43 protein-coding genes, 1 tRNA gene and 4 pseudogenes (2 of these 48 cut by a window edge) are annotated in these 57671 nt (G+C 72.0%); 27 read left to right on the top strand and 21 right to left on the bottom strand.

Translation table 11 applies throughout. The features are described from left to right. Positions 1–844, bottom strand: the 5' portion of a protein-coding gene (locus IEY56_RS16310; RefSeq protein WP_189037926.1) for a PAC2 family protein. It extends 110 nt beyond the left edge of the window; 844 of the gene's 954 nt are visible here — the first part of the coding sequence; it begins with the start codon at positions 842–844; its stop codon lies off the left edge, out of view. A gap of 297 nt (positions 845–1141) precedes the next feature. After that, positions 1142–2674, bottom strand: a complete 1533-nt coding sequence (gene rpsA / locus IEY56_RS16305) for a 30S ribosomal protein S1 (RefSeq protein ID WP_189037925.1) — start codon at positions 2672–2674, stop codon at positions 1142–1144. Positions 2675–3055: 381 nt separating this feature from the next. Here rpsA and IEY56_RS16300 point away from each other — a divergent pair, with 381 nt between their 5' ends. Both IEY56_RS16300 and hrpB read left to right on the top strand, forming a co-directional pair. Further along, positions 3056–3898 (top strand): class I SAM-dependent methyltransferase, encoded by an 843-nt coding sequence (locus IEY56_RS16300; protein WP_189037924.1) that lies wholly within the window; start codon positions 3056–3058, stop codon positions 3896–3898. Positions 3899–3902: 4 nt separating this feature from the next. Further along, positions 3903–6479, top strand: a complete 2577-nt coding sequence (gene hrpB / locus IEY56_RS16295) for an ATP-dependent helicase HrpB (protein ID WP_189037923.1) — start codon at positions 3903–3905, stop codon at positions 6477–6479. A gap of 72 nt (positions 6480–6551) precedes the next feature. On the opposite strand, the gene IEY56_RS16290 is transcribed toward hrpB, so the two are convergent. Beyond that, positions 6552–8135, bottom strand: a complete 1584-nt coding sequence (locus IEY56_RS16290) for a lytic transglycosylase domain-containing protein (RefSeq protein WP_229711942.1) — start codon at positions 8133–8135, stop codon at positions 6552–6554. A gap of 544 nt (positions 8136–8679) precedes the next feature. Beyond that, on the bottom strand, positions 8680–11334 hold the full coding sequence (gene polA, locus IEY56_RS16285) for a DNA polymerase I (RefSeq protein WP_189038056.1): 2655 nt from the start codon (positions 11332–11334) through the stop codon (positions 8680–8682). Positions 11335–11465: 131 nt separating this feature from the next. Here polA and IEY56_RS16280 point away from each other — a divergent pair, with 131 nt between their 5' ends. The 8 genes from IEY56_RS16280 (at position 11466) to IEY56_RS16245 (ending at position 21042) form a co-directional block, all read left to right on the top strand. Next, entirely contained in the window at positions 11466–13736 is a 2271-nt protein-coding gene (locus tag IEY56_RS16280) for an FdhF/YdeP family oxidoreductase (RefSeq protein WP_189037921.1), read from the top strand. 75 nt (positions 13737–13811) lie between these two features. Next, entirely contained in the window at positions 13812–14264 is a 453-nt protein-coding gene (locus IEY56_RS16275) for a PaaI family thioesterase (RefSeq protein WP_189037920.1), read from the top strand. A gap of 100 nt (positions 14265–14364) precedes the next feature. Next, positions 14365–15027 carry a hypothetical protein gene (locus IEY56_RS16270; protein WP_189037919.1) on the top strand — a complete coding sequence of 221 codons (663 nt, stop codon included), beginning with the start codon at positions 14365–14367 and terminating at the stop codon, positions 15025–15027. A 288-nt stretch (positions 15028–15315) separates the two neighbouring features. Further along, positions 15316–16557, top strand: a complete 1242-nt coding sequence (locus IEY56_RS16265) for a branched-chain amino acid ABC transporter substrate-binding protein (RefSeq protein ID WP_189037918.1) — start codon at positions 15316–15318, stop codon at positions 16555–16557. Between the two features lie 102 nt (positions 16558–16659). Then, complete coding sequence (locus tag IEY56_RS16260) at positions 16660–17589, top strand: branched-chain amino acid ABC transporter permease (protein ID WP_189037917.1); 930 nt, start codon at positions 16660–16662, stop codon at positions 17587–17589. Between the two features lie 5 nt (positions 17590–17594). After that, complete coding sequence (locus IEY56_RS16255; protein ID WP_229711941.1) at positions 17595–19427, top strand: branched-chain amino acid ABC transporter permease; 1833 nt, start codon at positions 17595–17597, stop codon at positions 19425–19427. A 5-nt stretch (positions 19428–19432) separates the two neighbouring features. Next, positions 19433–20329, top strand: a complete 897-nt coding sequence (locus IEY56_RS16250; RefSeq protein ID WP_189037915.1) for an ABC transporter ATP-binding protein — start codon at positions 19433–19435, stop codon at positions 20327–20329. Beyond that, entirely contained in the window at positions 20326–21042 is a 717-nt protein-coding gene (locus IEY56_RS16245; protein WP_189038055.1) for an ABC transporter ATP-binding protein, read from the top strand. The genes IEY56_RS16250 and IEY56_RS16245 overlap by 4 nt, the downstream gene beginning before the upstream one ends. Before the next feature lie 96 nt (positions 21043–21138). On the opposite strand, the gene IEY56_RS16240 is transcribed toward IEY56_RS16245, so the two are convergent. Beyond that, the gene (locus IEY56_RS16240; protein WP_189038054.1) at positions 21139–21738 is read right to left on the bottom strand and encodes an ANTAR domain-containing response regulator; all 600 of its coding nucleotides are present in this window, start codon (positions 21736–21738) and stop codon (positions 21139–21141) included. A gap of 177 nt (positions 21739–21915) precedes the next feature. On the opposite strand from IEY56_RS16240, the gene IEY56_RS16235 reads away from it, so the two are divergent. From IEY56_RS16235 to pyk, 8 genes and pseudogenes are all read left to right on the top strand, one after another. Further along, positions 21916–21988 (top strand) — tRNA-Leu (locus tag IEY56_RS16235). Between the two features lie 109 nt (positions 21989–22097). Further along, positions 22098–22867 (top strand): annotated as a pseudogene (locus IEY56_RS16230) (transcriptional regulator). Between the two features lie 57 nt (positions 22868–22924). Next, positions 22925–25486, top strand: a pseudogene (gene pepN / locus IEY56_RS16225) (aminopeptidase N). Between the two features lie 279 nt (positions 25487–25765). Further along, the gene (locus IEY56_RS16220) at positions 25766–27469 is read left to right on the top strand and encodes a pyridoxal phosphate-dependent decarboxylase family protein (RefSeq protein ID WP_189037914.1); all 1704 of its coding nucleotides are present in this window, start codon (positions 25766–25768) and stop codon (positions 27467–27469) included. Next, positions 27466–29205: a lysine N(6)-hydroxylase/L-ornithine N(5)-oxygenase family protein gene (locus IEY56_RS16215; protein ID WP_229711940.1), complete on the top strand. Its 1740-nt coding sequence runs from the start codon at positions 27466–27468 to the stop codon at positions 29203–29205. The genes IEY56_RS16220 and IEY56_RS16215 overlap by 4 nt, the downstream gene beginning before the upstream one ends. A gap of 234 nt (positions 29206–29439) precedes the next feature. Continuing rightward, positions 29440–29808 carry a VOC family protein gene (locus tag IEY56_RS16210; RefSeq protein ID WP_189037913.1) on the top strand — a complete coding sequence of 123 codons (369 nt, stop codon included), beginning with the start codon at positions 29440–29442 and terminating at the stop codon, positions 29806–29808. A 47-nt stretch (positions 29809–29855) separates the two neighbouring features. Continuing rightward, positions 29856–30566, top strand: a complete 711-nt coding sequence (locus IEY56_RS16205) for an SIMPL domain-containing protein (RefSeq protein WP_189037912.1) — start codon at positions 29856–29858, stop codon at positions 30564–30566. A 179-nt stretch (positions 30567–30745) separates the two neighbouring features. Then, positions 30746–32185, top strand: a complete 1440-nt coding sequence (gene pyk, locus IEY56_RS16200; protein ID WP_189037911.1) for a pyruvate kinase — start codon at positions 30746–30748, stop codon at positions 32183–32185. Positions 32186–32221: 36 nt separating this feature from the next. On the opposite strand, the gene IEY56_RS16195 is transcribed toward pyk, so the two are convergent. Then, positions 32222–32560 carry a chorismate mutase gene (locus IEY56_RS16195; protein WP_045864419.1) on the bottom strand — a complete coding sequence of 113 codons (339 nt, stop codon included), beginning with the start codon at positions 32558–32560 and terminating at the stop codon, positions 32222–32224. 614 nt (positions 32561–33174) lie between these two features. Here IEY56_RS16195 and IEY56_RS16190 point away from each other — a divergent pair. After that, positions 33175–33321 (top strand): annotated as a pseudogene (locus IEY56_RS16190) (IS110 family transposase); the annotation flags it as partial. A 103-nt stretch (positions 33322–33424) separates the two neighbouring features. On the opposite strand, the gene IEY56_RS16185 reads toward IEY56_RS16190, so the two are convergent. Continuing rightward, a complete protein-coding gene (locus IEY56_RS16185) occupies positions 33425–33730 on the bottom strand; it encodes a hypothetical protein (RefSeq protein WP_189037910.1) in 306 nt (101 codons plus the stop codon). 159 nt (positions 33731–33889) lie between these two features. After that, positions 33890–34090, bottom strand: a pseudogene (locus IEY56_RS28505) (hypothetical protein); the annotation flags it as partial. A gap of 63 nt (positions 34091–34153) precedes the next feature. Here IEY56_RS28505 and IEY56_RS16175 point away from each other — a divergent pair. The 3 genes from IEY56_RS16175 (at position 34154) to IEY56_RS16165 (ending at position 36030) form a co-directional block, all read left to right on the top strand. Further along, positions 34154–35077, top strand: a complete 924-nt coding sequence (locus IEY56_RS16175; RefSeq protein WP_189037908.1) for a hypothetical protein — start codon at positions 34154–34156, stop codon at positions 35075–35077. A gap of 94 nt (positions 35078–35171) precedes the next feature. Continuing rightward, a complete protein-coding gene (locus tag IEY56_RS16170; protein WP_189037907.1) occupies positions 35172–35636 on the top strand; it encodes a PPOX class F420-dependent oxidoreductase in 465 nt (154 codons plus the stop codon). Positions 35637–35874: 238 nt separating this feature from the next. Continuing rightward, the gene (locus tag IEY56_RS16165; RefSeq protein WP_189037906.1) at positions 35875–36030 is read left to right on the top strand and encodes a hypothetical protein; all 156 of its coding nucleotides are present in this window, start codon (positions 35875–35877) and stop codon (positions 36028–36030) included. 134 nt (positions 36031–36164) lie between these two features. Here IEY56_RS16165 and IEY56_RS16160 read toward each other — a convergent pair whose 3' ends face one another. Then, positions 36165–37046 (bottom strand): Sco1979 family transcriptional regulator, encoded by an 882-nt coding sequence (locus IEY56_RS16160; RefSeq protein ID WP_229711939.1) that lies wholly within the window; start codon positions 37044–37046, stop codon positions 36165–36167. Between the two features lie 300 nt (positions 37047–37346). Continuing rightward, the gene (locus IEY56_RS16155; RefSeq protein WP_189037904.1) at positions 37347–37838 is read right to left on the bottom strand and encodes a hypothetical protein; all 492 of its coding nucleotides are present in this window, start codon (positions 37836–37838) and stop codon (positions 37347–37349) included. A gap of 651 nt (positions 37839–38489) precedes the next feature. Between IEY56_RS16155 and IEY56_RS16150 the strand changes: the two genes are divergently transcribed. Together IEY56_RS16150 and IEY56_RS16145 are read left to right on the top strand one after the other, a co-directional pair. Continuing rightward, the gene (locus tag IEY56_RS16150) at positions 38490–39581 is read left to right on the top strand and encodes a sensor histidine kinase (protein WP_189037903.1); all 1092 of its coding nucleotides are present in this window, start codon (positions 38490–38492) and stop codon (positions 39579–39581) included. Between the two features lie 65 nt (positions 39582–39646). Continuing rightward, positions 39647–40255, top strand: a complete 609-nt coding sequence (locus IEY56_RS16145; RefSeq protein WP_189037902.1) for a response regulator transcription factor — start codon at positions 39647–39649, stop codon at positions 40253–40255. Positions 40256–40280: 25 nt separating this feature from the next. Here IEY56_RS16145 and IEY56_RS16140 read toward each other — a convergent pair whose 3' ends face one another. Beyond that, positions 40281–40919, bottom strand: a complete 639-nt coding sequence (locus IEY56_RS16140; protein WP_189037901.1) for an NADH oxidase — start codon at positions 40917–40919, stop codon at positions 40281–40283. A gap of 405 nt (positions 40920–41324) precedes the next feature. On the opposite strand from IEY56_RS16140, the gene IEY56_RS16135 reads away from it, so the two are divergent. Next, on the top strand, positions 41325–42362 hold the full coding sequence (locus IEY56_RS16135; RefSeq protein WP_189037900.1) for an AfsA-related hotdog domain-containing protein: 1038 nt from the start codon (positions 41325–41327) through the stop codon (positions 42360–42362). Between the two features lie 166 nt (positions 42363–42528). After that, complete coding sequence (locus IEY56_RS16130) at positions 42529–45438, top strand: AfsR/SARP family transcriptional regulator (protein ID WP_189037899.1); 2910 nt, start codon at positions 42529–42531, stop codon at positions 45436–45438. A gap of 147 nt (positions 45439–45585) precedes the next feature. Here IEY56_RS16130 and IEY56_RS16125 read toward each other — a convergent pair whose 3' ends face one another. Together IEY56_RS16125 and IEY56_RS16120 are read right to left on the bottom strand one after the other, a co-directional pair. Further along, a complete protein-coding gene (locus IEY56_RS16125; RefSeq protein WP_189037898.1) occupies positions 45586–45765 on the bottom strand; it encodes a hypothetical protein in 180 nt (59 codons plus the stop codon). Beyond that, positions 45758–46888 (bottom strand): alpha/beta hydrolase, encoded by a 1131-nt coding sequence (locus IEY56_RS16120; RefSeq protein ID WP_189037897.1) that lies wholly within the window; start codon positions 46886–46888, stop codon positions 45758–45760. The genes IEY56_RS16125 and IEY56_RS16120 overlap by 8 nt, the downstream gene beginning before the upstream one ends. A 278-nt stretch (positions 46889–47166) precedes the next feature. Between IEY56_RS16120 and IEY56_RS16115 the strand changes: the two genes are divergently transcribed. Beyond that, positions 47167–47763 carry a hypothetical protein gene (locus IEY56_RS16115; RefSeq protein WP_229711938.1) on the top strand — a complete coding sequence of 199 codons (597 nt, stop codon included), beginning with the start codon at positions 47167–47169 and terminating at the stop codon, positions 47761–47763. Between the two features lie 90 nt (positions 47764–47853). Here the strand turns inward: IEY56_RS16115 and IEY56_RS16110 are convergent, their stop codons facing one another. The 8 genes from IEY56_RS16110 to IEY56_RS28495 form a co-directional block, all read right to left on the bottom strand. Continuing rightward, positions 47854–48735 carry a 4'-phosphopantetheinyl transferase family protein gene (locus IEY56_RS16110; protein WP_229711937.1) on the bottom strand — a complete coding sequence of 294 codons (882 nt, stop codon included), beginning with the start codon at positions 48733–48735 and terminating at the stop codon, positions 47854–47856. Beyond that, positions 48668–49531, bottom strand: a complete 864-nt coding sequence (locus IEY56_RS16105) for a 2-oxo acid dehydrogenase subunit E2 (protein WP_189037896.1) — start codon at positions 49529–49531, stop codon at positions 48668–48670. Before IEY56_RS16105 ends, IEY56_RS16110 begins: the two co-directional genes overlap by 68 nt. 23 nt (positions 49532–49554) lie before the next feature. After that, positions 49555–49803: an acyl carrier protein gene (locus IEY56_RS16100; protein WP_189037895.1), complete on the bottom strand. Its 249-nt coding sequence runs from the start codon at positions 49801–49803 to the stop codon at positions 49555–49557. Further along, the gene (locus IEY56_RS16095) at positions 49800–50867 is read right to left on the bottom strand and encodes a 3-oxoacyl-ACP synthase III family protein (RefSeq protein ID WP_189037894.1); all 1068 of its coding nucleotides are present in this window, start codon (positions 50865–50867) and stop codon (positions 49800–49802) included. Before IEY56_RS16095 ends, IEY56_RS16100 begins: the two co-directional genes overlap by 4 nt. Then, entirely contained in the window at positions 50864–53971 is a 3108-nt protein-coding gene (locus tag IEY56_RS16090) for a type I polyketide synthase (RefSeq protein WP_189037893.1), read from the bottom strand. The genes IEY56_RS16095 and IEY56_RS16090 overlap by 4 nt, the downstream gene beginning before the upstream one ends. Continuing rightward, positions 53971–54249, bottom strand: a complete 279-nt coding sequence (locus IEY56_RS16085) for an acyl carrier protein (RefSeq protein ID WP_189037892.1) — start codon at positions 54247–54249, stop codon at positions 53971–53973. Before IEY56_RS16085 ends, IEY56_RS16090 begins: the two co-directional genes overlap by 1 nt. An 88-nt stretch (positions 54250–54337) precedes the next feature. After that, the gene (locus IEY56_RS28500) at positions 54338–56140 is read right to left on the bottom strand and encodes an acyl-CoA dehydrogenase family protein (protein ID WP_229711936.1); all 1803 of its coding nucleotides are present in this window, start codon (positions 56138–56140) and stop codon (positions 54338–54340) included. Between the two features lie 9 nt (positions 56141–56149). Continuing rightward, positions 56150–57671, bottom strand: the 3' portion of a protein-coding gene (locus IEY56_RS28495; protein ID WP_229711935.1) for an acyl-CoA dehydrogenase family protein. It continues 287 nt past the right edge of the window; 1522 of the gene's 1809 nt are visible here — the last part of the coding sequence; its start codon lies off the right edge, out of view; its stop codon occupies positions 56150–56152.

Genomic DNA, 57671 nt, shown 5'->3' with positions numbered 1-57671 from the left:
CCGCGACCAGGCTGCCCCGGGTCTCCGCGCCCGCGAGAGCGTCGTACTGCTGCTCCAGGCCGCGCACGACGGACACCAGGTCGTCGTCGCCCTCGGCGAGCTGCCGTTCGATCTCGTCCTGGGTCTTCAGCGCTTCCGTGCGCAGCGCGTGCGCGACCTCCGGGAGCACCAGCCCGGTCGCGGACGTCACGGCGTCCACGATGACGACGGCGGCGTCCGGATAGCTGGAGCGCGCGACGTAGTGCGGCACGTGCGCGACCACTCCCAGCACGTCGAGGCCCGCCTCAGCGAGCCGCAGCTCGATCAACCCGGCGGCGCTGCCGGGGACTTCGGCCTCCTCGAAGAGCGGACGGTGCCCCGGCACCAGGTCCGTGCGCGTGCCGTGCGGGGTGAGCCCCACGGGACGGGTGTGGGGCACCCCCATGGGGATGCCGTGGAAGTTGACGGCCATGCGCACGTCCAGACGGCCGGTGATCTCCCGCACCGCCTCGGTGAACCCCTCCCACTGCACGTCCGGTTCTGGCCCGGACAGCAGCAGGAACGGCACGCCGGTGGCGTCGCGCATCAGGAGCAGCTCCAGACGAGGCGTGTCGTAGGAGACCCACCGGTCGCGGCGGAACGTCATGGCGGGACGGCGCGCGCGGTAGTCCACGAGCCGGTCGGTGTCGAACCGGGCGACGGTCACGTAGGGCTGGCTCGCCTTCAGCCGATCGACGATCTGCTCACCGGCCTCGCCCGCGTCCATGTACCCCTGGAAGTGATAGAGCATCACCAGCCCGGCACCGTCCGGGTCTTCGATGACGGCGTCGACCGCTTCGAGTCCGCTCTCGTCCCACGTGTACATCTTCTGCCCACTGTGCGATGCGTGCACTGCTGGCGCCCCTTCTCGTCGCGTTCCTCTCGCACAACGGCCGACGGGGCTCCGCGCATTCCCGCCGCGCTCCCCCGGCCGCCGCACCGGTCCCCGGCACGTCGGCGAGTACCAGCCGCAGGAGGGCGTACGCGTCCTCATCGATCCGTCCGGGACCCGTTCTGCCTCGGGCCCGGCGGGGCGCGAAGTCCGCGCACACGAAGGTGGGGCCCGCTCCCGAAGGAGCGGACCCCACCTCGTCTGCTTCAGCTACCGCTCAGCGGTGAGCGCTCAGCTCTGGCCGCCCGCGAGCTTCTCGCGGAGGGCTGCCAGCGCCTCGTCGGAGGCGAGAGCACCGGCGTCCTCGTTCGACTCCGAGGAGTACGAGCCGCCGCCGGAACCGCCGGCCTGGCCGCCACCGCCGCCGCCCTGCTGCTGCTGGGCGTTGCCGCCGCCGGCAGCGCCTTCGGCCGCCGCCTGCTCGTCGGCCTCGCGGGACTTGATGACCTGCGCCTGGTGCTGCTCGAAGCGGGTCTGCGCGTCGGCGTACTGACGCTCCCACTCCTCGCGCTGCTTCTCGTACCCCTCCAGCCAGTCGTTGGCCTCGGGGTCGAAGCCCTCGGGGTAGATGTAGTTGCCCTGGTCGTCGTACGAGGCGGCCATGCCGTACAGCGTCGGGTCGAAGTCGACCGCCGTCGGGTCGGCACCGAAGGCCTCGTTGGCCTGCTTCAGCGAGAGGCTGATGCGGCGGCGCTCGAGGTCGATGTCGATGACCTTGACGAAGATCTCGTCGTTGACCTGGACGACCTGCTCCGGGATCTCCACGTGGCGCTCGGCCAGCTCGGAGATGTGGACCAGACCCTCGATGCCCTCGTCCACGCGGACGAACGCACCGAACGGAACCAGCTTCGTGACCTTGCCGGGCACGACCTGGCCGATCTGGTGCGTGCGGGCGAACTGCTGCCACGGGTCTTCCTGCGTGGCCTTCAGGGACAGCGAGACGCGCTCGCGGTCCATGTCGACGTCCAGGACCTCGACCGTGACCTCCTGGCCGACCTCGACGACCTCGGAGGGGTGGTCGATGTGCTTCCAGGACAGCTCGGAGACGTGGACCAGACCGTCGACACCGCCGAGGTCGACGAAGGCGCCGAAGTTGACGATGGACGAGACGACGCCGGAGCGCACCTGGCCCTTCTGGAGGGTGGTGAGGAAGGTCTGGCGGACCTCGCTCTGCGTCTGCTCCAGCCAGGCACGGCGGGAGAGAACCACGTTGTTCCGGTTCTTGTCGAGCTCGATGATCTTGGCTTCGAGCTCCTTGCCGACGTACGGCTGCAGGTCGCGGACCCGGCGCATCTCCACGAGGGAGGCGGGGAGGAAGCCGCGGAGGCCGATGTCGAGGATGAGGCCGCCCTTGACGACCTCGATGACGGTGCCGGTGACGATGCCGTCTTCTTCCTTGATCTTCTCGATCGTGCCCCAGGCGCGCTCGTACTGCGCACGCTTCTTGGAGAGGATCAGGCGGCCTTCCTTGTCCTCCTTCTGGAGAACCAGGGCCTCGATCTCGTCTCCGACGGCGACGACCTCGTTGGGGTCGACGTCGTGCTTGATCGACAGCTCACGGGAAGGGATGACACCTTCGGTTTTGTAACCGATGTCGAGCAGGACCTCGTCCCGGTCGACCTTCACGATGACGCCGTCGACGATGTCGCCGTCGTTGAAGTACTTGATCGTCTCGTCGATCGCGGCGAGGAAGGCTTCCTCGGAACCGATGTCGTTTACCGCAACCTGCGGAGTGGTGGCGGTGGTCTCGGTGCTGCTCGTCATGTGTGAAAGGGTCTCCGGTACGGACATGAAGTCGTAGGTACTGCCACGCCGAGAGCCCGTTATCGCACCGCGCATGCAAGCCAGCCGGACACAGCCTTGAGAGCTACAAACCCGAGGGGATACACCACCGATGCGAGCGCGGCCTGCTCCGTCCGAGGCACGCAGGCCCGCAGCGCAACTTGTAGCATACGGGGGCCGCTGGGCATGGTCAATGCGCGAAAGAGCACAGCAGGGGTGGAACGTCCCATAACCGGCGCACCCCGTCGCGATCCGCGCCTCTGTCACGCTCCCTGAGCCTCCCGAAGAGCCTGACGAGGGGCCCCGGCCCCGGCAAATCTCCCTGACAGGAAATCCGAGATCGAGAGAACGACGGCTGGCGTGATGACCGAAGACGGCGGGCCGGAGCCCGCAGCGGTGCGGCGTGCCGCCGGAACCGCCGAGAGCAGCCGCGCCAACCGGCACTGGTGGGACGGGAACGCCGACGAGTACCAGGACGAGCACGGCGCGTTCCTCGGTGACGCCCGGTTCGTGTGGTGCCCCGAGGGGCTGGACGAGGAGCGGGCCCGCCTGCTCGGGCCGCCCGCGGCTCTGCGCGGCCGCCGGATCCTTGAGGTCGGTGCCGGGGCGGCGCAGTGCTCGCGCTGGCTGGCCGCGCAGGGCGCGCACCCCGTCGCCCTCGACATCTCGCACCGGCAGCTGCAGCACGCGCTGCGCATCGACGACTCCCAGGGCCGGCCGGCGATCCCTCTCGTGGAGGCCGACGCCTGCGCGCTGCCCTTCGCGGACGGCTCGTTCGACCTGGCGTGCTCCGCGTTCGGGGCGCTGCCGTTCGTGGCGGAGCCGGTCCGCGTGCTGCGGGAGGTGCGGCGCGTGCTGCGCCCCGGCGGGCGCTTCGTCTTCTCCGTCACCCACCCCTTCCGCTGGGCGCTGCCGGACGAGCCGGGTCCCGAGGGTCTGACCGTGCTCTCCTCCTACTTCGACAGGACGCCCTACGTGGAGGAGGACGAGGCGGGGCGCGCCGTGTACGTCGAGCACCACCGCACCATGGGCGACCGCGTCCGGGACGTGGTCGGCGCCGGGCTCAGGCTCCTCGACGTCGTCGAACCGGAGTGGCCCGACTGGAACGAGCAGGAATGGGGCGGCTGGTCGCCGCTGCGCGGGCGCCTCGTTCCGGGAACGGCCGTCTTCGTGTGCGAGCGCGAGGCGCCGCACGGGCAGGGCTAGCCGCATGGCAGGCGCGGACTCCAGGCGCGAGGCTCTGGCGCGGCTCCCCGTCGCTGAGGCACTGCCCGCGCTGCACACCGCTCTCACCGAGCGCGGCACCGCGGTGCTGCACGCGCCGCCGGGCACGGGGAAGACCACACTCGTGCCGCTGTCGCTGGCGGGTCTGCTGGACGGCTCTCCGGCGCGGAGCGTGCTCGTGGCCGAGCCGCGGCGCATGGCCGCGCGGTCGGCCGCGCGGCGCATGGCGTGGCTGCTGGGCGAGGAGCCGGGTGGACGGGTCGGGTTCACGGTCCGCGGGGAGCGCGAGGTGAGCGGACGCACCCGCGTCGAGGTGGTCACGACGGGGGTGCTCCTGCAGCGTCTCCAGCGGGACCCGGAGCTTCCGGGCGTGGACGTCGTACTGATCGACGAGTGCCACGAGCGCCATCTGGACGCCGACGCCGCCGTGGCCTTCCTCGTCGACGTGCGGTCCGTGCTCCGCCCCGAGCTGCGGCTGCTCGTGGCGTCGGCGACGCAGGACGGCAAGGCGTGGGCCGGGCTGCTGGCAGCGCAGGAGGACGGCCCCGAGACCCCGGTGGTGCACGGCGGCGGGGCCGGCCACCGTGTCGAGGTGCGCCACCGGCCGCCGCCGCGGGGCGTGCGGCCGCCGCACGGCATGCGGGTCGACCCCGCGCTGCTGCGGCACGTGGCGGCGACGGTGCGGGAGTCGCTGGAGAGCGTCCCGGAAGGGGACGTGCTGTGCTTCCTGCCGGGCGCCGCGGAGATCGGCCGGGTGGCGCGGCTTCTGGAAGAGGGGCAGGGCCTCCCCGCCGAGGTGCTACGGCTGCACGGCCGGGCGCCGGCCTCGACGCAGGACGCGGTGCTGCGGGGAAGGGCGCCCGGGGACGGCGGCCCGCGCCGGGTGATCCTCTCGACGTCGGTCGCGGAGTCGAGCCTGACGGTTCCGGGGGTACGGGCCGTCGTGGACGCCGGTCTCGCACGCGAGCCGCGTACGGACCACGCGCGTGGGCTCGGTTCGCTCACGACCGTCCGGGTCTCGCAGGCCGGCGCGGCCCAGCGGGCGGGCCGGGCCGGGCGCGAGGCCCCCGGCGTCGTCTTCCGCTGCTGGGCCGAGGGTGAGGACGCGGCGCGGCCGCGCTGGCCGTCGCCGGAGATCGCCGTAGCGGACCTGACGGGCTTCGCACTGCAGGCGGCGTGCTGGGGCGCCCCGGGAGCCGGCGGGCTGGCGCTGCTCGACGCGCCGCCGCCCGGTGCGATGGCCGCGGCGGGCGACGTGCTGGCCGCCGTCGGCGCAGTCGACGAGGCGGGGCAGCCCACGGAACGCGGCCGGCGGATGGCACGGATGGGCGTCCATCCCCGGCTGGCCAGGGCGCTGCTGGACGGTTCCGCCCGCGTCGGGGGCGAGCTCGCCTCGGAGGTGGTGGCGCTGCTGAGCGAGGAGCCGCCGCGGGAGTACGGGGACGACGTGGCGGAGGCGCTGAGGGCGGCCCGCCGGGGGCGGGACGCGTACGGCGCACGCTGGCGCGGGGAGGCACGCCGGCTGCGCGCCGCGTGCGCGTCCGTCGGCGAAGCTCCGGCCGCGGCCTCCTCTCCGCGGCGCGGCGGCGCCGAAGGCGTCGGTCTGGTCGTCGCTCTCGCCCACCCGGAACGCGTTGCCGCCCACCGGGGCGACGGGGCGTATCTGATGGCCTCCGGGACGAGGGCCCGCTGCGCTGACGCGTCCGGGCTGCACGGTGCGCCCTGGCTGGCTGTGGCGACCGCCGACAGGCCGGCCGGGTCGGCCTCGGCCCGGGTGCGGCTGGCGGCCGTACTGGACGAGGAGACCGCGCGGGAAGCGGCGGCGGCGCTGCGGACCGTTCGGCAGGAGGTGCGCTGGGACGAGGGCCGTGGCTGCGTGATCGCGAGGGAGGTCGTCTCGCTCGGGGCCGTGGAGGTCGAGGAGCGCCCGCTGAGCGCGCCGGGCAGCGAGAGGGTGCGGGCGGCGGTGCTGGAGGGGCTGCGCGAGCAGGGCCCGGGAGTGCTGAAGTGGACGCGGGAGGCCGAGTCGCTGCGGCAGCGGATGGCCTTCCTCCACCGCGTGCTGGGCGCGCCCTGGCCGTCGGTGTCCGACGACGCGTTGCTGGAGCGGGCCGACGAGTGGCTCGGAGACGCCACCACCCGGGCCGAGTTCGCGCGCATCGACGCCGGACGGGTGCTGGCGGGGCTGCTGCCCTGGGCGGCGGGCGACGCCGCCCGGCTGGAGGAGCTGGCGCCGGAGCGCGTGGAGGTGCCCTCGGGGTCGCGGGTGCGGATCGACTACTCGGGCGAACAGCCCGTACTGGCGGCCAAGTTGCAGGAGCTCTTCGGGTGGCGGGAGGCGCCGCGCCTGGCGGGCGGGCGGGTTCCGCTGCTGGTGCACCTCCTCTCCCCCGCCGGGCGGCCGGCCGCGGTGACCGCGGACCTGGCCTCGTTCTGGCAGGACGGCTACCGGTCCGTCCGGGCGGAGCTGCGCGGCCGCTACCCCAAGCACCCGTGGCCCGAGGACCCCGCGGACGCGGAAGCGACGCGGCACACCAACCGGCGGCTCCAGGGCCGGAGTTGATGTGCCGCGTGCTGCCGGCCGGCTGTCCCCGCCGGCAGGTGAACTTCAGCCGGTGGACGTCGGCGGGTGCCGTCAGTCAGTGACCGTCAGCTTGACGTCGAGGGACGGGCCGCCCGGGGTGGTGATGCGGAGGATGAACTTCCCGGTCGTGTCGTCGGTGTGGATGACCGGGAGACGCAACACGCCCTTCTCGGTCAGCCCGAGGAGACCGTCCGCCGTCGTGCCGGTGACAGCGCGGTCGGGTGCGCCGAGCAGGTTGAAGCGCGGGCCGCTCTCGAGGGGCTTCCCCTTCTCACTGAGGAGGGTGGCGCTCAGCGGTACGTTCGCCACCGCCTTGCCCTTGTAGGTGGCGCGGATCTCGCCCTGCTCGGCGAAGGGGGTGCCCTTGGCCGTGGTGAGGCTGCCTGCCGCGAAGGTGAGTGCGGTGGCCCGCGGTTCGACGGTGGCCGTGAAGGAAGTGGAGCCGATCTCCCCGCCGGCGACGGTGGCGGTCACCGTGAACCGGCCTGCCGTGTCGCCCGCGTTGAGCGCGGGCGCGGTGGCTGTGCCGTCGGCCCGCGTCGCGACGGTCCCGTCGCCCTCGAAGTCGGAACCGGTCGCGTCGCCGGTGATCTCGAACTCCACGTCGACGCCCTCGACGGGCTTGCCCGCCTCGTCGAGGACCTTCACGCGGGGCCGCTCCGTGAAGTCCTGGCCCGTACCCGCGGAGAGTTCGCCGTCGCCGACGCGCTCGAGGGCGGCCGGTGTGCTCGGAGTGGGGCTCGGCCCGTCGTCGTTGCCGCCCCCGCCGTCGTCCCCGTCGCCGTCGCCCTTGCCCGGCTTGTCCTTACCGGGCTTGTCCTTGCCGGGCTTGTCCTTGCCCCCGCCCTCGTCCTTCCCCTTGCCGGGGCCGTCCGACTCCGCGCCGGCGCCCGGAGTCGTGGGGAGCGGGCCGTTGCCGTCGGGGATCGCGTGGGTGCCCTCGCGGTAGAACTCGTACCAGGCGAGGACGGTGCGCAGGTAGGCGCGGGAGTGGTTGTAGCTGAGGACCGCGCGGTCCAGGCCGGACTTGGATCCGAGGTCCTTGCCGCCCGCGCACAGGTACTGACCGGCGGCCAGGGCCGCGTCGTAGATGTTGTCGGGGTCGCTGGTGCCGTCGCCGTTTCCGTCGGCGCCCCAGCGGGACCACGTCGAGGGTATGAACTGCATGGGGCCCACGGCGCGGTCGAACCGGGCGTCGCCGTCGAAGCGCCCTCCGTCGGTGTCCTCGATACGGGCGAAACCCGAACCGTTCAGCACGGGTCCGAGGATCGGCCGGAGGGTGGTGCCCTCCTTGTCGACGGCGCCGCCGCGCGCCTGGCCCGACTCGACCTTGCCGATGGCGGCGAGGAGTTCCCAGCGCAGACCGCAGCCCCGGTCCGTCGAGGCCAGTGCCCTCTCGGCCTTCTTGTACGCCGCGAGCACCGTCGCGGGTATGCCCGATTGCGAGCCGACGACGTCGGGGTTGTCGTGCGACTTGGGCGGGGCGGGGGATTCCAGCGGAGGCAGTTCCGTGTGGTACGAGTCGTCGCCCGGGGTGAGGTCGGGTCGGCTGCGCTCGCCGCGGTCCTTGCCCTCTTCCCCTCCGGGGTCGCCGAGTTGGGCGCCGGGGGCCTGCGAGGCGGTCAGCGCCGCCATGGCGGCCGCCGCGAGTGCCGTGCCGGCAACTCCCTTGCGCCACTTGCTCCTCGGGCCGCGCCGTGAGTCGTCCCCGGTCGTGTACGTGGCTGACGTGTTTGTGCCGCGGTAACGCGCCATGAGTCCAGAACCCGTCCTTCTCCCCTGCGGACGCCGACAAAGTGACCTTACGACAACTCGTGGCCTGCGTCTGCGGCTCCTGAGACTCCGCCACCCCGCCGCGCACGCCGCTCGGCGGGCGCTCCCCGCCCGGTGCGCCGAGGGCCTGGGGCGCTGCACGAAAGGGCGGCGGACCGGGCAGGCGGCCCGGCACGAACGGGATCGGCGGAGGCGGTACGGCACGGGCGGGCAGCCGGGGCGGATGGCATCCGGAGCGGACGGCAGGGGCGGGCACTCCGGGATGCGCCCCCGCCGCCCGGGGCGGCACCGGCGGTGAACGGCGCCGCCCCGGGCGGCAGTTGACCGCGCCGGGGCAGCGAACGGTTCGACGTACGACTGCTCCGTCCCGGGCCGCAGGGAGCGGCTGTGCGGGCGGGCCGGCTCGTCAGTGCGCTGCGGACTCCCAGTCGTCGCCCACGCCGACCGACACGTCCAGCGGGGCCCGCAGCCGCACGGCACCGGCCATCTCCCGGCGCACCAGCGCCTCCACGGCCTCCCGTTCGCCGGGGGCGACCTCCAGCACGATCTCGTCGTGCACCTGCAGGAGCATCCGGGAGGAGAGCTTCTCCTCCCGGATCGCCTTGTCCACGCCGAGCATGGCGACCTTCACGATGTCCGCGGCGGTGCCCTGGATGGGGGCGTTGAGCGCCATCCGCTCCGCCATCTCGCGGCGCTGCCGGTTGTCGCTGGTGAGGTCCGGGAGGTAGCGGCGGCGGCCCATGATCGTCTGGGTGTAGCCGCAGGCGCGGGCCTCGTCGACGACCCGGTGGAGGTAGTCGCGCACGCCGCCGAAGCGCTCGAAGTAGTTGTCCATCAGCTTGCGCGCCTCGTCCGGCGTGATGTCGAGCTGCTGCGACAGGCCGAAGGCGGACAGCCCGTACGCCAGGCCGTAGGACATCGCCTTGATCTTGCGCCGCATCTCCGCGTCGACCTTGTCCTCGGTGACGGCGAAGACCTGCGAGGCGACCGTGGTGTGCAGGTCCTCCCCGGAGGTGATGGCCTCGATGAGCTTCTCGTCGTCCGACAGGTGGGCCATCACCCGCAGTTCGATCTGGCTGTAGTCCGCCGTCATCAGCGTCTCGAAGCCCTCGCCGACGCGGAAGGCGCGGCGGATGGCCCGCCCCTCGTCCGTACGGACCGGCACGTTCTGCAGGTTGGGGTCCGTGGAGGACAGGCGGCCCGTCGCGGCGACGGTCTGGCTGAAGCTGGTGTGGATGCGGCCGTCCGCGGCGATGGTCTTGATCAGGCCCTCGACGGTGGTGCGCAGCTTCTGCTGCTCGCGGTAGCGGAGCATCAGCACGGGCAGTTCGTGCTCGGTCTGCGCCGCGAGCCAGGCGAGCGCGTCGGCGTCCGTCGTCCAGCCCGTCTTGGTCTTCTTCGTCTTGGGCAGGGCCAGCTCCCCGAAGAGCACCTCCTGCAGCTGCTTGGGCGAGCCCAGGTTGAACTCGTGCCCGACCGAGGCGTGCGCCTCCCGCACGGCCTGCTGCACGGCGTCCGCGAACTGCTGCTCAAGGCCCGTCAGCCACTCGCGGTCGGCGCAGATGCCGGAGCGTTCCATGCGGGCGAGCAGCGCCGACGTGGGGAGCTCCAGCTCCCGCAGCAACCCGGCCGCGCCCACCTGCTCGAGCCTGCCCTCGAGGACCTCGCCCAGGTCGAGGATCGTGCGGGCCTTGACCATCAGGGACTGCGCCTCGGCCTGCTCGTCGGCGCCGAAGGCGAGCTGCCCGCCGCCGGCGTCCGCGGGACCGAGCTCGCGCCCCAGGTACTCCACGGACAGGGCGTCCATGGCGAAGGAGCGGCGGCCCGGCTTGTCGAGGTACGCGGCGAGCGCCGTGTCCGTGCTGACGCCTTCGACGCTCCAGCCGTGCTCGGCGAAGACCCGCATGACCGCCTTCGCGTCGTGCACCGCCTTGGGGCGCGAGGCGTCGGCGCACCACTCGGCGAACGCGCGCTCGTCCGCCTCGTCCAGCTGGGCGGGGTCGAACCACGCGGCGGGGCCGCCGGCGGCGGCGAGGGCGATCTCGCTGACGCTGCCGGTGCCCAGCTTCCACACGTCGACCGTGGCCAGGCCGAGTGTGCCGCCCCCGTGCTCCGCGAGCCACGGAGCCAGCTCGCCGCGGCCCGGCAGGGTGCCGTCGACCTCGATGCCCGCGTCGGGGACGACCTCCTCCTCCTTGGCGCCGGGGTCGACCGCGAACAGCCGCTCACGGAAGTTCAGGTGCCGGAACTCCAGGGCGTCCAGCAGGACGTTCAGGGTGTCGCGGTCGTACGCGACGCGCTCCAGGTCGGCGGGGCTGCAGTCCAGCTCCACGTCGCGGATGAGCTCCGTGAGGTGGCGGTTGAGGGTGACCGACTCCAGGTGCTCGCGCAGCTTCTCGCCGACCTTCCCCTTCACCTCGTCCGCACGGCGGGCCAGCTCGGCGAACGAACCGAACTGGCTGATCCACTTCGTGGCCGTCTTCTCGCCGACGCCGGGGATGCCGGGGAGGTTGTCGGACGGATCGCCGCGCAGGGCCGCGAAGTCGGGGTACTGCGCGGGCGTCAGGCCGTACTTCTCCTGGACCTTCTCCGGCGTGAAGCGCGTCAGCTCCGAGACGCCCTTCGTGGGGTAGAGGACCGTGACGTCGTCGGTGACCAGCTGCAGGGCGTCCCGGTCGCCGGTGACGATGGAGACCTTGTAACCCTCCGCCGTCGCCTGTGTGGTCAGCGTCGCGATGACGTCGTCCGCCTCGAAGCCCTCCACGGCGAAGCGGGGCACCTTCATCGCGTCCAGCAGCTCGCCGATCAGCTCGACCTGGCCCTTGAACTCGTCCGGGGCCTTGGAGCGGTTCGCCTTGTACTCCGCGAACTCGGCCGAGCGCCACGTCTTGCGCGAGACGTCGAAGGCGACGGCGAAGTGCGTGGGCTCCTCGTCACGCAGAGTGTTCGACAGCATCGAGGTGAAGCCGTAGATCGCGTTCGTCGTCTGCCCCGTGGAGGTGGAGAAGTTCTCCACGGGCAGTGCGTAGAACGCGCGGTACGCGAGCGAATGCCCGTCCATCAGGAGCAGGCGCGGTGCAGTCTCTTTCGATGCCTTCTTAGCCACGTCCCCGATCCTCCCACGCCCCGCCGACAACCCCGTCCGCCCGCACGCCCACGGCTGGTCAGCGCACCACGTGGCACCATCGTGCTATGCGAAAGCCCCCTTCCGGCGACCCCGTCCAGGACGCCCCAGACGTCTCCGCCCCGCTGGACTCCGCGGCCGGAACGGCCGCCGTGGCGCGGTCGCTGCGCAGCGCACGGCAGCAGATGGGCGTGCGCAGGACCGCGCTGACGCTGCTGCGCGTCAACCAGAAGGACGGCTTCGACTGCCCGGGCTGCGCCTGGCCGGAGCCGGACAAGCGGCACACGGCGGAGTTCTGCGAGAACGGGGCGAAGGCCGTCGCCGAGGAGGCGACGCTGCGCCGCGTGACGCCCGACTTCTTCGCCGCGCACCCCGTCGCGGACCTCGCCAAGCGCTCCGGCTACTGGCTCGGGCAGCAGGGCCGGCTCACCCAGCCTATGTACCTGGCCGAGGGCTCCGACCACTACGAACCGGTGCCGTGGGAGCGGGCCTTCGGCATCGTCGCGGAGGAGCTGGCAGGGCTGCGCTCCCCCGACGAGGCCGTGTTCTACACCTCGGGACGCACCAGCAACGAGGCTGCCTTCCTCTACCAGCTCTTCGCCCGCGAGTTCGGCACGAACAACCTGCCGGACTGCTCCAACATGTGCCACGAGTCCTCCGGCGAGGCCCTGACGGAGACCCTGGGCGTCGGCAAGGGGAGCGTGCTCCTGGACGACCTCTACGAGGCCGACCTGATCATCGTCGCCGGGCAGAACCCCGGCACGAACCATCCGCGGATGCTCTCCGCGCTCGAGAAGGCCAAGGCGGGCGGGGCGAGGATCATCACCGTCAACCCGCTGCCCGAGGCCGGGATGACGCGGTTCAAGAACCCGCAGACGGCGCGCGGCCTCGCGGGCGCCGGCACCGCGCTCACGGACCTGTTCCTGCAGATCCGGCTCGGCGGCGACCAGGCGCTCTTCCGCATGCTCAACCGCCTTGTCATCGAGCGGGAGGGCGCCGTCGACGAAGAGTTCGTCCGTGAACACACCCACGGGTTCGAGGAGTTCGCCGCGAAGGCCCGCACAGCCGGCTGGGAGCCGACGCTGCGCGCCACCGGTCTGGAGCGCGAGGAGATCGAGGAGGCCCTGCGGATGGTGCTGGCCTCCCGGCGCACCGTCGTGTGCTGGGCGATGGGCCTCACCCAGCACAAGCACTCCGTGGCCACGATCCGCGAGGTCGTCAATTTCCTGCTGCTGCGCGGGAACGTGGGGCGGCGGGGTGCGGGAGTGTGCCCGGTCCGCGGGCACAGCAACGTGCAGGGCGACCGCACCATGGGCATCTCCGAGCGTCCGGCGCCGGCCTTCCTCGACGCCCTGGAGCGGGAGTTCGGCATCACCGCCCCCCGCGAGCACGGCCTGGACGTCGTACGTTCGATCCGCGCCATGCGCGACGGCGAGGTGAAGGTCTTCTTCGCCATGGGCGGCAACTTCGTCTCCGCGTCCCCCGACACGGACGTCACGGAGGACGCGATGCGCCGCGCGCGTCTGAGCGTGCACGTCTCCACGAAGCTGAACCGTTCGCACTGCGTCACGGGCGCCCGCGCGCTGATCCTGCCCACGCTGGGGCGGACCGAGCGCGATCTCCAGGGCGGCGGCGAGCAGTTCGTGACCGTCGAGGACTCCATGGGCATGGTGCACGCCTCCCGCGGGCGTCTGGAGCCCGCGAGCCCCCACCTGCTGTCGGAGCCCGCGATCGTGGCCCGGCTCGCCAGACGCGTCCTCGGCGTGGAGTCCCGCACGCCGTGGGAGGACTTCGAGAAGGACTACGCGCTCGTACGGGACCGCATCGCCCGGGTCGTGCCCGGATTCGAGGAGTTCAACGAGCGCGTCGCGCGGCCCGGCGGCTTCACCCTCCCCCACGCGCCCCGGGACGAGCGGCGCTTCCCCACCGCCACAGGCAAGGCCAACTTCACCGCCGCCGACGTCCACTGGCCGGAGGTTCCCGAAGGCCGGCTGCTGCTGCAGACGCTGCGCTCGCACGACCAGTACAACACCACGGTGTACGGCCTTGACGACCGCTACCGGGGCATCAGGAACGGCCGCCGCGTCGTGCTCCTCAACCCCGAGGACGCTCGCGGACTGGGCCTCGACGACGGCACGTACGCCGACCTGACCAGCGAGTGGAGCGACGGCACCGAACGCACCGCCCGCGGCTTCCGCGTCGTTCACTACCCCGTCGCCCGCGGCTGCGCGGCGGCGTACTACCCGGAGACCAACGTGCTCGTGCCCCTCGACGCGACCGCCGACGGCAGCAACACTCCGGCGTCCAAGTCGGTGGTGATCCGCGTCACTTCGGCCTGAGCGGACGCTCAGGCAGCTGATAGGACGGTCCGGAAGAGTACGACGACACAGCAAGCGTGATCGGAGCCGCGGCCCATGGGCGAGCAGACCACGACCAAGTTCCCGCAGAAGATCCTCGACGAGTGGTCCGGCCTCGGCCTGGACCTGCCGAGCCTCTTCTCCGCGGGGCACCTCGGCGAGCGTATGGGCCTGCAGATCATCGAAGCGGCCCCGGAGAGGGTGACCGGCGTCCTGCCCGTCGAGGGCAACACCCAGCCCTACGGGTTGCTGCACGGCGGCGCGTCGGCGGTGCTCGCCGAGACCCTGGGCTCCGTCGGCGCCATGCTGCACGGCGGACCCACCAAGCAGGCCGTCGGCGTGGACCTCAACTGCACCCACCACCGCGGCGTGCGCTCCGGCCTGGTCACCGGAACGGCCACCCCCGTGCACCAGGGGCGCTCCACCGCCACGTACGAGACCGTCGTGACCGACGAGGAGGGCAGGCGCGTCTGCTCGGCCCGGCTGACCTGCCTGCTGCGGGAGCTCTGAACGCCCGGCCCCGACCCGGCGGGGCCCGGACCACCACGGCGTATGGTCCCGGCGGAAGGCGCTCTGGCCGCACGGCCGGAGCGCCGCTAGTTTGCCGGGCATGGGGGCGGCACGACACCGGGACGAGGCCGAACCGGACGTACTGGCGTCCGGCAGGGAGGGGCCCGGCGTCCGCGAGCGGTGGGACGCCCTCCCCGCCCTCCTGCGCCGCGGCGTCCTCGGCTCCGCCGCCCTGGCCCTGCTGGCAGCGGGCGGCTACGCGGTGGCCGGGCAGCCGGGCCCGCCTGCCACGCCCCACGCCGCGCCCTCCGCGAGCAGCGAGCCGCAGGACACCGGCGCCTCCCTGCACCCGCCGCACCCGCAGCACCCCGCCCAGGCCGCCCGCATCACCTTCCGGGGAATCGAACTGGGCGACCGCCGACGGCGCACGTTCACCATCGGACTCCACGCCGCGGCGACCTCGCCGCTGCGGCTGACCCGCGTCAGACAGAACTACGAGGGACTCCGCGTAGGCCTCGCCTCGCCCGGTCCGGTCTCGGTCCGCCCCGGCGGTGCGAAGCACGTCGAGGTCACGGCGAAAATCACCAGCTGTGACCGGCTCCCCCTTCGCGCCCGGTCACCGTTCCTCGACGTGACACTGAGTAACGAGATGGGGCCCTTCGAGCTGAGCGTCATCCCCGGTGAGCGCTACACCCGGGCGCTCACGCACGCATTCCGGACACTGTGCGGACCGTCGGTGGCCGATTCCCCTGAGAACCCCTGACTCATCTGCTGCTTAGCACCGGCGAAACGTGTCCGCTGCACGACCGACACAGACGGGATCTTCCGGGAGAGGCCACCACGGACACAGCACGGTCGGGCATCAATAACAAGAACGTCACACCTTGCCCTGCCCCTCTGCCCCCCGCGATCCGTCGGCCATAGAGTCACCGCCAGTCACCGCGCCGCCGGGCGCGAACTTTGCGAGCCCTGAACCGCCGTTCCGTACAGGGTGCCCGGCGCGCGACACGGCCCTTCATCTCCGAAGGCCCGCCAGGGGAAAGGACTGATCGTGCGCCACCGTTCCTTGCTCATACTCACCACCGCGGTCGCGGCTGGATCCCTCACGCTGACGGCGTGCGGTTCCCGCGGGGACAACAGCGGAGGCGGCAGCAGTGGAGACACCAAGACCCTGACCATCGGTCTCGACGCCCCGCTCACCGGTGACCTGTCCGCGCTCGGCCAGGGCATCAAGAACTCCGCAGACCTCGCCGTCAAGACCGCCAACAAGAAGAAGACCGTCGAGGGCGTCACCTTCAAGCTGGAGGCGCTCGACGACGCCGGGCAGCCCGCCTCCGGCCAGACGAACGCCACCAAGTTCGTCGCCGACCAGAAGGTCGTCGGAGCCGTCGGCCCGCTGAACTCCAACGTCGGCCAGTCCATGCAGAAGGTCTTCGACAAGGCCGGCATGGTCGAGGTCTCGCCCGCCAACACGGCGCCCGAACTCACCCAGGGCACCGCCTGGCGCTCCGGCAAGAAGGAACGCCCCTTCAAGACGTACTTCCGCACCTCCACCACGGACGCCATCCAGGGCCCGTACGCGGCGCAGTACATGTACAACGAGAAGAAGCTCAAGAAGGTCTACGTCATCGACGACAAGAAGACCTACGGCAAGGGCCTCGCCGCGACCTTCCGCGACGAGTTCGAGAAGCTGGGCGGCAAGGTGGTCGGCACCGACCACGTCGACCCGAAGGAGAAGGACTTCAACGCGGTGGCCAACAAGGTCGCCAAGGCCAAGCCCGACTTCGTCTACTACGGCGGCGAGTACCCGGCCGGAGCACCCCTCGCCGACCAGGCCAAGAAGGCCGGCCTCAAGGGCCCCGTCGTCGGCGGCGACGCCCTCTTCAGCGCCGAGTACGTGAAGCTGGCGAAGAAGAACTCCGAAGGCGACATCGCCTCCTCCGTGGGTGCGCCGCTGGAGAGCCTCGACAGCGCCAAGACCTTCATGAAGGCCTACAAGGCCGCCGGCTACAAGCTGCCCTACGAGGCGTACGGCGGCTACGCCTATGACGCCACCTGGGCCATCATCCAGGCCGTCAAGGCCGTCGCCGAGAAGAACGACGGCAAGCTGCCCGGGGACATGAACGAGACCCGCGAGCAGGTGGCCGAAGCCATGCAGGACGTCAAGTTCGACGGCGTCAGCGGTGCCGTCGGCTTCGACGAGTACGGCGACACCACCAACAAGCAGCTCTCGCTGTACGAGGTCAAGGACGGCAAGCACACGCCCGTCAAGACCGGCACGTTCAAAGACTGAACCGGGTAAACCCGCCCTGTTCCTTCCGCCCATCACGCCGAGCGGGGGCGCACACAGCGCCCCCGCTCGGTCTGCATCCAGACACCACACGGAGGCCCCGCGGTGAACGACCTGCCGCAGCAACTGGCCAGTGGACTCATCCTCGGCGCGATGTACGGCCTCATCGCGATCGGCTACACGATGGTCTACGGCATAGTTCAGCTCATCAACTTCGCCCACGGCGAGATCGTCATGTTCGGGGCCTTCGGCGGCCTCACCGCATGGCTGATGCTCCCCAAGGGCACATCACTCATGCTCGCCCTGCCGCTGATGCTCGTGCTCGCCGTCGGCGTCTCCGTGCTCGTGGGCATCGGAGCGGAACGCTTCGCCTACCGGCCCCTGCGCAACGCACCGCGGCTCGCACCGCTCATCACGGCCATCGGCCTCTCCATCATGCTGCAGCAGCTGATCTGGAGCTTCTACCCGGACGCCAAGAAGGCCCGCACCTTCCCGCAGTTCAGCGGCGAGAGCGTCCACCTCCTGGGCGCCAACGTCCAGCGCGGGGAGCTCTTCCTCCTCATCGCCGCACCCGTCTGCATGATCGCCCTCGGCTTCTTCGTCGCCAAGACCCGCACCGGCCGCGCCATGCAGGCCACCTCGCAGGACCCCGACACCGCCAAGCTGATGGGCATCAACACCGACCGCATCATCGTCACCGCGTTCGCCATCGGCGCCGCGTTCGGCGGTGTCGCGGCAGTCGCCTACGGCCTCAAGTACGGCCAGATCGACTTCAAGATCGGCTTCATCCTCGGCCTCAAGGCATTCACCGCGGCCGTCCTCGGCGGCATCGGCAACATCTACGGCGCCATGGTCGGCGGACTCGTCCTCGGACTCGCCGAATCACTCGCCACTGCGTACATCGAACTCATCCCCGGCATGGAACTCTTCGGCGGCGGCGCCTGGAAGAACGTATGGGCATTCGTCCTGCTGATCCTGGTACTGCTCGTACGACCCCAGGGCCTGCTCGGCGAACGCATCGCGGACAGGGCGTGATAGCGATGGCAACGACCAACTCCCACGTGGACACCACCAAACCCGCCGCACCGGCAGGACCCCTCGACGCCACCGGCGCGCCCGGCACCCTCCCGCTGCCGCACAAGACCGCCCGGCTCCTCACGCTCGCAGGCGCCGTCACCACCTTCGCGAGCACCATGCTCGCCTGGACCTGGACCGCCGAGTTCCCGGGCGACCTCACCTACTACGGCTCACCCGTAGACCTCCAGACGCTCACCCTCGTCGGCTCGGTGCTGACCATCGCCCTGCTGCTCTCCGGCAGCGGCGTACGCGGGCTCCGCTGGCTCACCCCCGGCGGCAAGACCGCCCCCGTCGTCCTCGCCTCACTCGGCACGCTCGGCGTCGCATGGTTCAGCGCCGGAGCCATCGCCGTCGTCCTCGGCGGACTGGTCAACTTCGAAGCCGGCATGTGGGTCGCCGTCGCCGGCAGCCTCCTCACCGTCGTCGGCGCACTCGGCCTCAAGGCCGACGAACCCTTCGACCCCGCCGACCCCACACTGCGGGACCCCGGCGCCTGGCGGCGGTTCCGCCACTCCCTCAAGGCCCCCGCGCCCTCACCCGGCAAGGCACTCCCCGGCTGGGCCGAACTGCTCGTCATCGCCGTCACCTTCGGCCTCGGGCTGTACGTCTTCACGTACGGCATCGACACCCCCTACGGCGAGCTGTTCATCGGCTTCCTCATCCTCGTCGGATTCGGCGCCGGCGCCCTCGGCAGGGCCGGACTCAACCAGCGGCTGGGCCAGCTCACCGCCAAGCACCGCAACGTCACCTTCACCGCGGCGTTCGTGGCAGCGGCCTGCTTCCCCTTCACGCAGAGCAGCGACCAGTACACCTCCGTCGCCGCCAACATCCTCATCTTCGCCACCGTGGCCCTCGGCCTGAACGTCGTCGTCGGCCTCGCCGGGCTCCTCGACCTCGGCTACGTCGCCTTCCTCGGCGTCGGCGCCTACGCCGCGGCGCTCGTCTCCGGCTCCGAGACCTCCGTGCTCGGCGTCCACTTCCCCTTCTGGGCGGCCGTCCTCACCGGAGCAGGCGCGTCACTCGTCTTCGGCGTCGTCATCGGCGCCCCGACGCTGCGCCTCCACGGTGACTACCTCGCCATCGTCACCCTCGGCTTCGGCGAGATCTTCCGCATCGGCATGGAGAACCTCGACGGCTCCTCCGGGCCGTCCGTCACCAACGGCGCCAACGGCATCGCCAACATCCCCGACCTGGTGATCTTCGGATTCAACCTCGGCGAGGACCACACCGTCGCGGGATTCGAACTCGGCCCGTTCGCCAACTACTACCTGCTGATGCTCCTGTTCACGATCATCATCGTGACGATCTTCCGCCGGGCCGACCGCTCCCGCATCGGACGCGCCTGGGTCGCCGTCCGGGAGGACGAGACCGCGGCACGCGCCATGGGCATCAACGGCTTCCGCGTGAAGCTCATCGCCTTCGCCCTCGGCGCCACGCTCGCCGGCATGGCGGGCACCGTGCAGGCCCACGTCACCTCGTCCGTGACACCCGAGCAGTACCAGTTCGTCGAAGTCGTACCGCCCAACTCGGCCTTCCTGCTCGCCGCGGTCATCCTCGGCGGCATGGGCACCGTGTCCGGGCCGCTCATCGGCGCCTCGCTGCTCTACCTCATCCCGGCCAAGCTGCAGTTCATCGGCGAATACCAGCTGCTGCTGTTCGGCCTCGCGCTGGTCCTGCTCATGCGCTTCCGCCCCGAGGGCCTCCTCGCGGACCGCCGCAAGAAGCTCGAATTCAAGGAAACCGGCCAGCTCGACGTACCCACCGGCGGCCCCGGCCTCAGCAAGACGGAGGCATGACACAGATGATCACCAAGACAGCCACCAGCGCCGCGCCGTACGGCAAGTCAGGACCGGAGCCCGTACTGCGCGCCTCCGGGGTCACCAAACGCTTCGGCGGCCTCACCGCGGTGCGCGACGTCGACCTCACCGTCGACAGCGGCGAGATCGTCGGCCTCATCGGCCCCAACGGCGCGGGCAAGACCACCTTCTTCAACTGCCTCACCGGGCTCTACATACCCACCGAGGGCGAAGTCGCCTACAAGGGCAAGGTGCTCCCGCACCGCTCCCACCTGGTGACCCAGGCAGGAATCGCCCGCACCTTCCAGAACATCAGGCTCTTCGCCAACATGACGGTCCTCGAGAACGTCCTCGTCGGCCGCCACACCCGCACCAAGGAAGGCCTCTTCTCCGCGCTGCTGCGCGGACCCGGCTTCCGCAAAGCGGAGCGCGACTCCGAGCAGCGCGCCATGGAACTCCTCGAGTTCACCGGACTCGCGAACAAACGCGACCACCTGGCACGCAACCTCCCCTACGGCGAGCAGCGCAAGCTGGAGATCGCACGCGCGCTCGCCAGCGAACCCGGCCTGCTGCTGCTCGACGAACCCACCGCCGGCATGACCGCCGGAGAGACCAGCGCCACCCGCGAACTCGTCCTCGCCGTACGGGAGAAGGGCACCGCGGTCCTCGTCATCGAGCACGACATGCGCTTCATCTTCAACCTCTGCGACCGGGTCGCCGTACTCGTCCAGGGCCAGAAGCTCGTCGAAGGCTCACCCGAGCTGGTACAGGCAGACGAACGCGTCGTCGCCGCATATCTCGGCACCCCCTTCGAAGGGGAACCCGGCGAAGCCGAAGCCGCGGAAGTACGCGAAGCCGAGACACGCGGCGGCGACGAGATCCACAAGGGAGGGCGGGCCTGATGCCACTGCTCGAAGTCGAAGACCTCCGCGTCGCCTACGGCAAGATCGAAGCCGTCAAGGGCATCTCCTTCACCGTCGAAGCCGGTCAGGTCGTGACCCTCATCGGCACCAACGGCGCGGGCAAGACCACCACTCTGCGCACCCTCTCCGGGCTGCTCAAGCCGCTCGCCGGGAAGATCACCTTCGACGGCGAGGTGATCAACGACATCGGCGCGCACAAGATCGTCGCCAAGGGGATCGCGCACTCCCCCGAGGGCCGGCGCATCTTCCCCCGCCTCACCATCACCGAGAACCTCCAGCTCGGCGCGTTCCTCCGCAAGGACGCCGCGGGCATCCAGGAGGACATCGAGCGGGCGTACACCCTCTTCCCCATCCTCGGAGAACGCCGCAGCCAGGCCGCCGGCACCCTCTCCGGCGGTGAACAGCAGATGCTCGCCATGGGGCGGGCGCTGATGTCGCGACCCAAGCTCCTCATGCTGGACGAGCCCTCCATGGGCCTCTCCCCGATCATGATGCAGAAGATCATGGAGACCATCACGGAGCTCAAGTCGCAGGGCACGACGATCCTGCTCGTCGAGCAGAACGCGCAGGCCGCCCTCTCCCTCGCCGACCACGGTCACGTCATGGAGATCGGCACCATCGCCCTCTCGGGCACCGGCCAGGAACTCATGCACGACGAGTCCGTGCGCAAGGCCTACCTCGGCGAGGACTGACACCCCCGCCACCCCGCCCGGGCACCTCCGGGCACCGCACACGCGAGCGGGCCCGCCCTGGACACCAGGGCAGGCCCGCTCGCGCAGTTGCCGCCGCTACCCGTTCTGCTGCTTCCGCTCCTCCGCGTCCGCGATGACGGCCTCGGCGACCTGCCGCATCGACAGCCGCCTGTCCATCGACGTCTTCTGTATCCAGCGGAACGCGGCAGGCTCCGTCAGCCCGTACTGCGTCTGCAGCACGCTCTTCGCCCGGTCCACGAGCTTCCGCGTCTCCAGCCGCTGCGAGAGGTCCGCGACCTCCTCCTCCAGCGCCCGCAGCTGCGTGAACCGCGACACCGCCATCTCGATGGCCGGCACCACGTCGCTCTTGCTGAACGGCTTCACGAGATACGCCATCGCACCCGCGTCCCGGGCCCGCTCCACCAGCTCCCGCTGCGAGAACGCCGTCAGCATCAGCACCGGCGCGATGCTCTCCTCCGCCACCTTCTCCGCGGCGGAGATGCCGTCCAGGACGGGCATCTTCACGTCGAAGATGCACAGGTCCGGACGGTGCTCACGCGTGAGGTCGACCGCGGTCTGCCCGTCCCCGGCCTCACCGACGACGGTGTAGCCCTCCTCCTCCAGCATCTCCTTGAGATCCATGCGGATCAGGGCCTCGTCCTCGGCGATGACCACGCGCGTGGTGGACGGGGGCACGTGGGCGCTGTCGGCGCCGGTGCCCGGCTCTGGGCCGGAGTTGTCGGAATTGTTGGGCTCGGGGACGTCCGCGGTGCTCACTGGGCTCCTCGTTTCCACAGCTGGGGAGGTTCGAGAGTACCGGGGTCCTGTATGGTGGTCGCACAGCAGGTGGGCCTCAACCTTCGATTGCTGTTTGCCCCGGTAGCCCAACGGCAGAGGCGATGGATTCAAAACCCATACAGTGTCGGTTCGAATCCGACCCGGGGCACTCACCTTGGATTCTAAAAGCGCAACGAGAATCGACGATCTTCGCTCACACGAAGTAGCGAGCCCCCCTTTTCCTGCACGTCGAACAGGCATGTACAAGGCTCGCGCGCATGTACGACGTCTCTGTTCGCAGAAGTGCCCTTGCCATGCTGGGCCAGGGACGCAGCCTCAATTCGGTGAGCAAGCAGACGGGAATCTCCCGCTGGGCTCTCCGGTCGTGGCAGAACCGCCTCCTGCCCCTCCGCCCCGAGCGCGCGGAATGCACGCGGTGCGCCGTTCCCCCGGAAGCGCCCGCGGACGCCCCCGCCTACGCCTACCTCCTCGGCCTCTATCTCGGTGACGGCTGCGTCAGCCGCCTGGCCCGTACGTACACGCTGCGCATCGCCTGCGCGGACGCCTGGCCAGGGCTCATCGAGGAGTGCTCTCGGGCGGTCAAGGCAGTACGCCGCACCACGGCGTCTTCCACGTCCAGGCTCAGGGCTGCGTGATGGTCACCGCCTACAACTCCCACTGGCCCTGCCTCTTCCCCCAGCACGGACCGGGGAAGAAACACGAGAGGCGGATCGAACTGCAGCCGTGGCAGCGGCAGATCGTGGCCGAGCACCCCTGGCGGTTCGTTCGTGGTCTCGTCCACTCTGACGGTTCACGAATCACCAACTGGACGACGCGTGTGGTCCGCGGCAGAAGAAAGCGCTACGAGTATCCGCGGTATTTCTTCACCAACAAGTCCGGAGACATCGTGCGCTTTTACTGCGAGACGCTGGACGCGGTCGGCGTCGCGTGGCGGTCGACCAGAAGTGCCCGCAATGCCTACAGCGTTTCCGTCGCCCGCCGCGCCTCCGTCGCGCTCATGGACGAGCACGTCGGCCCCAAGTACTGAGCGGCAGCGGCGGATTACCCCGGTGCGGCCCCGGCAGGCGTGCGGCAGCATGGCCGCATGTCCGTACTGACGCGCGCCGAGGCGCGGAAGCGAGCCCTGACCGTCGACGTCGAGCGTTATCTCGTCGACCTCGATCTGACGTGTGGCGACGAGGTGTTCGGCTCGACGACGACCGTGAAGTTCTCCGTCCGCGAAGGCGCCGCGGAGGGCACCGGAGGAGCCGGGACGTTCGCCGAGCTGCGTCCGGAGACGCTGCTGCGGGCGGAGCTCGACGGTCAGGCGCTGGACCTCGCTGCGGACTTCGGCGACGGCCGGCTGCGGCTGCGGGGTCTCGCGGAGGGGCCGCACGAGCTGCGCGTCGTGGCGCGGATGCCGTATTCGCGGGTCGGCGAGGGCATGCACCGGTTCACGGACCCGGCGGACGGGCGGGTGTATCTGTACTCGATGTGCTTCCTCGCGAACGCCCCGCAGGTGTTCGCGTGCTTCGACCAGCCGGACCTGAAGGCGGTCTTCGAGGTGTCCGTCACGGCGCCGGACGAGTGGACGGTGCTGGGCAACGGGGTGGCGCGCAGGACGGGGGCCGGGCGGTGGGAGTGCGCCGCGACGCCGCCGCTGAGCACGTATCTGATGGCGGTGGCCGCCGGCCCCTACCACTCGGTGCGCACCGAGCACGCGGGGCTGCCGTTCGGGCTGCATGTCCGCCGGTCCCTCGGTGAGTTCCTGGACGCGGACGCGGAGGAGCTGCTGGAGGTCACCCGGCGGTGCTTCGACCGGTACCACGAGGTCTTCGACGAGCCGTATCCGTTCGACTCCTACGACCAGGCGTTCGTGCCGGAGTTCAACGCCGGTGCGATGGAGAATCCGGGTCTGGTGACGCTGCGGGACTAGTACGTCTTCCGCTCGGCGGTGACCGGGCCGGAGCGTAGCTCGCGCGGGGTGACGGTCGCTCACGAGATGGCGCACATGTGGTTCGGGGACCTGGTGACGCTGCGCTGGTGGGACGACATCTGGCTGAACGAGTCGTTCGCGGACTACTTGGGGTACCGGGTGCTCGACGAGGCGACGGGCTTCTCGGGCGTGTGGACGGATTTCGCGGTGGCGCGCAAGGGCTGGGGCTACGACGCGGATCAGCGTCCGTCGACACATCCTGTCGCTCCCGATCCGGGTTCGGTGCCGGACACCGCGTCGGCGCTGGTGAACTTCGACGGCATCTCGTACGCGAAGGGCGCTTCCGCGTTGCGGCAGCTGGCCGCGTGGCTGGGCGACCGGGATTTCCTCGCGGGGGTCAACAGGCATCTGTCGTCGCACCGTTTCGGCAACGCGACGCTGGCGGACTTCCTCGATTCGCTGGCCGGGGCGTCGGACCGCGATGTGCGGGGATGGGCGGACCGCTGGCTGCGTACGACGGGGGTGGACACGCTGTCGCCGCGGGTGGCGGAGGACGACGGCCGGTGGTCGCTGGCGCTGCGGCACGACGGGGGCCGTCCTCACCGGGTCGGGGTGGGGCTGTACGACGTGGCGCCGGGCGATGCGGGGCGGTTGGTGCCGCGGGAGCGGCTGGAGCGTGAAGTGGCGGCGGACGAGGCGGAGTCGGCGGTGGCGGAGGGGACTGGACCGCGTCCCGCTCTGGTGCTGACGAACGACGGGGATCTGACATACGCGAAGGTGCGGCTGGACGAGGGGTCGTGGCAGGCGGCTCTGGGGGGTCTGTCGGGTCTGCCCGGCGGGTTGTCGCGTGCGGTGGTGTGGAGCGCGGCGCGGGACATGGTGCGCGACGGGGAGCTGGCTCCGGGGGAGTTCCTCGGGGCTGTGGGTGCGCACTGCCCGGGGGAGCGGGAAGTGGTGGTGCTGGAGTTCGCGCGCGGGCAGGTCGCCGACCGTTTCGTCTCCGGCGCGGAGCGGCCGGGGGTGCTGGCGACGCTGTCGGAGGTGTGCCGGGGTGTGCTCGCGGCCGTCGGCGGGGAGGCGCCGGGGGCCGCGCCGGATTCGGGTGAGCCGGGTGGGGGCGGTGCGGGGCTGCGGCTGGCGGCGGCGCGTCTGCTGGTCGACTGTGCGTCCGACGCCGGGGAGTTGGGCGGCTGGTGGTCGGCGGGTTCGCTGCCGGGCGGGCAGGTGCTGGACGCGGAGCTGCGGTGGCGTGTGCTGCTGCGGTTGTCGGTGCTGGGCGCCGTGGGGCACGCGGAGATCGGTGCGGCGCTGGAGGCCGATCCGGGGGCGAAGGGCCAGGAGGGGGCGGCTCGTTGCCGGGCGGCGCTGCCGGACGCCGCGGCGAAGGAGGCGGCGTGGGCTTCGATGTTCGGTTCGGACGACTTGTCGAACTACATGTGGCGTGCCACTGCGGAGGGGTTCTGGCAGCCGGAGCAGCTGGGGCTGCTGGAGGGGTACGTGGAGCGTTACTTCTCCGACGCGGTGGGGGTGGCGGCTCGTCGCGGAGGGCCCGGGGCGCAGATGGTCGGCCGGTTCGGTTTCCCGGGCGTGTTCGTCGAGCAGCGGGTGGTGCGGCTCGGCGAGGAGTGCCTGGAGGGGGACGGCGTGGTGCCGTCCCTGCGGCGGGCCATGGCGGATCAGCTGGACGATCTGCGGCGGGCGTTGCTGGTCCGGAGCAGGCACGCCGGGTGAGCGGCACCGGGGGTGCAGGCCACGAGGGATGAGCGTTGCCGGGCCGGGCACGGTCCGGCAACGGCAGGGGGACGTCAGGGCGTGCCGGGCTGCTCGGCGGGAGGGGGCGCGAGCGGCGGCCGGTCACCCCTTCGGGGGAATGGGGCTCGTATCGAGATCAACGGGGGCCGCACGCACGTAGGTTAGGCGCACCTCACCACTTCTCCCCGGTCCGGCGGGCGCCTTGTCGCGCCCGCGGGTCCGCGGAGCCGTGGCCGCTTAACCGAAAGAGTCTGGCTGATGGATGCGTTCGCCGACGATGCCCGAGTGCTCGCGGGTGGCAGTGAAGGGGCGGCAGCGCTGCGCTCGTTGACGGGTGTGGTGTTCGACGCGCTGGAGGCGGGGGCGGCGCGGCGGGGTGGTCCGCTGCCGTCGGGCGGTCCCGCGGCTGTGGCGGAGCGCGTCCGGGCTGTGCTCGGGGAGTCGCGGGACGGGCGTGCCGCGGGGGTGCTGCCGGAGGAGGGCACCGGGGCGGTCGAGGCGCTGAGTTCGCTGGTGGGGCTGGCGGCGGAGGGGGCGGCGGATCCGGCTGATCCGTTGTGCGCGGCGCATCTGCACTGTCCTCCGCTGGCGGTCGCGGCGGCGGCGGACCTGTCGGCGAGCGTCTTGAATCCGTCGATGGACTCTTGGGATCAGGCTCCCGCGGCTTCGGAGCTGGAGGCGTCGGTCTGCCGGGCGCTGGCGGGCCTTCTGTACGGCGGGCGGGGTGGTGTGGACGGGGGCCCGGACGCGCTGGTGACGACCGGGGGGACGGAGTCGAACCAGCTCGGCGTCCTGCTGGCGCGGGAGGCGTCCGGTCCGGGCGTGCGCGTGGTGTGCGGTGCGAACGCGCATCACAGCGTGCCGCGCGCGGCGTGGCTGCTGGGCCTGCCGGAGCCGGTACGGGTGCCGGCGCCGCGGGGTGTGCTGGAGCCGGCGGGGTTGCGGGGCGCGCTGGAGTCGCTGGGTGCCCGGGCTCCGGGTGCTCCGGTTCTCGTGGTGGCGACGGCGGGTACGACGGACACCGGCGCTATCGATCCGCTGGACGGACTGGCCGACGTCGTCCGGGAGTTCGACGTGCGCTCCAGGAGCGGGGGCGGCGGCGGGGTGCGGCTGCACGTGGACGCCGCCTACGGAGGGATGCTGCTGTTCAGCGGCGGGCTGCGTGCGCGTCTGTCGGGTCTGGAGCGGGCGGACAGCGTCACTCTCGATCTGCACAAGCTGGGCTGGCAGCCCGTCGCGGCCGGCTTGTTCGCCGTTCCGGACGGGCGGGCGCTGCGGCCGCTGGATCACCGCGCGGACTATCTGAACGCCGACGACGACACGGCCGCGGGGCTGCCGGATCTGCTGGGCCGCTCGCTGCGTACGACGCGGCGTCCGGACGTCCTCAAGGTCGCGGTCACGCTGCGCGCGCTGGGGCGGGCGGGGGTGGGGGCTCTCGTGGATCGGACGTGCGGTGTGGCCTCGCGTCTCGCCGCGCTGGTGGAGGCGGATCCACGGCTGGAGCTGTTCGGTCCGCCGGCGCTGTCCACCGTGCTCTTCCGGCCGGTGGGCGCGGACGCGGAGGCGGTGGCCGCGGTGCGGCGGCGGCTGCTCGGCGAGGGCAGGGCGGTCCTGGGCCGTGCGGCCGTGTCCCGGGAGGGCGGCGGCGCGGCGGAGGGGGCGGGCTGCGGCGGGTTGTGGCTGAAGGCGACGCTGCTCAATCCGCACGCGGGCGAGGGCGATCTGCGGGCCCTGCTGGGGCTCGTCCTCGACGCGCTGCCGTCGTCGGCGGTGCGGGACGCGGCCGGGCCGGTGCCCGCCGCATCTGCCCGGCCCCTGTCCGCGTCGCGCTCCGGTACGCCTCCCCCGCCGCGCGTGCCCGCCGCACCCGTCCCGCCGTCCGCGCCCTCGGCGGCTGCCGGGCCCGCGAACGTCATCACTCCCGTCACCGCCTCCAGTTCAGCAAGGAGCCCCCGCTCATGACGACTGCCGAAGATCCGCGTTTCCAGCGGTCCGCTCCGGCCCCCGGCCTTCCTCCGCATGCGACGAACTACGGCGCCGTCAACGGCGGCAGCAGCACGGGCGGGGGCTCCAGCGGCGGCGCGTCCGCGGGGCAGGGCGCGTTCGCGGCAGGGGCTTCGGCGTACGCGCTGCCCGGGCAGCGCTCCGCGCAGGGGCGCCCCGCTCTGACCGTCGAGCCCGGAGGGGGCAGCGGGGCGAAGGGCCATGACTCGGAGCACCGGCCCCTGGACCTGGCGGGCGTGGGCATCGGGCCGGCCAACCTCTCGCTGGCGGCCCTGGCCGACGGCGTGCCGGGGCTGAGGGCCGCGTGTTACGAGCAGCGGGCGGGCTTCGCGTGGCATCCGGGGATGCTCATCGAGGGCGCGACGCTCCAAGTGCCGTTCCTGGCCGATCTGGTGACGCTCGCCGATCCTGCGTCCCGCTGGTCGTTCCTCAACTACCTCAAGGCGCGGGACCGCCTCTTCCCGTTCTACTTCGGGGAGCGCTTCCACATCGAACGGACCGAGTACGACGCGTACTGCCGCTGGGTGTGCGAGGGGCTCGCCACGGCCGGGCCGCGTGCCGTGGGCGGGCCCGGCAAGGGCAGGGGCGGGGCCAGGGGTTCGGCGGCCGCGGGCCCGGGACTGCACTTCGGGCACCGGGTCGACGCGGTGCGGTGGCATCCCGGACTGCGCCTGTTCGAGCTGGACTTCACCAGGACGGACACGGACGCCGCTAAGCAGGGGCGTTCGTACGCCAGGAACCTGGTCCTGGGCGTGGGTACGGCGCCGTACGTGCCGGAGCCGCTGCGCGCGCTGGCCGCTTCGACGGGCGCCGGGGCCCCGGTCGTCCATTCGGCCGGCTATCTGGAGCACCGGGAGCGACTGCTGGCGGCGGGTCACGTCACGGTGGTGGGGTCGGGCCAGTCGGGTGCGGAGGTCTTCCTCGACCTGTTGCGGAACCGTCCCGCCGGGCGGGAGGGGCTGCACTGGATCACGCGGAGCGGCGCGTTCGCGCCCATGGAGTACAGCAAGCTGGGTCTTGAGCACTTCACGCCGGACTACACCCGCTACTTCCACGGTCTGCGGCAGTCCGTGCGGGACGAACTGGTGCCCCGTCAGTGGCAGTTGCACAAGGCGGTCGACCACGGCACGCTCGCCGCGATTCACGACGAGCTGTACCACCGGACGCTGGGCGGCGGCTGGCCCGACGCGGTGATCACTCCGGGGGTGGCCGTGCGTACGGCGGGGCGGGTCGGGGCGACCCGCGTGGAGCTGCATCTGGAGCAGGCCGAACAGGACGTGCGGACGCGGCTGGTGACGGACGCGGTCGTGCTGGCCACCGGCTATCGCGAGCGTCCGCTGGACGGGGTGCTGGCCTCGCTGGAGCCGTGGCTCGTGCGGGACGACGCGGAGCGGCTGCGGATCGACGAGCACTACCGCCTGGTGACGGACCCGTCGGTGGGGGGCGCGGTGTACGTGCAGAACGCGGAGCGGCATACGCACGGTGTCGGGGCGCCGGATCTGGGCCTGGTGGCCCACCGGAGCGCGGTCATCCTCAACTCCCTGACGGGTGAGGAGCATTACCGGCTTCCCCGGCGGACGGCGTTCACGACGTTCGGGCTGCGTCCGGAGGGGGCGCTGGCCGCCGGTACGCCGGGCGTGGCCGAGCAGGCGGACCGGCGGCACGAGGGTTTCCGGCCGCTGCGCATGAGCTGAGCGTCCGCTCCGCGGTGCTTCCGCGCCCTGGCTTCCCGCGACGTCGACGTCAGGGCGGCGTCGTCCGGCGCGGGGCGAGGCGAGGCGTCGGGAGCGCGTGGGGCGAGGCGAGGCGTCGGGAGCGCGTGGGGCGAGGCGAGGCGTCGGGAGCGCGTGGGGCGGCGGCGCTGGGTGGCGCCGCGTGAATGGGCCGAAGCGGCTGACAGGAGATCGACGTGGTGGAACACTACAGGGATGTTCGATCACATTTCGATTCAGGCGCAGGACCCTGCCGCCGCAGCGGCCTTCTACGACACCGTTCTGGAGCCGCTCGGGGCGACCCGCATCCTCGACTTCGGGGACGTCGTCGGCTACGGCAGAGCGGCCCCGGCCTTCTGGCTGGGCCCCGCGGGCGGTCAGGGGCAGGCGCGCGAGATCCATATCGCGTTCACGGCCTCCGACCGGGAGACGGTCGACGCCTTCCACAAGGCCGCTGTCGCCGCCGGCGCGGAAGTGCTGCACGCACCCCGGCTGTGGCCCGAGTACCACGAGTCGTACTACGGGGCCTTCGTGCGCGACCCGGACGGGAACAACGTCGAGGCGGTGTGCCACCTGCCGGGGTGATCCGGGGATCGACCGCACGACACGCGGAGGTCTGCCAGAGTGGCCGCATGACGAACACCCCTGGTCACACAGCAGAGTCCGGCCCCGTTCCGTACGGGACTCCGGACGAGCCGCGCGTCGCAGTCCGCGGCGAGGCGAGCCTCGAGTTCGACCCGGAGGTCGCGAACATCTCGGTGCAGGTCGCCTCCCGTGGGACCGGCCGCCGCGACGCCCTGAAGATGCTGACCCGGCGCAACTCCGAGGTGCTGGAACTGGTCAAGAGCTACGGCGAGGCCGTCGAGAAGCTCTCCACCGGCTCCTTCTCCGTCACGCCCGAACTGGCGGAGAAGGGCCGCAGGGAGCGCGTCCGCTGCTACAACGGGCGCGTGCAGATCTCGGTGACCGTCGGCGACTTCACCGCGCTCGGGGAGATGACCACGCGCCTCGCCGACCTGGAGATGACCAGGGTCTCCGGCCCCTGGTGGGCGCTGCGCCCCGACTCCCCCGCGCACAGGGAGGCACGTCAGCAGGCGGTCCGCGAGGCCGTCACCAGGGCCCGCGAGTACGCGGGGGCGCTGGGCGCGGATCTGGTGGCGCTGGTGGAGCTGGCGGACCAGGGCGCGGAGAGCCCGGCGCCGCCGCCACCCATGGGAATGCGCACCGCCTCCTACGGCGGAGCCGCCCCGGAGGGGGCTCCCGCACTGGACCTGGAGCCGCGGCGGCAGCGGGTCCATGCGCAGGTGAACGCGCGGTTCGTGATGAGCCGCCCGGCGCTCTGACGGCCGGGGGCCGGTGGCGTCGCCGGGTGCCGGCCCGGCGACGCGGCGCACCGCATCCGGCGCTCATCAGAGCGAGCGGCCGCGCACTTTACAAGTTGTCAATGCACCTTTGCGTGGCGGACGTTGGCGACTCCCCTTGAGGCCGGTCCATACCCATCGGTAAGTCGTAGGCTCGTCATATGCGCCGCGCAAAGATCGTCAGCACACTGGGTCCCGCCACCAACTCGTACGAGCAGATCAAGGCGCTCGTCGACGCGGGTATGGACGTGGCCCGCCTCAACATGAGCCATGGCTCGCACGCCGAGCACGAGGAGCGCTACCACCGGGTCCGCAAGGCCGCGGAGGAGGCGGGCCGCAGCGTCGGCGTCCTTGCTGATCTTCAAGGCCCGAAGATTCGGCTGGGGTGTTTCCGTGAAGGGCCGGTACTCCTTGAACGCGGCGACGAGTTCGCCATCACCGTCGAGGAGAACGTCGAGGGCGACCGCTCCCGCTGTGGAACGACCTACTCCGGTCTGGCCGCAGACGTCTCGGCGGGCGAGCGGATCCTCGTCGACGACGGCCGCGTGACGCTGGAGGTCGTCGCCGTCGACGGTCCCGCCGTGCGGACCGTGGTCGTCGAGGGCGGCATGGTCTCCGACCACAAGGGCCTCAACCTGCCGGGCGTCGCGGTATCCGTTCCGGCGCTCTCCGAGAAGGACGTCGAGGACCTGCGCTGGGCGCTGCGCACCGGTGCGGACGTCATCGCCCTCTCCTTCGTGCGCAGCGGGCACGACGTGAAGGAGGTCCACCGCATCATGGCGGAGGAGGGCCGGTTCCTCCCCGTGATCGCGAAGCTGGAGAAGCCGCAGGGCGTCTCGAACCTGGAGTCCGTCGTGGACGCGTTCGACGGCGTGATGGTCGCCCGGGGAGACCTGGGTGTGGAGATGCCCCTTGAGTCGGTGCCGCTGGTGCAGAAGCGCGCGATCAAGCTGTGCCGGCGCAACGCGAAGCCCGTCATCGTGGCCACGCAGATGCTGGAATCCATGATCGACTCGTCCAGGCCGACGCGTGCCGAGGTCTCCGACGTCGCCAACGCGGTGATGGACGGTACGGACGCGGTGATGCTCTCCGGCGAGACCAGCGTCGGGAGGCACCCCGTACAGGTGGTGAAGACGATGGGCCTCATCGTCGAGGCGGCCGAGGAGGACATGCTCTCCAAGGGCCTGCCGCCGCTCACCGAGCACAGCAAGCCGCGCACGCAGGGCGGCGCCGTCGCGCGGGCCGCGGCGGAGATGGGCGACTTCCTCGGGGCGAAGTTCCTCGTCGCGTTCACGCAGTCCGGGGACACGGTGCGCCGCCTGTCCCGCTACCGCTCCCCCGTGCCGGTGCTCGCCTTCACCCCGGACCCGTCCACGAGCGCCCAGCTCAACCTGACCTGGGGCGTGGAGTCCTTCGTCGGCCCGACCGTGCAGACCACCGACGAGATGGTCGAGCAGGTCGACGAGCAGCTGCTGAGGCTGGGCCGCTGCCAGAAGGGCGACCTCGTCGTGATCACCGCCGGGTCGCCGCCGGGCGTGCCCGGGTCGACCAACCTCGTGCGCGTCCACCACATCGGCGAGGACGACGCCCCGAAGAGGTGACTCCGGTCTCCGCGGGGGACGCCTGCATCCTCCCGTTCAGGAGCGGGCCATCGTCTCGTGGTGCCTGATCACTTCGGCGATGACGAAGTTCAGCAGCTTCTCCGCGAAGGCGGGGTCGAGTTTCGCGGAGACCGCCAGCTCCCGCAGGCGGGCGATCTGGCGCGCCTCCCGCGCCGGGTCGGCGGGCGGAAGGTCGTGGTCGGCCTTGAGCCTCCCGACGCGCTGGGTGCACTTGAAGCGTTCCGCGAGCATGTGCACCACGGCCGCGTCGATGTTGTCGATGCTGTCGCGCAGCGCGAGCAGCTCCTCCCGTACCGACTCCTCGATGCCTTCGGTCGTGCTCTCACCGGTGCTGCCCGGGGTGTCGTGAGTCATCGCCATGCCGTTCCAGATCGACCCGTGTGGTGCCGGGCGGTGCCTGCCTGCTACGCCCGCCCCGACCCTATGCCGCCGCGGCGCGTGGCGCGGCACGGCCCTGGGGGCGTACCGGGTCGTGACCGGTCCGGTCGTCCGGCCTCCCCCTGAGCCTCCGCCCCGGTGGACCAGCGTGGACGACGGGAGGGCAACTGCGCGGCCGTGAGCGGGCGTTCACCAGGGCGGTACCTGTGACGGGGTCAGAGCCGCCGTCTCGCTACCGCGTGCCCGGCGGTGCCTGCTGAATGATCTCGCGTGCCGCGCGCACGAGGGCGGCGTTGCCCGGCGCGGGGCCCCGCCGGGGAGATGGAGCACGTCTTCCAGGCCGATACGGGCATCCAGGCGGCGGGAGGCCGCGAGCCCGCAGGACGGGCCACGCGGCGGTGTCTTCGCCGTGCAGGAGGACCTGTGCGGCCGCCGGCGCGAGCCCGCCCAGCAGGCCGGCTGCGGCGCTGAGCGCCTCCCGCGGCGCGGTCTCCGTGATCTCGGCCAGGACGCGCAGGACCCGGCGCGATCCGGGCCACTCCAGGGACCGCAGTACCGCAGGGGTACCGGAGCAGATGCCCGCTTTCGACGCCGAGCGGCGGACCGCCGACCTCCACCCGGGTGGGGCAAGACCGACGCGAAGGATGCCGCAGTGATCGCGGACGGACGCGACCCGCACCATGCCGCACGCACTACGCACCCTGGAGCTGACGGACGAGATCACGGCCGAGCCGACACCGGGCGGCAGCGGCCCCGCTTCGACGAACTCGCAGTCCGCTACCTGGCCACCTTGCACATCACAGCCATCAACGGATGGCTCCACCTGATTCGAAACTCGCGTCAGTCGTCGCAGCCGTTGTTCTTGCCGTGGCCTGCGGTAAGTCCGGCATTGGTGGTGCCGCCCTTGCCTCCCTTGTTTCCTCCGCTGGTGGTGCCGCCCCGGCTGCCACTCGTGCCACCGCTTGTCTTGGTGAGAGAGGCGGACTTCGCGTCTTCCTGGAAGGTGGTACGGGTGGGGGCGCCCTTATCGCGTTTGTCGCAGTCCTTGCTCTTGCCGTCGCATCCTGCGGTGAGGGTCAGGGCAGCGGTGGCGGCGACCGCGGCGATGAGCACGGCGGCAGGACGGCGGGTGATGCGTGGATTCACGGTTCCTCCTTGCGGTTGGACATCTTGTACCCGTTGAACTGCGTTGTGTGCAGCGCCAGTTGATCGAAGTCGCCTGCAAGTGCCGTGGCGCGGGCCGGCACAGTCGAGCGGTGTCCGGGCCGAGCGTGCGAGGGTGTCCGGCCGTCGGGACAGCGGTGGTCAGCCGGGGGTGTCCCTATGGGTTTCGTCAAGCTGTGGGGGCTCGGGGTCGAGGAGGGTGCCGTCGCGGAGCATCGCGACGAGCAGGTCGGCTCGTCGTCTCGCGAGGCAGAGGAGGGCTTGGGTGTGGTGCTTTCCATGGGAGATCTTCTTGTCGTAGTAGGTCCTGGAGGCCGGTTCGGCCAGCGCCGCGAACGCTGACGAGGCCGCGGCGGCCGCGCACGTAAAGTGGCAGGGGACCGACGGACTGCGGGGGTGGTGCCGATGGCGGCACGGGATGCGGGAGGCAGAGCCCCCGGGGCCCCTGTGCGGCGCGGGTTCCCTCACCTGGGCACCGTCCGGGCCGCGATCACGGCGCTCCACCGGCGGCTCCCGGAGGACGGGCTGCGGCGGTTCGAGGCCAGCGTGCTCCCCAGCGACGTGGCGTTCTCCGACTCCGAGGACCTCCTCGACGGCGCGCAGCGCATCGCCCGCGTGATGGTGCACCACTTCCGCCTGCCGGACGCCCGTGTCGCCGTCTCCTTCCGGAGCGGGATGCGGGACGCCGCGCACGTCGAACTCACAGCGGGGCCCGAGTACTTCGTGGAGCTCAACGCCCGGTTCACGAAGCACCGCCGGGACATCGGAGCGGCACTCGCGCACGAGGTGGCGCACGTCTTCCTGCACCGCCTGGGGCTCTCCTTCGACGGGACCGAGGACGACGAGATCCTCACGGACACCGCGACCACGTACCTGGGGGCGGGCTGGCTGCTGCTGGACGCCTTCCGGCAGGACCCGCTCACGTCGCAGAAGCTGGGCTACCTCACGCCGGAGGAGTACGGCTACGTCCTGGCGAAGCGGGCCGCCCTGACCGGTGAGGACCCCGCGGTGTGGTTCACCAGCCCGCAGGCGTACGAGGCGTACGTGGAGGGCAGGGCCCTGGCGCGCGCGGAGGCCGCACGGCCGCCTCTGGAGGGGGCCGGCTGGGCGGAGCGCCGCCGCTACGTCAGGGACCGCCGCCGGGCGCAGACGCAGCCGGCTCCTCCGGCGCGGGCGGTGGACGGTGACGGGTACGCCTTCGAGGGCCGTTCGCCGATGCGGGTCTCCTTCCCCTGCCCCGTCTGCAACCAGCGCATCAGGGTGCCGGTGCGCGGAAGGGTCCGGGCGCGCTGCGGACTCTGCCGCACGGTGCTGGAGTGCGACACCTGAGCCACGGGGCCGCGAGCCCGGCGGGGCGGGACGCGGTACGGGCGCGCGGCGGCACGGGTTCAGTGAACGCGCCGCATGACGTACGTTCGGCCGCATGAGCCCTTCCGTCGCCACCAACACCCGCGTCGAGCTGCCCGGCCTGCTCGACTTCGTCCGCCCGCGCCACCGCGCCCTGCTGATCACCCGGCGATCCGACGGCTCGCCGCAGGCGTCGCCGCTGACGTGCGGCGTGGACGACTCGGGGCGCATCGTCGTCTCGACGTATCCGGAGCGGGCCAAGACGCACAACGCCCGGCGGGACCCGCGCGTCAGCGTCGTCGTCCTCTCCGACGAGTGGAACGGCCCCTGGGTGCAGATCGACGGGGACGCCGAGGTGATCGACAGTCCCGAGTCGGTCGAACCGCTGGTGGAGTACTTCCGCAACATCTCCGGTGAGCACCCCGACTGGGACGAGTACCGGGCCGCGATGCTGAAGCAGGGCAAGTCGCTGATCCGGATCACGCCGCGGCACTGGGGGCCGATTGCGACGGGTGGCTTCCCCGCGCGGCTCGCCGGCTGATCGTCTTCCCGGCGCCGCGACACCGGCCCCTGCCAGGCATCTCCCCGGGGCGTGCCCGGGCGGGCCCCGGCCGTGCCGCCCGCCCCTGCTCACGGCACGGCGTGCCGCTCTGTTCCGTCGGGCTGCGAGACGTGCTTCCGCAGGTCAGAATCGGAGTGCGGGAGCCTTACGGGGAGGCGGTCGCGACTACGGGGCCGTACGGCCCTGCGCCCGAGTTTCACAGGGGAGTTGACGAAGAATGACCACGGCCATCCAGTCACGGTCACCCATGGAGAGCGCCTTTTTCGGAGAGGAGCTGAGCCTGCCGCTGGAAGCGCCGCTGTGGCTGCTGGCCGGCGTGGACGACGAGGAAGAGCCCGGCTTCGAGCCCCACATCTGGCGCGGCATCGACTGAGTGTGCCCGCGCGGCCACGCTGTGGAACGGTCGCGCGCACCTGATACGAAGACCGGTCCGCGGTGCTCCCCAGGGGAGAGCCGCGGACCTTCTTGTTCGGCGGCGCGGCCGGGACGGTCCGGGGTGCCGGCGTCTCAGCGCGTGAACTCCTTGCGGAGCCTGTCGAGGTAGGCGCGGGTGTCGGGGACGAGTTCGGAGGCGAGCCGCGAGATCCGGGTGTACGCCTCCAGGTGCGTCACGACGTCGGGCCGCTGGTCGAGGTAGACGGCGCTGGTGAGACCGACCTCGGTGTAGACGATGTCCTGCAGCTCCGGCTCCTTGAACCGGAAGTACGTGACGTGCCCGGTCGTTCCCGAGTGGGCGCCCGCCGCCAGCGGCAGGATGCGCAGCGTGACGCGCGGATCGTCGAGCACCTCCATGACCCGCTCGATCTGGCCGCGCATCACGGCGGGGCCGCCGACCTCGCGGCGCAGCACGGCCTCCTCCAGCACGACCCACAGCTTCGGGGACTCGGGCCCGCCCAGCAGCGCCTGGCGGCGCAGACGCAGATCGACCCTGTGCTCGAGGGCGTGCTCCGGCTCGTAGGGGAAGCCGGCCCGGATGACGGCGCGGGCGTAGTCCCGTGTCTGCAACAGGCCCGTCATGTAGTGCGGTTCGTAGACGCGGATGACCTGGGCAGCGGTCTCGAGGCTGACGTACGCCCTGAACCAGTCGGGCAGCGCCGTCTTGTAGTTGTGCCACCAGCCGGGCTCGTTGGCCTGCTCGGCCATGGCCGTGAAGCTCTCGGCCTCCGCCTCGGAGACCTCGTAGAGCCTCAGCAGCTCCTTGACGTACGGGATCTTCAGACTGACCTGGGCGTTCTCGATGCGGCGGATCGTCAGGTGACTGACGCTCAGCGCCTTGGCGGCACCTTCGAGGGTGACGCCGCGGCTCTCGCGCAGTTCCTTCAGCCGCTTGCCGAGAACGATGCGCAGCACCGTGGGTGCGCTCTGGCCACTCGGCAGTGCCTCGCTCACGCACTGGCTCCTGACCGCAGCGCCCGGAGCAGCCGCCGGCATCCGCCTGGATGCCCAACTGCCCCCGCCCGCCGCGTGGTTGTGATGGGGATGGGGATAACCATGCGGTCGGGAAGGAAAGTTATCAGAGCGGTGCCACTCCGGTTGAGGGCAGGCCGAAGATCCCCGTGTGGAGAGGCAGCTCACACGGGTGCGGCCCCGCACCGGGCTTGAGTTCCAGTGGTGGGGGCCGCACCGTGCACACGGGGTGTGGCGCTGGCGCACGCACGCCGCGGTGCGCCGCCGCGGCGGTTCAGCCCGTCAGCCCTTCAGCAACTCCTTGCCCGTCGCCGCGTCGACGACGGTGCGGTCGCCGAGTTCGCTGTCGAGCTTCACCTTCGTCTTGTCGCTGACGAGCTGCTTGGTGCAGAAGTCCTGGTCCTTCTTCTCCTTGGCCCAGCCCGCGACGATCACGAGCTTGTCCGTCTCCTGCACGTGCGCGCCGTAGCTGCTGTCGCAGCCGCCGTGGCCGACGGTCACGGTCAGCGAGTCGTCCTTGCCCTTGACCGGGCGCTGTGCGGCCTGAAGCGGAAGCATGTCGTTGTGACGCTCCTTCGTCCGCTTCACCTTCGGCCAGTCCTGTTCGATCTGCGTGGCGCGCTTCTCGAAGCGGGACTGCTTCTTCGGTGCCTCGCTGCTGACGGTCTGGCCGCTGCCTCCGCACGCCGTCGCCGTCAGTGCCATGACGGCCAGCGCGGGGGCCAGGGCGAGTGCGGTCTTCGTGCGGGCCTTGCCTGTGGTGCCTTGTCGCATGATCTACCTCCAGCTTCACCGTTCTGACGTCGGTGGCGCCGCCCGGGTTCCGAGGCCGCCCCGGTCGGACCGCCGAACACCGCGACCGGTACTGCCGGCGAGGGGAAACCGCTGGTCACAGCGGTGCCGCAGAGGGATGTATGAGTTCTTCACATGCCGTTCGTGACCGCTGCACTGTGCCCACCTGTCGCATCCTCACAGAATCGTCACTCCAGTCACACTGACTCAGCGGACACCCGGGAGGACGGTCGCCATGCGGCAAGGGGGATGACGGGCGGGCCGGGCCAGGGGGGCGGCAGCAACCCGTGCACCCCGGGTCCCGCGTACGGGGTGGGGACCAGGGCCGGCCGTCCGGCAACGGTGGCGACCCCGGCACCGCACATCGCGAACAGCCGTGGCGCACAGCGCATTTCAAATCGCTCATCGACCCCTCGGCCTTACGCGTTCTCACATATGCTCGTCCCTGACAGCGCATACATGAGCGATTGCAGAGGCTGTGCACTAATGGCACTTCAAGACCGGCTCGGCGGCGCTGCCCTAACGGAAGCAGCCGCAATGGGCCTTACGCCCGACCGGGGCCGGAATCTCCCGGCTCCGCGGTTGGCCCAGGCCATTCTTCTGGCTGCTCTTCTCAGCTATCTGACCATTACAATGCTCAACATTCTGAGCGCACAGCTCGGCCCCGGGAAACTCGTGGCCGCCCTTCTCAGTCTCGCCGCGATATTCCTGATCCAGCTCTCCCACTCGGCGCCCGGCGCGCACCGCGCACCGGCCTGGCGGAAGTGGGTGACGCTGTCCGTCCAGGCGGTCCTCACCTACCTGCCCATGATCGCCTTCCGCGCGATGTGGGGCGCGATGGCCGGCTTCCTGGCCGGTTCGCTGCTGCTGCTCCTGCCGGCGAGGCTGGCCTGGACGCTGTACGGCTCCGTCGGCTTCAGCATGCTGCTGCCCCCGCTGCTGGACGACCGCTCGACGCTTGACGCCATCCACCTGTGCCAGTCCAGCCTCCTCACCGGCCTGGTGGTCTACGGGCTCTCCCGGCTCTCGCAGCTGGTCCGCGAGGTCCACGACACCCGCGACGAACTGGCGCGCATGGCCGTGACGCGCGAACGCCTGCGCTTCGCACGCGACTTGCACGACCTTCTCGGCTACAGCCTCTCCTCGATCACGCTGAAGAGCGAACTGATCCACCGCCTCATCCCCTCCCATCCCAAGCGCGCCACGGAGGAGGTCGCCGACGTGCTGCGCATCTCGCGGCAGTCGCTGGCGGACGTGCGCAGGGTGGCGAGCGGCTTCCGCGACATGTCGCTGCGCGACGAGGTCGTCTCCGCCCAGTCGGTGCTCGGCGCGGCGGACATCGTCGTACGGTCGAGGCTGTCCTTCGGCGTCCTGAACCAGCAGGTCGACACGGTCCTCGCCTCCGTGCTGAGGGAGGCGGTGACCAACCTGCTGCGGCACAGCCGGGCGCGTGTCTGCGAGATCGAGGGGCTCCAGCGGGAGGGGTTCGTACGGCTGTCGGTGACCAACGACGGCGTGGACCCCGCCTACCAGGATCCCTCTCCGTACAGCGGCAGCGGCCTGGGCAACCTGGAGAGTCGGTTGCGCGCCGTCGGCGGCAGCCTCACCTCGGGAAGGGGCAAGGACGGCACGTACCGGCTGGTGGCCGAGGCCCCGGTCAGCACGGTACGGCAGCTCGCGGCGGTGGACGCCGCCGAGCTGCCGCTCGACGGACCGGCGGCCTGACCGGGCGGCCACCGGGGAACGACCGATGCGGACATACCCACCCGCAGAGCTCACACGGGGGCGTCGTGATACGGATACTGCTCGCGGAAGACATGCACATGGTCCGCGGAGCGCTGGTGGCGCTGCTGGACCTCGAGGACGACTTCGAGGTCGTCTGCGAACTGGAGCGCGGTGACGAGGTGGTGGCGGCCGCGCTGGACAAGCGCCCCGACGTCGCCGTCATCGACATCGACCTGCCCGGCATGGACGGGCTGACCGCGGCGTCGATGCTGCACGAGAAGCTGCCGGAGTGCCGGACGCTCATCCTCACCAGCCTCGGCCGGCCCGGAACGCTGCGCCGGGCGCTGGCGGCGAGGGTCTCGGGCTACCTCCTCAAGGACGCGCCGCCGAAGGAACTCGCCGCCGCCGTACGGAGGGTGGCCGCCGGTCACCGCGCCGTCGATCCCCAGCTGGCCCTCGCCGCGTGGGGCGGTACGGACAGTCCGCTGACGGAGCGCGAGACGGAGGTGCTGCGGCTCGCGTCGGAAGGCGCGGAGGCTTCCGAGATCGCCTCCCTGCTGCACCTGTCGACGGGGACGGTGCGCAACTACCTGACGACGGTCGTGACGAAGACGAACGCGCGGAACCGGGTCGACGCGATGCGCATCGCGCGGGAGTCGGGCTGGTTGCTCTGACGGCGGGCCCGCGGGCCGTACCGGCTCAGCCGCCGTCGCCGCCGCAGAAGCGGTCTCCGCCCGCCGTCCGGGCACGGACCACGGTGGCCATTCCCGCACCGGCGAGGTAGTCGAGGATGCCCTCCGTCACCTTCGACGGCAGCGGCAGTGCGGAGGAGATCTCGTCGGGGGTGATCGGCCACGCCAGCATGCCCACCACCCAGACCGCTTCGGGACGGTGCAGGACGACGCGGTGCGGCGAGTCGACCAATTCCAGTGCCACGCCCGCCGGTTCGAGGGTGAAGGAAACCCCTGGAGGCAGCCGCACCTCCCCCAGCTTCGGCAGCCGTTCGGGGGTGAAGGACGCGCGCCGGGAGGCAGGCTGCACCGACAGCAGCGGGCCCTTGAGATCGTCCAGACCGAGCGTGCGCACGACCAGGTGGGACAGGCGGCTCAGCATCAGCATCAGGAAGAGGTACGCGTTCGGGTCCGAGTCCGAACCGCTGCTCCTGACACCGGCGTTCACCAGCAGCACGGGGCCGAGGACCATGCGGTGCAGCACCTCGCGTACGACGGCGCAGCCGCCCTCGACGCACTCCCTGCCCCAGCGGCCGGTCAGGACGATCTCGTCGTCGTTCTCCCCGGCTTCGACCACCACGTCCTCGGAGAGCGACCAGAGGTGCACCGGGCAACTCCCGGCCGGTAGCGGCACGATGGCCCCCTTTCGCACGCATGACTGCCAGTCAAAGTATGCAAGCGCTCCCGAACGGCGCGACAGCTTTCCGATCATCCGCGCGGGGTGAAATTTTCATATCGCACGCTTCGGATTCCGTGAGGCGAGTGATGATTTCCGCCGCGCTCCCCCGGGTATTCATGACGCCGGTCACAGAAAAGGGAATCCCGTGACAGACGTCACCGGCCGCCGGGTGCTGAATTGAGCCTTTCGCCCCAACTGCCCCTCAGGGCTACAGTTTTTCTTCCCTGGTGCTACAGCGGAGCAGGAAAGCCTGAAGGCGCACCAAGGCTTTCCGACCTTGTTTCCGGCGGGCCGTCACCCCGCCGGCATTGCCGCTGAGCAGAGGACACCCTCATGACCATCGTGCCCAGAACCGCAGCCGTCCGTACACAGCGCTCAGGGGCGCTGCCCACGTCCCTCCTGGGTCCCCACCACCTGTTGCACCGGCCCCAGACGCCGGAAGCCTTCCTGCTCCAGTCGACTCCGCCCGTCCCCCAGCAGTTCGCCTTCTCCGCCGAACTGCCCGGCGACCACCCGCTGTTCGGCGACGGCGTCGCGGCGTTCCACGACCTGCTCTCTGCCGTCGAGTCGCTGCGGCAGACCGCCGTGTTCGCCGCGCGCCGCTGCTTCCGCATCCCGGAGAGCCGCCGCATGGTCCTCACCTTCGGGGCCACCGGCATCACGGACGTCGAGCCGTGGCGCCGCACGTCGGGCAGCGCGCAGATCGCGCTCGACCTGCGCGTCGCCCCCGCCGACATCGTCAACGGCGTTCCGCACAGCCTCAGTTGCGGCGCCACGGTGGACATCGACGGTCGGCGGTGCGGCACCGCGGACACCCGCATCGCCTTCCCCACCCCGCTCGTCCACCGCCACCACTGGAACAAGGGCCGCCCGGAGAGCGCACACCGCGCCGCCGAACTGCACGGCGCACCGTCCGCACACCACTCCCCCGCTCCCGAGCGCACCGGACGCCGCTCCACCCGCAACGTGCTGATCGGCATGCCCGTGGACGGCGTGCCGGGCACCCGGGACGACGGCCTGACGTTCCCCGTCGACGTCCTCGCCGCACGCCGGGTCCTCCCGGACGCCTCCGACGCGTACACCACCGCGCTGTTCCTCGAAGTCTCGCGCCAGGCCGCGTTGTTCACCGCGACGGAACTGCACGGCTTCCAGCCCGCCCACGCCGTCCTCTCGCACTGGCAGGCGTCCTTCCGCGGGTTCGCCGACCCCGGACTGCCGCTGTACTGCACCGTCCGGCCTGCGGACGGTACAGCCGCGGCGGGACTGCGCAGGGACGAACGGGAACGACCCGTCGCCGAGCTGCGCCTGGCCTTCACCCAGGGCGGACGCCTCGTCTCGGAGTCCTCCGTCAGCGTGCTGCAGGACTGCTGAGCAGCAGGCGCCTTGGTTCCGCGAAGTCGGTTCCGCAACAGCTGTGTCAACCGGCTTCCGCGAGACCGTCGCTCCTCGTCCGGGGCAACGCCGCCCTTTGCCCCGAGCCATCCGTTCCAGCGGTCCCCGGCCAGCTCCCCGGGCCGCCGTCGAAAGGCAGCACTCCTTGCGATTCCGCATCCTGGGGCCCGTACAGATGACGCCCCGCACGCCGTCAGCGGCCAAGCCGCGGGCGGTGCTGGCCACACTTCTCGTGCAGAGCGGCAGCGTCGTGTCGGTGCACACCCTCATCGACGAACTGTGGTGCGCGGAGCCTCCGCGCACCGCCGCCACCACCCTTCAGGTGTACGTGTCGCAGCTGCGCAAGGCGCTGCTGGATGGCGCCCCCGGCGCCGGGCAGCCCCTCGAGACGCGGCCCCCCGGCTACCTGATGAACACCGGCGACGGCGAACTGGACCTGACCGTCTTCGAGTCGCTGCGCGTGCAGGGCCGAGAGGCGTACGAGCAGCGCGACTACGCCCACGCGTCCTCCCTGCTGGGCCAGGCGCTCGGACTGTGGACGGGGGCGGCCCTGTCCGGCGTCCCGCACGGGCCGATGCTGGAGACGAGCGCCGTACGGCTGGAGGAGCTGCGCAGCGAGGTGCTGGAGCAGCGCATCTCCGCGGACCTCCGCCTGGGGCGGCACCACGGACTGGTCGGCGAGCTGATGGCGCTGGCGCACGCACACCCCATGCGGGAGACGCTCCACGCGCACCTGATGGTGGCGCTCTACCGCTCGGGACGGCAGTCGGACGCCCTCGCGGCCTACCACCGGGCCCGTCAGGCGCTCGTCGACGAACTCGGCGTCGAACCCGGGCCGGAGCTGAAGCGGCTGCTGGAGCGCGTCCTGGCCGCCGACCCCGCTCTCGCGTGGCACGAGCGGTCCCAGGACCTCCCGGAGGGGACGGCACCGCGAGCCGGGCGACGAGGCGCCGGAACGGCGGACGGCGGGGGGCGCGGCACGGGCACGTCCAGCACGGGGACGCTCGGCACCGCGGGCTCCGGGCAGGAGGACGCCGCGGTTCCGCAGCCGGGCCCCGTGCTGTGGCTGCCGCCCCGCGTCGCCGACTTCACGGGGCGCGCAGACCAGATCGCGCTGGGCACGAGCGTGCTGGCGAACGCGCCGGGGCCCGGGAGCGGCGACGGGGAGGGGCCCGGGGACGGGGACGGCGAAGCGCCGCGCGTACTGGCCGTCTCCGGCCGGGCGGGCGCGGGCAAGACCGCGCTGGCCGTCCAGCTTGCGTACGAGACGGCGGAGCACTTCCCGGACGGCCGGGTCCTGCTGCCGCTCCGCGACGCCGGCGGCGGAGCCGTCGACCCCGCGCGCACCCTCAGCACGCTGCTGCGGCGGCTGCGCCTCACTCCGGGCGGTGACGGCGGCGCACCCGCGGCTACAGACCAGGGTCAGGGCGAACTCCCGCCTTCCGAAGGTGAGTTGGAGGAGCTGTCGGACCGCGTCCGGGCCTGCCTGCGGGGCCGGCGGATACTGCTCGTCCTCGACGACGCCGTCTCACAGGCGCAGGTGCGGGCAGTGCTCTCGGCCGCCCCGGAGACCGCGGTCATCGTCACGAGCCGCCAGGCGCCGGCAGGCGTCGAAGGCGTCCGCCATCTGCCGCTCGACGTACTCGCCGCACCGGACGCCGAGCGGCTGCTGGTATCCGCCGGAGGGCCGCGAACTGCCCGTGATCCGGCCGCCGTCACCGAGATCGCCGAGCTGTGCGGGTACCTGCCGCTGGCTCTGCGCGTCGCGGCTGCCGTCCTGGCCGCCCGGCCGCACTGGACGCCCGCCGCACTGGCCGTCCGCCTGCGTGACGAGCGCCGCCGGCTGCCGGCGCTCACGCTCGGCGACCTCGACGTACGCGGCAGCCTCCTGACCGCCTACCGGGACGCGACGCCCGGGCAGCAGCGCGCCTTCCGGCTGCTGGCGCTGGCGCCGCGACCCCACTTCGCACCGTGGAGCGCGGCGGCCCTGCTGGGCACCGGCGTCGCCGACGCGGAGCACGAAGCCGAGGAACTGGTGCGCGGACACCTGCTGGAGGCCAGGCGGACCCCCGGTGCGCGCGGCTCCGTCCGCTTCGGCTACCACCCGCTGCTGCGGTCGCTCGCGGCGGAGACGCTCGCCGAGGAGGCACCACCCGGCGGTCCCGGGACGACCGCGGCCGTGGCCAGGCTCGGACACGCCGGCCTGGCCCTGGCCCGGCACGCGGACAGCATGCTGGCCCCCGGCCGGGACCGGCTCGCCGCCGCAGCGGGCGCTCAAGGGAAAGCTGCGTCCGGCGACGGATGGGAGCTTCCGGAGGACGAGGTGCGGAGTCTGGCGGCCGGTCCGCCGCTGCAGTGGTTCCGCGACGAGGCCCCGGGGCTGCGGGAGATGGTCCGGCAGACCCACACCGCCGGTCTGTGGCAGCTGACCGCCGCTCTGGCCTCCTCGCTCGGCGGCTACTACGAGGCGTGCGCCCTGTGGGGCAAGTGGGACGCCACGCACGAACTCGCCCTGGACGCCGCGCGCCAGGCCGGAGACGCCCACGCGGAGGCAGCGCTCCTGCGCTCCCTGGGCGACCTGGCCTGGCAGCGCCGCCAGGCCGCCCGTGCCGCGGACCGCTACCACCTGGCCCGGCACTTCTTCACCCGATGCGGGGACGCCGCGGGCGCTGCGCGCTGCCTCACCGGCGAGGCCGACGTGCTGCTGGGCCAGGGCCGGACGGCGCGCGCTGAGGAGCACTACGGCCAGGCGCTGGAGACCGGGCGTGCGGAGGGCGACGCCCGCGGCGCGATGGAGGCCCTCCGGGGCCTCGCCTTCGTGGAGTTGAGCCGTGGGCGGCCGGACGGGGCGCTCTCCCGGCTGGGCGAGTGCGAGGCGGCGGCCGGACTGGCGGGCGACACGCGGTGGCTGGAGTACGCGCGGCGCACTGCCGGGCAGGCACGGGCCGCCGCGGAACGGGGCGGGCGCGAGACCTCCGGCGAAATGTCGCTGGAGGTACGGCCCGGCGTGTGGCTCATCCAGCCCGCTCCGGCGGCGGATATCGCGGCGGCCTGAGACCGGCGGCGAGAGCCGCGGCGGCCCGCTCCGGCGGCGGATATCGCGGCGGCCTGAGACCGGCGGCGAGAGCCGCGGCGGCCCGGACCGGCGCCGGCCGCGTGGCCCCGTGGGCGGCCGGGCTTCACGGCCCGGCCGCCCACGGCGTCACGGCTGGTCGCCGCCCGCGGGACGTCCGCCCGGGTTCCGGTGCGCGCGGTCCCGCGCGGGCGGAGCCGGATTGCGCCGCGTCGAGGTCAGATCGCTCTCGAGGACACCGAGCGCTGCGAGCGTGTACCAGGGCCGTACGGTCGACGGCCGGGCACCGTACTGGCGGGGCTTACTCATGGTTGCCTCTCATGGAAGACGCTGACGTGGTGCCGGCATCGGCCGGCTGCCGCCCCGGAGCCTGGTCCGCTCCGGATCCCGCCGCCGCGTTCTGCCGTCCTTGGCCGGTGAACTGCAGCCGCAGCAGCGAGGAGAGCAGCCATCTCCGGGTACCACCGAGGTTGGCAGGTGAACCGTGCACGTCGTCGAAAACCTTCACACGTACGTCACCCTGGGCCCGGCTCAGCAGGGCGTGCTCAGCGGCCGGGATGATCTCGTCGCGGCTGCTGGCGACGTACCGCACCGGGATGCGCAGCGCCCTGATCACCTCGTCGGTCAGGGCGAACTGCCCCAGCAGTGCCCGGAGTTGCGCGGCATCCCGCACGCCGGTCAGGCGGTGCAGCGTCTCGACGGTGATGCGGGGCACCCGCGGCCACCACTGGGCGTCCGTGAAGAATTCGCGGACGGGTGCGCCGACGGTGAGGACATTGCGGATGCGCGAGTCCTCCGCCGCGGCACGCAGCGCGAGATGGCCGCTGAAGCTGAGCGCCATGAGCGAGGCTTCGCCGGTACGGGCGCGGCCGGCGAGGCTGTCGAGCAGGAACGGCAACAGCCGCCAGGAATCCGGGTGGTAGGTGCAGGTGTTCTCCCCGACGCCGGGCAGCTCCCCGACGACGACGGCGAATCCCAGCCGCCGCAGCTTCGGCAGCAGCGGCGCCCACTGCTCCTTGACGCTGACGATGCCGCCCATGACGAGCAGCAGGGGCCTGGGCCGTTTACTGTCCAGGCCGCTCGCCCAGCACACGACGTCGCCGTCGGGGTGCGCGAACTCCAGCCGTTCGATGTCCCGTCGGTCCCGCCGCCATTCGTCGAACGCGGCGACGCACAGCTGCTGCGCGCGGCGCCGGTCCTCGTCCGCGTGACTGGGGAAGCGGGCGAGTGCGTAGTGGCGGCACGCGTCGAGCAGGTCGCCGCGGCGCGCCGCGGCGTCACCCTGCAGGGTCCACACCCGGGCCCATGAACGCGGGTCTCCCGGCGTGTCGTTGGTGATCTGCTCCAGGACGTGCGCGGCCCGTGCGGGGCGCATCCCCTGTCCGCGGGCGTGCAGGCGGGCGAATTCCTTCAGCTCTTGCAGGTGGTCCATTGCCTCACCGTCCGGATCCGGGTTCGCGGGGGCTCTCGGAGCCCGCGCCCAGTGTCGAAGGGCCCCCTTGGGTCCGCCTTGTACGCGGCGGAGGCGCGGCTTTCGCCCAGCTGAAGCGGGGGGCGGGGAGGGCGGGACCGGCACCTTTCCATGGCCGGTAGCCGCCGGAAGGAAAGGCTGGTAATCGACGCAGAAGTTTACAACCTCCTGATATGCCGGAGTGTCACACAACTGCCACCTCGCAGCCGCAGTTCCAACACAGCATCGGAGTGGGACAGATGAGCAACCAGCCCGCATGGGGTGCCCCCCAGCAGCCGTACCCGCCGACGCCGCAGCCGCCGAGGAAGACGGGCGCCGGGAAGGTGATAGGCCTCTCGTGCCTCGGCGTCCTGGCAGCCTGCCTCCTCATCGCCGTCGTCGCCGTGGCCGCCTTCAGCGACGGCGACGGGGGGAGCAAGCGCCCGGACACGTCCGTCGCCGCGACACCGATGAAGACGGCGGAACAGCCCGAAGAGGCGCCGGAGTCCGAGGGGAAGGCGGGGAATCCGCCCGGGAAGGACGTGGCGAAGCCCGAGAAGGACGCGAAAGCCACCGCCACCCAGGCGGAGCGGTTCAAGGCGTTCGTGGAGAAGAACGGCACCACCACGGAGAAGGAGGCGGTCGGACACGTGACCAAGGTCCAGGGAGCCGACGAGCAGAACGACATCATGGATACCGCTGACGTGTTCACCGACTACAGCGGCGGCATGATGGGCGCCCACTCCAAGGACGGCAAGCTGATCGCGAGCGCCTTCGCCGACTGGAGGAGCAGCGAGAACGGACTGGTGACGGTCTACGACAGGGACGGCGAGATCCTGTCGAACGGCAACTTCTGACCGTCCGGACGGACAAGCCGGACCACGCGTCCGCCCCGACCATGAGAAGAGCCCGGCCGCCGGGAGGTCGTCTTCGGCGGCCGGGTTCCCTCAGCTCTCGGCGTGCGACATGGCGTCCAGGACGGCGGCGTCGAGCGCCGTGGACGCGGCGACGTCCCTCGTGGGGCCGAAGCCCGCGTCGCACACGGCGATTCCCGCCGTGTAGCGCCCGTCGAGGAGGCAGGTACGGAAGGTCCAGGCGCGTTCGAAGCCGGGAGCGGGAGTGCCGTCGGGACGGCACAGGGGGACGTGGGCCGGGACGTGGGCCGCGGCGTCGACGGGGAAGCCGAACTCGGTGAATCCGGCGGCCAGTCCGAGACCTGTGGCCTTGCTGTAGGCCTCCTTCAGCGTCCACAGCCGCACCAGCGCCGGATTCCGTTCGCCGCGCGGCAGCGCCTGGAGGGCTCCCGCCTCGTGCGGAGTGCAGGACTGCCGGCACAGGCCCGGCCCGTAGAGGGGGCGGTCGCTGAGCTCGGCGTCCACTCCGATCACGCCGCAGGTGGCGAGTCCCGCCAGAAGCAGGCTGCCGGTGTGGCTGAGGGCGATGTGCACCGCGTCGTAGCCGTGCAGGTACGGACGCCCTGCAGGGGTGTACGCCAACTCCACTTCATGCGGGGCCACTCGGACCGCCGCGGCGACAGCGGCCTTCAGCAGCCGGCGGGACGCGGCGAACCGCTCCCGCACCGCCGGCACCCGCAGGCCGAGGTAGCGCTCCCAGTCGCGGGGCCCGAGTTCCGTGCGGAGCAGCGCCTCGCGGACATGGGGCGGCTGCCGTGCGGGGGCCGCCCAGTCCTCCGTGCGGGAGTGGACGACGGCGTGCGCGTGCTGGGCCAGATCGGCCCGGAGCCGGGTGGTCCAGTCACCCTCAGGTCCCGGGCTCCGCACGGGCCGCACCGGCGTCCGGCCCGCGGGCTTCCGCAGGGCTGCCGTCATGGAAGTCCTCCAGGGTGAGCCGGACATGGCTCAGCACGTCGGCGGCCTCCGCACCGTCGATCACCCTGTGGTCGAAGGTGAGGCCGAGACGCATCACGGGCGCGGCGACGATACGGCCCGCGCGCACCACGGGGCGCTCGGCGATCTGCCCGGCGCACAGGGTCACCGCGGTGCCGCCCGCGGAGTGGAAGCCGTCGACGGGACGGTGGCCCAGCGAGCTGACGGAGACGGTGCCGAAGAGCCCGGAACGCCAGCGCGTGCCGCGCAGGGCGGCGGCGAAGGCCGCGCGTCCCAGCGGGGACGGCAGCCGCCCGAGCTTCCGCACGCCCTCGAACTCGGGCAGTCCGGCGGCTCCTTGACCGCGGTAGCGGTCCACCCGCTGCTGTATCCGCTCCAGTCCCGCGCTCTCCAGGCCGGGTACGAGCGCGGACAGCACGGCGCGTTCGCCGCCGACGTCCCGGTCGAGGGCGAGCTTCCCGGTGACCGTGCCGAAGCGCATCACCCGCGGACGGCGCAGCGCACCGGGCCAGCCCGGGGCCATCGCGGCGTTGGCGCGGGGGTGGCTGTGCAGGGCGCGGCCCGCGGCGAGGAGGAGGTAGCTCACCACGGAGTAGCGCACGCCGCTCTCGCGGGCGGCGGCGCGGTGCTGCTGCACGCGGGTCATGTCGACCTCGGTGTCCAGGTGCACCGGGCGCTGCCGGGCGGCCCACTCCAGGAAGTACAGGGTGTGGCGGCGCCGTCTCTCCACGACGGTGTGCACGCCGTCCCCCTGCTCCGGCGCCTCGGGCGAAGGCATGCTCGCCCTGGGCGGAGGGGCGCTCAATCCGCCACCGCCAGGTCGTAGATCTCCTTCAGGCTGCGCGCTTCCAGCACCTTGCCGACCGGCACGGCACGGCCGGTGGCCGGCTCCAGCGCGGTGATGAGCTTGAGCAGGTGGAGGGAGTCCCAGTCGGGGATCTCGTCGAAGTCCGCGGTGATCTGGGCGGGTTCGGCGGGCAGGTCGAGTTCCTCGCTGACGAGACGCGTGAAGTCGGCAAGGGTGAACGCGGGGGCACTGCTGGTGTTCATATCTTCTCCAGGGCGAAACCGGCTTTGATCCACTTGCTGGACTCGACGGCGACCGCGAGGGCCCGCTGGCCCGCCGTCATCCCCTCCAGCAGCCTCTCGATCTGCAGGAAGGGCAGGGCGTTCCCGTTGTTGCCGGTGTCGGCCACGCAGGAGATCTCCGTCGCGGAGGGCACGTCGAGCCGCTCGGTGATGAGGCTCGTCATGCGCCCCGACAGCTGCGGCGGCAGCAGGTAGTCCAACTCCTCTGGCTGCCAGTCGAGTTCGCCGAGCAGCTCCCAGAGGATCTCCACGGCCATCACCGGGACGGACTCCTCGATGGCCTTGTAGTCCTCGGTGAGGGCCTGCCGGTCCTCGTGCCTGTCGGCGAGCCCGAACCACTCGATGACCTGGCCCGGTTCGCGGCCCAGCCCGGTGAACCTGTTGAGGACCTCGCGTACGGCGACACGCTGCCCGGCCGGCTCGGCGGTGAGGACGGCGGCGCCCGCTCCGTCCCCGAAGAGCACGAAGTTGACCAGGTCGCCGGGGGCGGCGCCGGACAGGTCGCGCTGGAGGTCGAGGTGCTTGCTGCACACGTCGCCCCCGATGACGAGACCGGTGCGGTACTCACCCGACGCGATCATGCTGCGCGCGACGCTCAGCGCCTGGACGGCGCCGGCGCAGCCCGACTGGAGCTGGAAGGTGGGGACCTGGTCGAGACCGAGCTGGTCGGCGACGTGGTTGACCGTCGCCGGCATCAGCGTGTCCGGCGTGGCGGTGCCCAGCACGACGAACTCGACGTCGTCCGGGTCGCAGCCGGGTGCCGAGAGGGCGCGCTGCGCGGCCTGCGCGCACAGGTCGGCCAGCGACCACCGCACTTCGCCTGTCCCCAGGTCCCGGGCGAAGTGCCGGGTCCTGGTGCCGATGAAGTGCTCGATCCACTCCTCGTTGACGCCCAGCGTCTTGGCGAGCGTCGCGTTGTCGACGGGGTCGCCGGGCAGTGCCGTGCCGACCGAGGCCAGGTACGCCTGCCTGCTGCCGTCCGGCCTCCCGCCGGGGTCCGCCGGGCCGTGGTGCGTCCCGTTCATGCCGTCCTCTCCTCGATGCCGGGGCCCGGGCCGGTGGCCGGGCCGGTGCTCGTGCCGGCCGCCGTTGCCGTGGCCGTGGCCGGGTGCTCGCGCAGGAAGCCGATGAGATCGCCCACGGAGGAGAGCCTCGGCAGCAGTTCCTGCATGTCCAGTTCGTCGCCGTCCGTCAGCTCCTCCTCGATGCGGTGCTTGAGCTCCATCACCATCACGGAGTCGAAGCCGAGGTCCTCGTAGAGCAGCTGGTGGGGGCCGAGTTCCGCGAGCGGGTAGCCGCCGACCTGCCCGACCGCGCGGAGTACCGCGCCGGCTACCGGGTCGCCGCCGTCCGCTGCCGGCGCCTGTTCCGGCGGCAGTACGCCCTGTGCGCTCGACTCTTCGGCCCGGGTGCCGGGTACGGGCAGCGCCGCCTGGCCGGGGGCCACGCCGGGCTCGCCGTCCGGTCCGGGGCCGGATGCGGGCGCGCGTACGGGCGCCGCCGTCCAGTAGCGGTGCTCGGCGGAGAACTCGTAGGGCGCGAGCCGCTGCTGGTGCCGCTCCCCCGGCTCGTACACCGCGTCCCAGTCCGGTTCGAGGCCGTCCTTGTAGAGCGCGGCCAGCACGGCGGCCAGTTCCCGGCCGCCGGAGTCCGCGCCCTTGACGGGCGCGGCGACCGCTGGAAAGCCGCCCGACTCCGGCGCGCGGGGGCCGAGACGGCGCGCGAGGGACGTCAGCGTGGGCTGCGGGCCGGCCTCAACCAGATGTGTCGGCCCGTCCGCGAGCAGCGCCGCGGCGGCGTCCGCGTAGGCGACGGGCGCGGCGATGTGCGACGTCCAGTAGCCGGCGTCCAGCGCCTCTCCGTCGCGGAGGCGGCGGCCGAGCACCGTGGAGTAGAACGGGACGCGGGGCGCGGCACCGCCCACTTCGCGTGCGACCTCGGCGAACTCCTCCACCATCGGCTGCATCAGCGGCGAGTGGAAGGCGTGGGAGACCGTCAGCCGGCGGGTGCGTACGTTCTCCGCGCCGAGCTCCTTCTCGATCTGCTCCAGCGCCGGCACGTCCCCGGAGAGGACGACGGCCTCCGGGCCGTTGACGACGGCGATGCTCACCCAGGGCTCGTCGGCGACGCGCTCCTCGAGGGACTCACGGCTCGCGCGCACCGCGAGCATCCCGCCGCCCGCCGGCAGCCGCTGCATCAGCCTCCCGCGCGCCGCGACCAGCCGGGCGGCGCCCTCCAGCGGCAGGGCGCCGCTGAGGCACGCGGCGGCGAACTCTCCGACGCTGTGCCCCAGTACGAGCTCCGGGCGAGCGCCCAGCGCCTGGAGCGTGGCGCCGAGGGCGTAGCCGGCGGCGAAGAGCGCGGGCTGCGTCCACTCGGTGCGGTGGATCTCCTCGCCGGTGCCGAACATCGCCTCGCGCACCGGCGTGTGCGTGTACGGCAGCAGCGCCGCCTCCGCCTCGTCGAGGAAGCGGCGGTAGAGCGGCGAGTCCCGGTAGAGGCCGGCGGTCATGCCCGCGTACTGGGAGCCCTGCCCGGTGAAGAGGAAGGCGAGGCGCTGTCCGGCCGCGGTGCCCGCGTGCCTCTTCAGCACCTCCTCGTCGTCCGCTGCCGAGCGCAGCAGCCCGGACAGTTCGCGTGTGTCACATGCGGCGACGGCGAAGCGGTGCCGGTGCCCTTGCTTGACGTGGTTGCTGGTCCAGCACAGGGCGCCGAGCGGCACCCTCCGGGCGGTGACGGCGTCCGCCTGCACCCGCAGATTGCGGCGCAGCGCCTCCGGCGTGGGCGCGGTCAGCGTGAAGACGCCCGCACCCGCGCCCCCGGTGTCCTTCCCGGCCGCTGCGGGCGCCCGGGACGCCGCGGGGGGTGCCGACTCCAGCACGGCGTGGGCGTTCGTGCCGCCCATGCCGAAGCTGCTGAGCCCTGCGACGGTGGTCCCGGCGGGCAGGCGCAGCGGGGCCTTGAGCAGCCGCAGGCCCTGTTCACGCAGGCGCAGGACGGCGCTCTCCTTCGCGGCGAACCTGCTGGCCGGCACCGTCCTGTGGTGCAGGGCCAGCGCCACTTTGATCAGGCCGGCGACGCCGGCGGCGCCCTCGGTGTGCCCGAGGTTGCCCTTCACCGATCCGAGGGCCATGGGTCTGCCGGTACGCCCCGCGTGGTGGTGGCCGAGTGCCTTGACCTCCATCATGTCGCCGAGCGCGGTGCCGGTGCCGTGTCCCTCGGTGAAGGCGACGTCCGAGGGCTCTACGCCGGCCCTGCGGTAGGCGGCCGCGACGACCTCCTGCTGGGACCAGCGGTTGGGGGCCGTGATGCCGTTGCTGCGGCCGTCCTGGTTGACGGCCGTGCCGCGGATGACGGCGTACACGCGCTGCCCGTCGGCGAGGGCGTCCTCCAGCCTGCGCAGCACGACGGTGCCGACGCCCTCGCCCCGGCCGATGCCGTCCGCCTGCGAACTGAACGGTTTGCAGCGGCCGTCGGGCGCGGAGAGTCCCGCCTGCGTGTAGAAGATCGACAGCGCCGGCGTCAGCGCGAGGTTGACGCCACCGACGATGGCCTGCCCGCACTCCCCGGCGAGCAGCGCGTTGACCGCGAGGTGCGTGGCGACGAGCGACGACGAGCAGGCGGTGTCGACGGCGAGGCTGGGGCCCTTCAGGTCGAGGTGGTAGGAGATCCGGTTGGCCGTCATGCAGTAGCCGTTTCCGGAGCCGACCTGGGCGGTGACGCGCGGGTAGTCGGTCAGGTGGAGCTGTGCCCACTCGTTGCTCATGATGCCGACGAAGACCCCGGTGCCGGAGCCCTTCAGACGGTGCGGGGCGACGCCCGAGTCCTCCACGGCGCGCCAGGCGGAGTGCAGCAGCAGCCGCTGCTGCGGGTCCATGGCTGCCGCCTCGCGGGGCGAGACGGTGAAGAACTCGTTGTCGAAGACGTCCGGGTCGGCGATGAACCCGCCTTCGGTGGTGTTCGTGCGTCCCTCGGCTCCGTCGGCGGAGTGGAAGTCCGCGGCCGCCCAGCGCTGCGGCGGTACGCGGCCGACCCCGTCGCCGGAACGCATCAGCATCTCCCAGAAGCCGGCCGTGTCGGGCGCCCCGGGGAAGCGGCAGTCGATGCCGACGACGGCTACCGGGCCCATCAGGCCGCTCCCGGCCCGGCCGCGAACTCCTCCAGCAGATGGCCGGTCAGCGCCTCCACGGTCGGGTAGTCCCAGGCGACGGTGGGCTCCACGACGAGGTCGAAGTCCTCCTCGATGTCGCCGCAGAGGCTCAGGGCCGCCACCGAGTCGAGCCCGTACTCGGCGAGAGGCACCGTCGTGTCGATCTCCTCGACGGGGCGCTGCAGATAGCCGCCGATGCGGTCGACGAGCCAGGCGGACAGCGACTGTGCGGTGGGTGCGGTCGTGGGTACGGACATGGTGAACTCCTCGGCGGGGATGGGTGGTCGAGCGGTCGTTCGGCACGGAACCGGCGTCCCTCGTGCGGGGCCGGGCCGGGCAGGTGCGTCAGCCGGCCAGCGGGGTGTCGTAGAGGTCGTAGCTGCGCTGCTGCTCGAAACGGCGCAGCACTTCCCGGTCCACGCGCTCCCCGCACTGCGGGGGCAGCTCCGGCGGCCGCTGGCCGAGCCGGCGTGCGAGCCGGTGGAGCGCGGCGGCGAGCCACGCCGGGTCGGAGAGGAACGTGCCGTCGCCGCGGGCCTGTTGCCACACCCCGATCGCGGAGGCCGCGGCGAGCAGCACGGTGTACCGCTCGGCGAGGGCGAAGGCGGCGGGACGGGCCAGCGCGGTGCGGTCCGTCGCCGACAGGGCGCGGCTGCGCTCCTGGACCTGTCTCAGCTCCCCCACCATGCCGAGCGCGAGGTCCCGTACGGCCTGCTCCAGCGGTGTGCCCGCGGGCAGTTCGTCGACGGCGGCGACGAGCGTCGCGCTCAGCGAGTCGCCGCCCGCGGTGAGGGTGAGCCGGTCGAAGGGGATGCCGGGCAGGTCCCCGCGGAGCGCGAACAGCTCCGGCGGGGCAGGCGGGGAGGTGAACCACGACCGTCTGGCCAGCCGGGACAGCTGCGGGATGATCGTGGCCTGGCAGGCGGCGGATCCGGCGTGCCCGAGGCTGAGCACCGGAAGGTCGCGGATGTGCTTCTGGAAGATGCCGAACTCGCCCTCGCGGACGTAGTAGCGCGCCCCCAGGACGACGGCGAGTTCGTTCATGGTCTCGCTCAGCATCCGCGGCACGAGGTACTTCACGGCGGCCGCGTAGACGCTCGTCTCCGCAGGCAGCAGGTGCACCGCGCGGGAGGCCGCCAGCGAGAGGCTGTCGCACACGAGCAGGTCCGTGAAGGCCCCCGCGAGTGCGGCCCTGGCGTGCGGGATCTCCAGGACGGTGCGGCGGTAGAGCCGGCGGCCGGCGGCGAACCGCACGACGGTGCGCAGCGCCGTGTCGGCGGCGCCCAGCGCCATCCCCGGCATGGCGGTGCGGGTGATCTGGAAGGCGCGCAGGGCGACTTCGACTCCCTTGCCGGCCTCTCCGACGAGGTCGGAGGGGGGCACGTGGCAGTCGTCGAATTCGAGCCCGGACAGGTGGCAGCCGCGTACGCCGACGCTGTCGTAGCGGGGAAGCACCCGGTACCTCTCCGGGTCGCAGGAGTCGCGTCCGGTGAAGAGCACGGAGTGGCTGCGGCTGCCCGGCGCCGGGTCGGTGCGGCTGAAGAGCACCCAGGCGCGGGCGCGCCCGGCGTTGTTGACGACCTGCTTCGAGCCCTTGAGCCGGTACCCGCCGCCCGCCTCGGCCTGTGCGGCGAACTCGTTGCGCACGAAGTCGTTGCCGTGGGCGAGTTCGTGGTAGGCGACGGAGACCTTGCCGCCTTCGAGCAGCAGCCGGGCCATGCGGCGGCGCTGTTCGCCGTCCCCGGCCGCCCACACGTTGACGGCGGCCATGAAGGACGTGACCCCGTAGCCGAGCCCGAGTGCGACGTCGCGGCGGAAGACGGGCCGGAGCACTCGGACCAGGTGGTCGATCCGCTCCAGCCGTCCGCCCTGCCCGCGGGGCACGAAGTCGGCGTTGAGCATCACCTCGTCGAGGACGCGTTCGCCCGGCTCGGACAGTTCGCCGGCCTCGTCGGCCTGCAGGAGGTGTGCGTAGGAGACCTCGTTGCGTTCGTCGGCGGGGTCGCCGAGGGCTTCCTCCAGCACGGCGACGCGGGCCGCGGCCCGCGCCTCCTGCCCGGCCGGCACGGCGGACTCGCCGTGGCCCTCCTGGCCCTCTTGCGCAGGGGCCTGCGGCGGCCGTCCCGCGGCCTCGGTACCGGTCGGCATGGCGTCCTCTCAGCTTCCTGGGGTGGGCTCGGCAGCGGGCCGGCCGGAGCCGTCGGCCGGTGTACGGGCCGGTTCGGGCAGGCGTTGCGGGAAGAGCGCGAACAGCTCGCCGGAGCCGCGCAGTTCACGCATCCGCTCCAGCAGTTCGTCGTAGGCGGCGGGGTCGTCGCAGCCGGGCTCGCCCAGCCGCACCAGCAGCCGGTCCAGCGCGGTGCGCAACCACAGGCCGTCCTGCCACAGCGGGTGCGGGGCGGTGCCGGGAGCCTGCGTCCCGGACGCGTTGTGCGTGTAGAGACCCAGGCACGCGGCCGCGGCGTAGCACAGCGTGTAGCGGCGGGCCGTCTCGAACGAGGCGGGCGGCACGTCGCCGACGGCGAGCGGCCGGGCGGCCATCTCGGCGTGCAGACGGGTGGCGACGGACAGCAGCCGCTCCGCAGCGCGTGCGGCCTCGCCCAGGGCGGGGGCCCGTACGGACTGCCGCCGCAGCTCCCGCACCGACTCGCCGAGGGTGGCGAGGACGCCGCTGCCGCGGCGGGCGACGAGCGAGAGCGCGGCCGGGTCCATCTCGGGCAGCGGCGCCGAGAGGTCGAAGGCGGCTCTGGCGCCCTCGACGTCACCGGTGCCCCGCTCGAAGCCGCGGGCGAGTGAACGGAACTGGCTGACGAGGGAGTTGAGGTTCACCAGCGTGTTGCCGTCGAAGAGGCCGACGATGCGGTGGTCGCGCTCCGCCTTCTGGAACATGCCCTGCGCGTACACGTCCTTGAGGAACGCGCGGGCGCCGAGCAGCCTGGTGACGGCGGCGAAGACGTCCTCGGTGCCGCTGGGGAGCAGGTATTTCGTGACGGCGGAGGTCAGGCTCATCTCCGCCGTCTGCGTGTGCACTGCCCGTGAGGCCACCACGGCGAGCGCCTCGTGCGTCAGCACGTCCGCCGCCGCCTCGGCCAGGACCTGGCGGGCCTGCGGCAGTTGCACGAGCCGCCGGCCGTACAGTTCGCGTTCCTCGACGAAGTCCAGAGCGAGGCGCAGCGCGTGGTCCGCGGATCCCAGGGAGAGCGCGGCGCACATCGTCCGGGTCAGCTGAAGCGCCTTCAGCACCGTCTCGATGCCGCCGCCCTCTGCTCCGACCAGCGCCTCGCGCGGCACCCGCGCACCGTCGAGGACGATGCCGGAGATGTCGGCGCCGCGGATGCCGTGCGTGCGCACCTTCGGCAGATGGCGGTAACTGCCCTCGCTCAGACGACGCTTGTCGACCAGGAGCACGCTGAAGCCGCGCGGCCCGCCGCCCGGGTCGGTGCGGGTGAGCAGCGACAGCATGGAGCCCCGGGTGGCGTTGTTGATGAGCCACTTCTCGCCGGTGACGCTCCACCCGTCCGCGGACGGCGCGCCGGGGAGCCCCGTCACCTCGTTCGCCAGCAGGTCGCTGCCGTGGGCCCGTTCGGTCAGAGCGAGGGAGACGGGGACGCCGGCCGTCACTTCGGCGCCGAGCCGGCGGGCCTGCTCGTCCGTTCCGGCGACCCACGCGCAGACGGCG

Origin of the sequence: Streptomyces daqingensis, from assembly GCF_014645895.1 — a bacterium.
In the GTDB taxonomy this organism is placed as follows: Bacteria; Actinomycetota; Actinomycetes; order Streptomycetales; family Streptomycetaceae; genus Streptomyces; species Streptomyces daqingensis.
This window is presented reverse-complemented; position numbering and strand designations above follow the sequence as displayed.

Bases quoted from the DNA above. Each gene is read 5' to 3' on its own strand.
- rpsA (WP_189037925.1), bottom strand. From the start codon at position 2,674: ATGACGAGCAGCACCGAGACCACCGCCACCACTCCGCAGGTTGCGGTA.
- IEY56_RS16300 (WP_189037924.1), top strand. From the start codon at position 3,056: ATGACCGAAGACGGCGGGCCGGAGCCCGCAGCGGTGCGGCGTGCCGCC.
- hrpB (WP_189037923.1), top strand. From the start codon at position 3,903: ATGGCAGGCGCGGACTCCAGGCGCGAGGCTCTGGCGCGGCTCCCCGTC.
- IEY56_RS16290 (WP_229711942.1), bottom strand. From the start codon at position 8,135: ATGGCGGCGCTGACCGCCTCGCAGGCCCCCGGCGCCCAACTCGGCGAC.
- polA (WP_189038056.1), bottom strand. From the start codon at position 11,334: ATGGACGGGCATTCGCTCGCGTACCGCGCGTTCTACGCACTGCCCGTG.
- IEY56_RS16280 (WP_189037921.1), top strand. From the start codon at position 11,466: ATGCGAAAGCCCCCTTCCGGCGACCCCGTCCAGGACGCCCCAGACGTC.
- IEY56_RS16275 (WP_189037920.1), top strand. From the start codon at position 13,812: ATGGGCGAGCAGACCACGACCAAGTTCCCGCAGAAGATCCTCGACGAG.
- IEY56_RS16270 (WP_189037919.1), top strand. From the start codon at position 14,365: ATGGGGGCGGCACGACACCGGGACGAGGCCGAACCGGACGTACTGGCG.
- IEY56_RS16255 (WP_229711941.1), top strand. From the start codon at position 17,595: ATGGCAACGACCAACTCCCACGTGGACACCACCAAACCCGCCGCACCG.
- IEY56_RS16250 (WP_189037915.1), top strand. From the start codon at position 19,433: ATGATCACCAAGACAGCCACCAGCGCCGCGCCGTACGGCAAGTCAGGA.
- IEY56_RS16220 (WP_189037914.1), top strand. From the start codon at position 25,766: ATGGATGCGTTCGCCGACGATGCCCGAGTGCTCGCGGGTGGCAGTGAA.
- IEY56_RS16215 (WP_229711940.1), top strand. From the start codon at position 27,466: ATGACGACTGCCGAAGATCCGCGTTTCCAGCGGTCCGCTCCGGCCCCC.
- IEY56_RS16210 (WP_189037913.1), top strand. From the start codon at position 29,440: ATGTTCGATCACATTTCGATTCAGGCGCAGGACCCTGCCGCCGCAGCG.
- IEY56_RS16205 (WP_189037912.1), top strand. From the start codon at position 29,856: ATGACGAACACCCCTGGTCACACAGCAGAGTCCGGCCCCGTTCCGTAC.
- pyk (WP_189037911.1), top strand. From the start codon at position 30,746: ATGCGCCGCGCAAAGATCGTCAGCACACTGGGTCCCGCCACCAACTCG.
- IEY56_RS16195 (WP_045864419.1), bottom strand. From the start codon at position 32,560: ATGACTCACGACACCCCGGGCAGCACCGGTGAGAGCACGACCGAAGGC.
- IEY56_RS16175 (WP_189037908.1), top strand. From the start codon at position 34,154: ATGGCGGCACGGGATGCGGGAGGCAGAGCCCCCGGGGCCCCTGTGCGG.
- IEY56_RS16170 (WP_189037907.1), top strand. From the start codon at position 35,172: ATGAGCCCTTCCGTCGCCACCAACACCCGCGTCGAGCTGCCCGGCCTG.
- IEY56_RS16165 (WP_189037906.1), top strand. From the start codon at position 35,875: ATGACCACGGCCATCCAGTCACGGTCACCCATGGAGAGCGCCTTTTTC.
- IEY56_RS16155 (WP_189037904.1), bottom strand. From the start codon at position 37,838: ATGCGACAAGGCACCACAGGCAAGGCCCGCACGAAGACCGCACTCGCC.
- IEY56_RS16150 (WP_189037903.1), top strand. From the start codon at position 38,490: ATGCTCAACATTCTGAGCGCACAGCTCGGCCCCGGGAAACTCGTGGCC.
- IEY56_RS16135 (WP_189037900.1), top strand. From the start codon at position 41,325: ATGACCATCGTGCCCAGAACCGCAGCCGTCCGTACACAGCGCTCAGGG.
- IEY56_RS16125 (WP_189037898.1), bottom strand. From the start codon at position 45,765: ATGAGTAAGCCCCGCCAGTACGGTGCCCGGCCGTCGACCGTACGGCCC.
- IEY56_RS16120 (WP_189037897.1), bottom strand. From the start codon at position 46,888: ATGGACCACCTGCAAGAGCTGAAGGAATTCGCCCGCCTGCACGCCCGC.
- IEY56_RS16115 (WP_229711938.1), top strand. From the start codon at position 47,167: ATGAGCAACCAGCCCGCATGGGGTGCCCCCCAGCAGCCGTACCCGCCG.
- IEY56_RS16110 (WP_229711937.1), bottom strand. From the start codon at position 48,735: ATGACGGCAGCCCTGCGGAAGCCCGCGGGCCGGACGCCGGTGCGGCCC.
- IEY56_RS16105 (WP_189037896.1), bottom strand. From the start codon at position 49,531: ATGCCTTCGCCCGAGGCGCCGGAGCAGGGGGACGGCGTGCACACCGTC.
- IEY56_RS16100 (WP_189037895.1), bottom strand. From the start codon at position 49,803: ATGAACACCAGCAGTGCCCCCGCGTTCACCCTTGCCGACTTCACGCGT.
- IEY56_RS16095 (WP_189037894.1), bottom strand. From the start codon at position 50,867: ATGAACGGGACGCACCACGGCCCGGCGGACCCCGGCGGGAGGCCGGAC.
- IEY56_RS16090 (WP_189037893.1), bottom strand. From the start codon at position 53,971: ATGGGCCCGGTAGCCGTCGTCGGCATCGACTGCCGCTTCCCCGGGGCG.
- IEY56_RS16085 (WP_189037892.1), bottom strand. From the start codon at position 54,249: ATGTCCGTACCCACGACCGCACCCACCGCACAGTCGCTGTCCGCCTGG.
- IEY56_RS28500 (WP_229711936.1), bottom strand. From the start codon at position 56,140: ATGCCGACCGGTACCGAGGCCGCGGGACGGCCGCCGCAGGCCCCTGCG.